The 57,671-nt window shown below is 58.4% G+C and carries 44 protein-coding genes, 2 tRNA genes and 1 pseudogene; 14 read left to right on the top strand and 33 right to left on the bottom strand.

Annotation, left to right across the window (positions count from 1 at the left end; translation table 11 throughout):
- The first annotated feature begins 345 nt into the window (after positions 1-345).
- Positions 346-1,371, top strand: coding sequence for an NADP-dependent oxidoreductase (locus tag DET50_RS14165; RefSeq protein ID WP_113863484.1), 1,026 nt, complete (start codon positions 346-348; stop codon positions 1,369-1,371).
- Positions 1,372-1,571: 200 nt separating this feature from the next.
- Here the strand turns inward: DET50_RS14165 and DET50_RS14160 are convergent, their stop codons facing one another.
- Genes DET50_RS14160 through DET50_RS14145 form a run of 4 tightly spaced genes read right to left on the bottom strand, consistent with a single transcriptional unit; the run spans position 1,572 to position 6,349 of the window.
- Positions 1,572-3,338: a sugar phosphorylase gene (locus DET50_RS14160; protein ID WP_113863483.1), complete on the bottom strand. Its 1,767-nt coding sequence runs from the start codon at positions 3,336-3,338 to the stop codon at positions 1,572-1,574.
- On the bottom strand, positions 3,335-4,558 hold the full coding sequence (locus DET50_RS14155) for a glycosyltransferase family protein (RefSeq protein ID WP_113863482.1): 1,224 nt from the start codon (positions 4,556-4,558) through the stop codon (positions 3,335-3,337). The genes DET50_RS14160 and DET50_RS14155 overlap by 4 nt, the downstream gene beginning before the upstream one ends.
- A gap of 14 nt (positions 4,559-4,572) precedes the next feature.
- Positions 4,573-5,376: an HAD-IIB family hydrolase gene (locus DET50_RS14150; protein ID WP_113863481.1), complete on the bottom strand. Its 804-nt coding sequence runs from the start codon at positions 5,374-5,376 to the stop codon at positions 4,573-4,575.
- Between the two features lie 22 nt (positions 5,377-5,398).
- Positions 5,399-6,349, bottom strand: a complete 951-nt coding sequence (locus tag DET50_RS14145) for a hypothetical protein (protein WP_113863480.1) — start codon at positions 6,347-6,349, stop codon at positions 5,399-5,401.
- 68 nt (positions 6,350-6,417) lie between these two features.
- Between DET50_RS14145 and DET50_RS14140 the strand changes: the two genes are divergently transcribed.
- Entirely contained in the window at positions 6,418-7,872 is a 1,455-nt protein-coding gene (locus tag DET50_RS14140; RefSeq protein ID WP_113863479.1) for a protein adenylyltransferase SelO, read from the top strand.
- A gap of 59 nt (positions 7,873-7,931) precedes the next feature.
- Here DET50_RS14140 and DET50_RS14135 read toward each other — a convergent pair whose 3' ends face one another.
- Positions 7,932-9,446: a fumarate hydratase gene (locus DET50_RS14135; protein WP_113863478.1), complete on the bottom strand. Its 1,515-nt coding sequence runs from the start codon at positions 9,444-9,446 to the stop codon at positions 7,932-7,934.
- 184 nt (positions 9,447-9,630) lie between these two features.
- On the opposite strand from DET50_RS14135, the gene DET50_RS14130 reads away from it, so the two are divergent.
- Entirely contained in the window at positions 9,631-10,404 is a 774-nt protein-coding gene (locus DET50_RS14130; RefSeq protein ID WP_113863477.1) for an enoyl-CoA hydratase, read from the top strand.
- A 226-nt stretch (positions 10,405-10,630) separates the two neighbouring features.
- On the top strand, positions 10,631-13,339 hold the full coding sequence (locus tag DET50_RS14125; RefSeq protein ID WP_113863476.1) for an MECDP-synthase: 2,709 nt from the start codon (positions 10,631-10,633) through the stop codon (positions 13,337-13,339).
- Between the two features lie 49 nt (positions 13,340-13,388).
- Here DET50_RS14125 and DET50_RS14120 read toward each other — a convergent pair whose 3' ends face one another.
- Positions 13,389-14,465 carry a CaiB/BaiF CoA transferase family protein gene (locus tag DET50_RS14120; RefSeq protein ID WP_113863475.1) on the bottom strand — a complete coding sequence of 359 codons (1,077 nt, stop codon included), beginning with the start codon at positions 14,463-14,465 and terminating at the stop codon, positions 13,389-13,391.
- Positions 14,466-14,664: 199 nt separating this feature from the next.
- Between DET50_RS14120 and DET50_RS14115 the strand changes: the two genes are divergently transcribed.
- Positions 14,665-15,684, top strand: a complete 1,020-nt coding sequence (locus DET50_RS14115) for an AraC family transcriptional regulator (RefSeq protein WP_113863474.1) — start codon at positions 14,665-14,667, stop codon at positions 15,682-15,684.
- A gap of 5 nt (positions 15,685-15,689) precedes the next feature.
- On the opposite strand, the gene DET50_RS14110 is transcribed toward DET50_RS14115, so the two are convergent.
- Together DET50_RS14110 and DET50_RS14105 are read right to left on the bottom strand one after the other, a co-directional pair.
- Positions 15,690-16,547, bottom strand: coding sequence for a hypothetical protein (locus tag DET50_RS14110; protein WP_113863473.1), 858 nt, complete (start codon positions 16,545-16,547; stop codon positions 15,690-15,692).
- A 5-nt stretch (positions 16,548-16,552) separates the two neighbouring features.
- Positions 16,553-17,986 (bottom strand): DNA recombination protein RmuC, encoded by a 1,434-nt coding sequence (locus tag DET50_RS14105; RefSeq protein WP_181799993.1) that lies wholly within the window; start codon positions 17,984-17,986, stop codon positions 16,553-16,555.
- A 270-nt stretch (positions 17,987-18,256) separates the two neighbouring features.
- Here DET50_RS14105 and DET50_RS14100 point away from each other — a divergent pair, with 270 nt between their 5' ends.
- From DET50_RS14100 to DET50_RS14085, 4 genes are all read left to right on the top strand, one after another.
- Positions 18,257-18,646 carry a hypothetical protein gene (locus tag DET50_RS14100; protein WP_113863472.1) on the top strand — a complete coding sequence of 130 codons (390 nt, stop codon included), beginning with the start codon at positions 18,257-18,259 and terminating at the stop codon, positions 18,644-18,646.
- A 147-nt stretch (positions 18,647-18,793) separates the two neighbouring features.
- Entirely contained in the window at positions 18,794-19,588 is a 795-nt protein-coding gene (locus DET50_RS14095; RefSeq protein ID WP_113863471.1) for an ATP-dependent zinc protease family protein, read from the top strand.
- A complete protein-coding gene (locus DET50_RS14090) occupies positions 19,585-21,102 on the top strand; it encodes an inactive transglutaminase family protein (protein WP_113863470.1) in 1,518 nt (505 codons plus the stop codon). Before DET50_RS14095 ends, DET50_RS14090 begins: the two co-directional genes overlap by 4 nt.
- 1 nt (position 21,103) lies before the next feature.
- Positions 21,104-22,051, top strand: a complete 948-nt coding sequence (locus DET50_RS14085) for an alpha-L-glutamate ligase-like protein (protein WP_113863469.1) — start codon at positions 21,104-21,106, stop codon at positions 22,049-22,051.
- 65 nt (positions 22,052-22,116) lie between these two features.
- On the opposite strand, the pseudogene DET50_RS14080 reads toward DET50_RS14085, so the two are convergent.
- A pseudogene (locus DET50_RS14080) lies at positions 22,117-23,564 on the bottom strand (BCCT family transporter).
- 388 nt (positions 23,565-23,952) lie between these two features.
- Here DET50_RS14080 and DET50_RS14075 point away from each other — a divergent pair.
- On the top strand, positions 23,953-25,599 hold the full coding sequence (locus DET50_RS14075) for an FMN-binding glutamate synthase family protein (protein ID WP_113863468.1): 1,647 nt from the start codon (positions 23,953-23,955) through the stop codon (positions 25,597-25,599).
- A gap of 111 nt (positions 25,600-25,710) precedes the next feature.
- Positions 25,711-25,787: transfer RNA gene (locus DET50_RS14070), tRNA-Pro, on the top strand.
- 52 nt (positions 25,788-25,839) lie between these two features.
- Here the strand turns inward: DET50_RS14070 and DET50_RS14065 are convergent.
- Entirely contained in the window at positions 25,840-26,481 is a 642-nt protein-coding gene (locus tag DET50_RS14065; RefSeq protein ID WP_113863467.1) for a Crp/Fnr family transcriptional regulator, read from the bottom strand.
- 116 nt (positions 26,482-26,597) lie between these two features.
- Here DET50_RS14065 and DET50_RS14060 point away from each other — a divergent pair, with 116 nt between their 5' ends.
- Entirely contained in the window at positions 26,598-26,786 is a 189-nt protein-coding gene (locus DET50_RS14060; RefSeq protein ID WP_113863516.1) for a YgaP family membrane protein, read from the top strand.
- Positions 26,787-26,848: 62 nt separating this feature from the next.
- Here the strand turns inward: DET50_RS14060 and DET50_RS14055 are convergent, their stop codons facing one another.
- The 21 genes from DET50_RS14055 to DET50_RS13955 form a co-directional block, all read right to left on the bottom strand.
- Positions 26,849-27,214 (bottom strand): MerR family transcriptional regulator, encoded by a 366-nt coding sequence (locus DET50_RS14055; protein ID WP_092004428.1) that lies wholly within the window; start codon positions 27,212-27,214, stop codon positions 26,849-26,851.
- Positions 27,195-27,497: an integration host factor subunit alpha gene (gene ihfA, locus DET50_RS14050; protein WP_007151838.1), complete on the bottom strand. Its 303-nt coding sequence runs from the start codon at positions 27,495-27,497 to the stop codon at positions 27,195-27,197. Before ihfA ends, DET50_RS14055 begins: the two co-directional genes overlap by 20 nt.
- Positions 27,498-27,500: 3 nt before the next feature.
- The gene (gene pheT / locus DET50_RS14045; RefSeq protein WP_113863466.1) at positions 27,501-29,873 is read right to left on the bottom strand and encodes a phenylalanine--tRNA ligase subunit beta; all 2,373 of its coding nucleotides are present in this window, start codon (positions 29,871-29,873) and stop codon (positions 27,501-27,503) included.
- A gap of 74 nt (positions 29,874-29,947) precedes the next feature.
- On the bottom strand, positions 29,948-30,946 hold the full coding sequence (pheS, locus tag DET50_RS14040) for a phenylalanine--tRNA ligase subunit alpha (RefSeq protein WP_113863465.1): 999 nt from the start codon (positions 30,944-30,946) through the stop codon (positions 29,948-29,950).
- A 138-nt stretch (positions 30,947-31,084) separates the two neighbouring features.
- A complete protein-coding gene (gene rplT / locus DET50_RS14035) occupies positions 31,085-31,438 on the bottom strand; it encodes a 50S ribosomal protein L20 (protein WP_092004435.1) in 354 nt (117 codons plus the stop codon).
- Between the two features lie 50 nt (positions 31,439-31,488).
- A complete protein-coding gene (gene rpmI, locus DET50_RS14030; RefSeq protein ID WP_092004438.1) occupies positions 31,489-31,680 on the bottom strand; it encodes a 50S ribosomal protein L35 in 192 nt (63 codons plus the stop codon).
- A 93-nt stretch (positions 31,681-31,773) separates the two neighbouring features.
- Positions 31,774-32,319, bottom strand: a complete 546-nt coding sequence (gene infC / locus DET50_RS14025; protein WP_181799994.1) for a translation initiation factor IF-3 — start codon at positions 32,317-32,319, stop codon at positions 31,774-31,776.
- Positions 32,316-34,241 carry a threonine--tRNA ligase gene (thrS, locus tag DET50_RS14020; RefSeq protein ID WP_113863463.1) on the bottom strand — a complete coding sequence of 642 codons (1,926 nt, stop codon included), beginning with the start codon at positions 34,239-34,241 and terminating at the stop codon, positions 32,316-32,318. Before thrS ends, infC begins: the two co-directional genes overlap by 4 nt.
- A gap of 165 nt (positions 34,242-34,406) precedes the next feature.
- Entirely contained in the window at positions 34,407-37,007 is a 2,601-nt protein-coding gene (locus tag DET50_RS14015) for a TRAP transporter permease (protein WP_113863462.1), read from the bottom strand.
- 86 nt (positions 37,008-37,093) lie between these two features.
- Complete coding sequence (locus tag DET50_RS14010) at positions 37,094-38,077, bottom strand: TAXI family TRAP transporter solute-binding subunit (RefSeq protein ID WP_113863461.1); 984 nt, start codon at positions 38,075-38,077, stop codon at positions 37,094-37,096.
- 186 nt (positions 38,078-38,263) lie between these two features.
- Complete coding sequence (locus DET50_RS14005) at positions 38,264-40,648, bottom strand: efflux RND transporter permease subunit (protein WP_113863460.1); 2,385 nt, start codon at positions 40,646-40,648, stop codon at positions 38,264-38,266.
- A gap of 45 nt (positions 40,649-40,693) precedes the next feature.
- Positions 40,694-41,839, bottom strand: a complete 1,146-nt coding sequence (locus tag DET50_RS14000) for a WD40/YVTN/BNR-like repeat-containing protein (protein WP_258546135.1) — start codon at positions 41,837-41,839, stop codon at positions 40,694-40,696.
- A gap of 137 nt (positions 41,840-41,976) precedes the next feature.
- Positions 41,977-43,362, bottom strand: a complete 1,386-nt coding sequence (locus tag DET50_RS13995) for a DUF1329 domain-containing protein (protein ID WP_404932748.1) — start codon at positions 43,360-43,362, stop codon at positions 41,977-41,979.
- A gap of 178 nt (positions 43,363-43,540) precedes the next feature.
- Positions 43,541-46,183, bottom strand: a complete 2,643-nt coding sequence (gene pepN / locus DET50_RS13990) for an aminopeptidase N (protein ID WP_113863457.1) — start codon at positions 46,181-46,183, stop codon at positions 43,541-43,543.
- Between the two features lie 22 nt (positions 46,184-46,205).
- A complete protein-coding gene (locus tag DET50_RS13985; RefSeq protein WP_113863456.1) occupies positions 46,206-47,045 on the bottom strand; it encodes a DUF2797 domain-containing protein in 840 nt (279 codons plus the stop codon).
- On the bottom strand, positions 47,042-47,335 hold the full coding sequence (locus DET50_RS13980; RefSeq protein ID WP_113863455.1) for a YeaC family protein: 294 nt from the start codon (positions 47,333-47,335) through the stop codon (positions 47,042-47,044). Before DET50_RS13980 ends, DET50_RS13985 begins: the two co-directional genes overlap by 4 nt.
- A gap of 175 nt (positions 47,336-47,510) precedes the next feature.
- Positions 47,511-48,365 carry a rhomboid family intramembrane serine protease gene (locus DET50_RS13975; RefSeq protein ID WP_113863454.1) on the bottom strand — a complete coding sequence of 285 codons (855 nt, stop codon included), beginning with the start codon at positions 48,363-48,365 and terminating at the stop codon, positions 47,511-47,513.
- A 46-nt stretch (positions 48,366-48,411) separates the two neighbouring features.
- Complete coding sequence (locus tag DET50_RS13970; protein WP_113863453.1) at positions 48,412-49,425, bottom strand: metallophosphoesterase; 1,014 nt, start codon at positions 49,423-49,425, stop codon at positions 48,412-48,414.
- Positions 49,426-49,427: 2 nt separating this feature from the next.
- Complete coding sequence (locus DET50_RS13965; RefSeq protein ID WP_092004477.1) at positions 49,428-50,312, bottom strand: NAD(+) kinase; 885 nt, start codon at positions 50,310-50,312, stop codon at positions 49,428-49,430.
- Between the two features lie 110 nt (positions 50,313-50,422).
- Positions 50,423-51,670, bottom strand: coding sequence for a DNA repair protein (locus DET50_RS13960; RefSeq protein ID WP_113863515.1), 1,248 nt, complete (start codon positions 51,668-51,670; stop codon positions 50,423-50,425).
- A gap of 181 nt (positions 51,671-51,851) precedes the next feature.
- On the bottom strand, positions 51,852-53,915 hold the full coding sequence (locus DET50_RS13955) for an NADPH-dependent 2,4-dienoyl-CoA reductase (RefSeq protein WP_113863452.1): 2,064 nt from the start codon (positions 53,913-53,915) through the stop codon (positions 51,852-51,854).
- Between the two features lie 138 nt (positions 53,916-54,053).
- Between DET50_RS13955 and DET50_RS13950 the strand changes: the two genes are divergently transcribed.
- Positions 54,054-55,112, top strand: coding sequence for an AraC family transcriptional regulator (locus tag DET50_RS13950; RefSeq protein WP_113863451.1), 1,059 nt, complete (start codon positions 54,054-54,056; stop codon positions 55,110-55,112).
- A 197-nt stretch (positions 55,113-55,309) separates the two neighbouring features.
- On the opposite strand, the gene DET50_RS13945 is transcribed toward DET50_RS13950, so the two are convergent.
- Together DET50_RS13945 and DET50_RS13940 are read right to left on the bottom strand one after the other, a co-directional pair.
- A tRNA-Asp gene (locus DET50_RS13945) sits at positions 55,310-55,386 on the bottom strand.
- Positions 55,387-55,519: 133 nt separating this feature from the next.
- Entirely contained in the window at positions 55,520-56,551 is a 1,032-nt protein-coding gene (locus DET50_RS13940) for an AraC family transcriptional regulator (RefSeq protein ID WP_113863450.1), read from the bottom strand.
- A gap of 152 nt (positions 56,552-56,703) precedes the next feature.
- Here DET50_RS13940 and DET50_RS13935 point away from each other — a divergent pair, with 152 nt between their 5' ends.
- Positions 56,704-57,579: a MaoC family dehydratase gene (locus tag DET50_RS13935; RefSeq protein ID WP_113863449.1), complete on the top strand. Its 876-nt coding sequence runs from the start codon at positions 56,704-56,706 to the stop codon at positions 57,577-57,579.
- The last annotated feature ends 92 nt before the right edge of the window (positions 57,580-57,671 follow it).

Here is a 57,671-nt window from a genome sequence, read left to right as displayed (position 1 = left end):
CGGTGCGGGGAAACTAGCCATCGGATCCTTGATGGGTGGTCCCGCAGAGTTGGGAAAGGTACCAGTGCGTTTGGAGAAAATCCAGAGTTGGGAGACGAGATTGAAGATGGGGTCAGATGAACAAGTTCATCTGACCCCTGAGTATGTGGCCTGGGGTCTGAAGAAAGCCTTCTTCTGACCCCGACTTTGCCCGCGAGCTTTGGGGGGAGTTGAATTTGGGGTCAGATGAACGAGTTCATCTGACCCCTGAGGCAAGGCCCTGGCCCTCGGGACATTGACCCACCGCCTATTCTCCGGCACTCTAATCTGGTTTCGTAATGCAACCTAAATAGGCAGGTGTCCCAAGTGAGCGAATACAAGAATCGAGCAATCGTGTTGAAGAAGCGGCCCGAGGGGGAAATTCAGGACGCTGATCTGGTCATGGAGGAGCGGCCAGTTCGGGCACCGGGGGATGGTGAAGTGGTTGCCAAAGTGCTTTGGCTGTCGCTGGATCCCTACATGCGTCCCCGGATGAATGATGCCAAGGGGTATATGGATCCGATCGGGATTGATGAGGTGATTGTTGGCGAGAGTGTCGCTCAGGTGGTTGAGTCACGGTCCGACAAGCTGAAGGTGGGTGATCTGGTTACCTGCTATTCCGGTTGGCAGGAGTATGTGACCTTCCCTGCTGATGCGCCGATGGTTTACAAGATTCAGCAGAAGGAAGGCGTTCCACTGCAGGCTTACCTGGGTGTGGCCGGTATGCCGGGGCGCACGGGGTATTGCGGCCTGATGTATGTGGGCAAGCCCCAGTCGGGCGAGACTGTGGTGGTTTCTGCGGCTTCCGGGCCGGTGGGTACAGTGGTTGGCCAGACGGCCAAGACCGAAGGTTGTCGCGTGGTTGGTGTGGCCGGTGGTCCCGAGAAATGCCGGTTTGTGGTCGAGGAGCTGGGGTTTGATGCCTGTGTCGATTACAAGGCCGGCAACCTGGAGGCAGATCTGAAGGCGGCTTGCCCGGACGGGATCGATATCTATTTCGAGAACGTGGGTGGTGCGGTGACCCGCGCTGTGGCGCCGTTGCTCAACCCCGGAGCGCGGGTGCCGATTTGTGGGTATGTGTCCGCTTATAACGCCAAGGATATGACGGAAGTGGAAACGCCATTTCACGTACTCAAGGCCCTGGATCCGGTGCCGGAGCATCGGTTTTTCCTGGTGACTGAGTGGCAGGATAGGCATCAGGAGATTACCGATATTCTGGCTTCCCGGGTTGCCGGTGGGGAGTTGAAGTACAGGGAGACCGTTGCCGATGGGCTGGAGAATGCGGTGGATGCTTTCAAAGGGATGTTGAAGGGGAGGAATTTTGGGAAGCAGTTGGTTCGGGTTTCGGGGTGAAGGCGGGGTCTGAAGAAAGCTTTCTTCTGACCCCGATTTTAACCGCGAGTTTGATGGTGAGCCCAACTTGGGGTCAGATGAAAGTGTTCATCAGACCCCTGAGCATGACCTTGGGGTCTGAAGAAAGCCTTCTTCTGACCCCGACTTTGACAGAGAGCTTTGGGGGATGAGCTGAACTTGGGGTCAGATGAAGGTTTTCATCAGACCCCTGAGTTAACCCCTGGGTTATCTCGGTCCGCGGCTTGGTTTGATAGCCAGACGCTTTGGTAGGGTTTCAGGGTGATGCTGCCGGAGAGGTCGTCGATGGCCATGCCTGAGATCAGGTCTACCCAGTGATCGGTGCCGATGAGGTTGATGTCGCTGAGTGCGACTTGCTGCAGTTCGCTGCTGATGTTGTGGATGCAGAAGACGGACTGGTCGCGGCGCATGCTCTGGCGCCAGAAGCCGAAGATCTGCAGGCCCAGGTGGAGGGTGAACTGGGTGGCGTTGGGGTGAAAGGCTGACTGGCTGCGGCGGATGCCGATCAGGCGTTTGAGTTCGTGGTAGACCTTGCTGTGGTGGCATAGCGGGTTTTCCAGTTCTTCCTCCAGTTTATCCAGCTGCCACTGCCCCCGGTTGATGGATCTGAGCCGGCCGGTGTTCTCGACCCTGGCGTAATCGTTTTCCGTGCCCAGTAGGCTGTGGATATAGAAGGCCGGGATCCCTTCCAGTGCCAGCATGATGGTGTGCGCACACAGGAATCTCTGCAGCTGGCAGTGATCCGCCCCACCCTCCGCGGTGCCTTTCAGTGCGTCCCATAGGGCAATGTTGATCTCGTACGGCTGGTCGCGGCCATCAGCGGTGCGGCGGTAGGACACCTTGCCGCCAAAAGACTCCATGGTATTGATCAGGCGCTGCTTCTCGTCTTCCTCCAGCAACCCATCCGTCGGGCGCATGCCGATGCCATCGTGGGAGGCGATAAAGTTCAGGTAAGTCGTGCCCATCTGGGCCGGCGGCATGCTCATGAGCCAGGTCTTGAGATGCCGGCAGTTCCCCGTCACCAGAGTGTTGATGAGCAAAGGCGGCAGGGAGAAGTTGTAGATCATGTGTGCTTCGTTGGCGTTCCCGAAATAGGTCAGGTTCTCCCGGTTGGGCACGTTGGTTTCCGTGATCACCACCGCGTCCGGCGTATGGTGCTCGATGAGAAGTCGCAGAATCTTGATCAGCTCGTGGGTCTGCTGAAGGTGGATGCAGGGTGTACCCGGCTCCTTCCAGAGGAATGCCACAGCATCAAGCCTGAACATGACCACGCCATGCTCCAGATATTGTTTGATGATACCGGCAAACTCGATCAGAACCCTGGGATTGGCGAAATTCAAATCCACCTGATCTTCACTGAAAGTACACCATACATACCGCTCGCCATCCTCGGTCTGCACCGGGGTCAGCAACGGCGAGGTTCTTGGCCGGACCACCGCACTCAAATCATCCTTGGGATTTCCCTCAAAGAAATAATCCTTGCCCGGATCGACCCGCTTTCGGAAATTCTCGAACCAGCGGCTGCGCGCGGACATGTGGTTGATCACCAGGTCTGCCATCAGTTTGAAATCGCCGGCAATCTTCTCGACATCACTCCAGGAGCCATGGGACTCGTTCACCGCCAGGTAGTCCATGACGGAAAAGCCATCATCGGAGCTGTACGGGAAGAACGGCAGGATGTGGACCGCCGAGACCGTCTCGGCCAGGCAATCCGTCAGGAACCGGTGCAGGGTCTGCAGCGGCTTCTCACCCTCACGCTGAACGGTATCGGCATAGGTGATCAGGACAATATCCGACTCGTCCCAGTTGTTCTGGTGTGCCGGTGGCGGCTCCCGGTTCGGGGCCAACTCAATGGTGCTCAGCAGCTGTTCCGCCAGGAAGTCGCAGTCCAGCTCCGGGTACACCACCTCCAGCATGCCAACCAGTTTGGCCTTGAGGGGCTGGCTCATGGCCGGTACTCCTCGTTGTCCAGCTCCACCGCTTCCAGCAGTTGTTCCTTGATATCCGGAATGGCACTGGTGACCCGGTTCCAGCTAGGGATGAACGGCGTGTCCATTGGGTTATCCAGGAAATAAGCGCCCGCCCGCATCACGTTCTGGGCGAACAGCTCCACCGCCTTTTCTTCCTTGTGCCTATCAAAGGTCAGGCCGTTGATGATGGCGTCATTCTGGTAGGTTTCCACGAAATCCAGGGCAATCCGGAAGTAAGTGGCCTTGATGGTGCGGAACTTTTCGTTGGAGAAAATCTCGCCGTTGGTGGCGAGTTTGCGGAACAGGGCCTTGGCAATGTCCACGCTCATCTTGGACAGACCGCGGCTGGCATCTTCCGGGGACAGTTCCTGGTGCTTGTGGTCGTAGGTATCGGCGATGTCCACCTGGCACAGCCGGTTGGTGGCGTAGTTGCGTTTCATCTCGGACAGCACACCAACTTCCAGGCCCCAGTCACTGGGAATGCGCAGGTCATTAATGACATCGGTGCGGAACGAGAACTCGCCGGCCAGCGGGTAGCGATAGCTGTCCAGGTAATCCAGGAAATCGCTGGGGCCACAGACTTTCTTGAGGGCCCGGATTAGCGGTGTCACCAGCAACCGGCTGACCCGGCCATTCATTTTGGAGTCCGCCACCCGAGCATAATAGCCCTTGCAGAACATGTAGTTGAACGCGGGGTTGGCCACCGGGTAGATCAGGCGGGCCACCAGGTCCCGGGAATAGGTCAGGATGTCACAGTCGTGGAGCGCCACGGATTTACTGACGCCGGAAGCCAGCACATAGCCAAAGCAGTACCAGACGTTCCGGCCCTTGCCCATCTCGGTCGGCGCCAGGTTCTGCTCCCGCAGTTTGAGGTCGAGGGCGCGCAGGCGCGGACCATCGTTCCAGAGCACCTTGAACTCCTGCGGCAGTTCGGAGAAATACTCAAGCGCATGCCGGTATTGCCGCTCATCGGCGCGGTCCAGCCCGATCACGATCTGGTCAAGGTAAGGCACCCTGGTCAGCTCGCTGACAATGTTCTTCAACGCCGGCCCTTCCAGCTCCGAATATAACGAAGGCAGCACAAGGGACATGGGCCGGGCCTTGCGGAAGTTCATCAGCTCCGCTTCCATCTCCTCGACAGGCCGTCGGACAAGGTTATGCAGAGTGGTGACAATGCCGTTCTGGTAAAAGTCGCCCATGGCGGCTCTCCTCTTTAATACCCGTACTCAAGCAGCAGGTTGAGTACACAGTCATTCCAGCCCTCGGGGCCGGATCTGAGGGAGCGTATGTGCCGGCGGTCGGACGGCAGCTGGACGTTCTCGCTGTTGACGCCCCGGATCACCACCGGTACATCGGACGCCTCCAGCATGCCTTGATCATTCGGGCTGTCACCCAGTGCGATAGCCAGTACCGGCTCACGGCCATAACGCTCCTGGTATTTACCCAGCAAGAAACGGGCCCCATCCGCCTTATCGAAGATGCCCATGGCATGCCAGAAGCGGCCACCCTGCACCAGGCGGAGGTTGTCGGCGGCCAGGGAGGCTTCGAATTCACGCAGCTCCTCCTCGCTCCCTTCCCAGATCAGCGGCTCGGTGCCATGGCGTTGCATCGCCCGCGAAGCCGCGGTGATATCCAGGCCCGTGGTCTCGGCCAGCTCTTCGGCGGACATGTCCTCGAAGCCCCGAAAGCGTGCACCGGCGGTGCGCAATCGGCCCAGGACTGACAGCACCACTGCCCGGGATGCGCCAAAAGTCACCACCTGCTCGGAAGAATTGTCAAAAATACCGGGCGGAATAATCACAGCCGCACCGTTTTCGACAATATACGGATCACCATTGCCCAGTTCGTTCCTGATTACCGCGATCTCCGCTGCCGTCTTGCTGGAGTTGAGGATCAAGGGGATTCCCGCCGCCTTCACCCTGGCCAGGGCAGGCCTCGCGGCCTCCCAGGAATAGTCCTCGTGGTCCAGCAATGTGCCATCAAGATCGGTAAACAGAATCAGGTGGGGCCTGGGCATGGTTTTCCCTCGCTTGGGTTTGCTAATTGGAGCCCGGAGGCTCCCTGAATTGTGGGGCCGCCAGCGAATGGTCCGCACCGACCGGGATCAGGACATCAGCCCGGCCGGGCATTTCCCGGAGGCAATGCTCGGTCACGCGTTGGTAGTGCATGATGAATCGGGCTACCTCGTCGTCAGACATGATGCGCAACGAGGGGGCACCCTCATCGCTGGCGCCCTCTTCTGGTGCATTGGCATGGCGTGCGGCCAACTTGTGTTCCTGCAAGGTGCGCCATTCCAGCACGCACTCCATGGACGGCGCCTTGAGCATCAACAGGTAATCGAGCCGGCCGAAAAACGCCCGGTAGCTGTCTTTCAGACACTCGTTCACATAGCTGCGCCAGGTGGCATGGGCGTCCTCCTCAGCTTCCAGCGTATTGACCGGCCGGGCCAGCACTTCTTCAGGTTCCGGCGCGGCCCCCAGGCACCAGCCCTCGATGAGGATGACCTCCGCCGGGCCTTCGAATACCGGCCAGCGATCCCGGGGCGCACGGTCATCCCGCGCCTTGTCGAAAGCGGGAATTGGGGTCTTGTCCCCGGGTTTTGCAGCCAGCAATTGGTCGATTACCTTCTGGCCAAGGGACACATCGTGGGTGCCCGGCACGCCGCGGGTGATGAAAAGGGGATGCACCAGCCCGGCAAGTCTCTGCCGCTCAGCTCTGGTAAGGTAGATATCATCAATGGAGAAACTGGCTGTGGCTGTGCCATGGTGCCGGCTCAGGATTTCCTTGAGGAACAGGGTGAGGGTTGATTTCCCGGTGCCCTGGGCCCCATGGATACCAATAAGTACCGGCCGCCCGAGCCGTTGCCGGAGTTCGAGAATCCGGTGTGCCAGCGGCAGGATGGTCTGTTCGACGGTGTGTCCGTATGAGGAAGGTAGACCTTCCTGACTGATCAGGGTCTCAATGGTGATGTTGAGTTCGTTTTCAGACACGGTGGTTTCCTGGATCGGTTTGAATGATAAGCAGCAGAATCTGTACCAACTGAGAGTATACGCATTGTATGAAAGACACAGGTTTCCGGATTGAGCATCGCTACCTGGAGCTTCCGGACAGTTTTTACACCCGGATACAGCCCAAGCCGCTGACCGACGCCAGAATGGTCACCTTTAACCATGAGCTGGCGCGCCAGATGGGCTTCCATGTGGGCTCGGCGGAGGAGTGGACCGGCGTCGGGGCCGGCACGGAGCTGCTGGAAGGCATGGACCCGGTGGCCATGAAATACACCGGCCACCAGTTCGGCATGTACAACCCGGAACTGGGGGACGGTCGCGGCCTGCTGATGTGGGAAACCGTCGGCCCCGATGGCCGGCGCTGGGACTGGCACCTCAAGGGCGCCGGCACCACGCCCTACTCCCGCTTTGGCGATGGCCGAGCGGTGTTGCGCTCCACCATCCGGGAATACCTTTGCAGTGAGGCCATGCATTTTCTGGGCATCCCCACCACCCGGGCCCTGTTCATGGTCAGCGCCAGGGATCCAATCCGCCGGGAAACCATCGAGACCGCCGCCGCGCTGATGCGGGTGGCCGAGAGCCATATCCGCTTCGGCCACTTCGAGTTTGCTGCCCATCACGAAGGACCGGAAGCGGTGAAGACCCTGATCGAACACGTCATTGCCCTGCACTTCCCGCACCTGATCGACCTGCCGGACGACGAGCGCCATACCCGCTGGTTCGAGGAAGTGGTCGAACGAACCGCGCGCCTGATTGCCGACTGGCAGGCGGTAGGCTTCTGCCACGGCGTGATGAACAGCGACAACATGTCCATCATCGGCGATACCTTCGACTACGGGCCCTACGCCTTCCTCGACGACTTCGACGCCGGCTATATCTGCAACCACACTGATCAGGAAGGCCGCTACGCCTACAACCGCCAACCCCAGGTCGGCTTTGTGAACTGCCAGTACCTGGCCAACGCATTATTGCCAGTGATGGATGAGGACAATGTCCGCCGTGGTCTGCGGCGGTACGAGGTGATCTACAACGAGCGTTTCCTGCAAAACATGCGCGACAAGCTCGGCCTGGCCGAACCGGATGAGTCCGACCTCAGCCTGATCATGGACACCTTCAGCATGCTCCACGAACACCACGTGGACTACACCCGCTTCTTCCGGGGCCTGTCCAACCTCCATGGCAAGGGCCACGATCCGGTCCGGGACCTGTTCGTGGACCGAAGCGTGGCGGACGAGTGGCTCGAGCGCTACGAGCAACGCCTGCAAAAAGAAACCCGCGCCCACGATGAGCGGGAATACGCCATGCGCAAGGTGAACCCGAAATACATCCTGAGGAACTACCTGGCCCAGCAGGTGATTCTGGAAGCGCAGAATGGGGACTATCAGCCGTTGGAGGAGTTACTGCAGGTGCTCAGACGGCCGTTTGACGAGCAGCCGGAGTTTGAGAAGTATGCCGCGCTGCCGCCGGATTGGGGGAAGCATCTGAGTATCAGCTGTTCCAGCTGAGAGGGAGGTTTGCACAGGGGTCTGAAGAACTCCGTTCTTCTGACCCCATCTTCAAGCCCTTAAACCGCCTTCGCAGCAATAATCTTGTCATGCCACTCAACCGGCCCGGTCTGATGCACGGAACTACCCCGTGAATCCACCGCCACGGTCACCGGCATGTCTTCCACCTCGAACTCATAGATAGCTTCCATACCCAGCTCTTCAAAGGCAACCACCTTGGCTTCCTTGATCGCCTTGGACACCAGGTAAGCAGCACCACCCACGGCCATCAGGTACACCGCGCCATACTCCTTGATGGCGTCGATAGCCACCTGGCCACGCTCGGCTTTACCGATCATGCCGGTCAGGCCGGTTTTCTCGAGCATGGTGTGGGTGAACTTGTCCATGCGGGTGGCTGTAGTAGGGCCAGCCGGGCCAACCACTTCTTCGCGCACCGGATCGACCGGACCCACGTAATAGATGAAGCGGCCTTTGAGATCCACTGGCAACTCTTCACCCTTCTCGATCATGTCCACCATCTTCTTGTGGGCGGCGTCACGACCGGTCAGCATCTTGCCGGACAGCAGGACGGTTTCACCCGGCTGCCACTGTTTCACATCTTCCGGAGTCACGGTATCCAGGTTCACCCGGCGAACGTTCTCGCCCACTTCCCAGGTAATCTCCGGCCAGTCGTCCAGGCTCGGCGGGGTCTGCAGGGACGGACCGGTGCCGTCCAGGGTAAAGTGCGCGTGACGGGTCGCGGCACAGTTCGGAATGATCGCCACCGGCTTGTTAGCCGCGTGGGTGGGGTAATCCTTGACCTTCACGTCCAGAACAGTGGTCAGGCCACCCAGACCCTGGGCACCAATACCTAGCTCGTTGACCTTCTCGAACAGCTCCAGGCGCAGTTCTTCGGCACGGTTGGACGCGCCACGGGCCTGCAGATCATGAATATCGATCGGATCCAGTAGGGCTTCTTTGGCCAGTTCCATCGCCTTCTCGGCGGTACCACCGATACCAATACCCAGTATGCCCGGCGGACACCAGCCGGCCCCCATCTGCGGCACCATCTTCAGCACCCAGTCCACCACGGAGTCGGACGGGTTCAGCATGGCGAACTTCGACTTGGCTTCGGAACCGCCGCCCTTGGCAGCCACGTGAACCTCAACCTTGTCACCCGGGACCATTTTGTAGTGGATGATGGCCGGGGTGTTGTCCTTGGTGTTCTGGCGCTTGCCATCCGGATCCGCCAGCACGGACGCCCGCAGCACGTTGTCCGGGTGGGTGTAGGCGCGACGCACGCCCTCGTTGATCACGTCATCCAGGGGCTGATCGCACTCGAACTTCACGTCCATACCGATGTTCACGAAAACCGTAACGATGCCGGTATCCTGACAGATCGGACGATGGCCCTGGGCACACATCCGGGAGTTGATCAGGATCTGGGCCATGGCATCCTTCGCCGCCTGGGACTCTTCCCTCTGGTAGGCCTCGTACACGGCCTGGATGAAGTCCTTCGGGTGGTAGTAGGAAATGAATTGCAGCGCGTCCGCTACACTCTCAATCAGGTCGTCCTGGCGGATTACGGTGGTCATAGGCGCCTCATCAGATGGTTTCGTTATTTCGTGTCATCGAAAAATCGGGAGGCGAGAGTTTACCAGAAAATCGTTCGAACGAGTGATGCGACGGAAGGCGAAGGCGCTATAAAAGGAAGTAACAAAAGCTATCGATCAGGGGGTACGATCCCCCGAAAATAACAACACGTTCGCAGGAGATACCGTGACCGACCTCATCCTCACCGAAAAAACAGACCGAATTCTGACCGTTCGCCTCAACCGACCGGACCGAAAGAACGCCCTCACCCACGACATGTACACCGCCATGGGCGATGCCCTGGAGCAGGCAGAATCCGACAGCGATATCCGCTGCACCCTGTTCACTGGCAGCGAGGAGTGCTTCACCGCCGGCAATGATCTGAGCGAATTCGCCCAGGGCCTGCCCGGTAAATTCCGGGAAACACCAGTCGGCCGCTTCCTTCTATTACTGGCAACCGCCACCAAACCGGTGGTGGCCGCGGTCAATGGCCCCGCCGTGGGCATCGGCACCACCATGCTCCTGCACTGCGACCTGGTGGTGGCCGGCACCAACACCCGCTTCCAGATGCCCTTCGCCAACCTGGGCCTGTGCCCGGAAGGCGGCTCCAGCCTGCTGTTACCCGCCTGGCTCGGCCGGGTGCGCGCGGCCGAACTTTTGATGCTCGGTAACGCCTTCTCGGCGGACGACGCCCTGGAGATGGGCCTCATCAACCGCGTTTGTGATCCTGCGGAAACCGAAGACAACGCCCGGGAACTGTCCCGCCAGCTGGCTGCCCAGGCACCCGCGGCTCTCCGCGCCACCAAACAACTGCTCAACCGGCCCGTGGTGGAGGATCTGAAAGACACCATGCTGACCGAAGGGCAGCTGTTCAGCGAACGCCTGAAATCGCCGGAAGCCGCCGAGGCGTTCCGCGCGTTCGTGGAAAAACGAAAGCCCGATTTTTCATCGTTCGACTGACTCGCAAAAGCCATTGCGGAGGCTCGACAAAGCGTTCATTGCCAACTATTTTTCAGAAAGGCCGGACTCCATCCGTGCGAGGATGACCTGAAAGGCCAGAATCACACTTTTGGCTGATCAACACTTGCCAGACTGTCGCTATAGTCAGAGTTACGAAATTGGCTCAAAGCGCTGACCAAAATTTCAGAAGAACATAACGACACAACAACAGGAAAAGGTTCCACCCATGTTCAAGAAAACACTAATAAGTCTTGCCGTGGCGTCTTCCGTTGGACTTACAGGCTGCCTTAGCAGCGGTGACGAGGGGGCGAATGCTAATCCGGAGTATCAGATTACTGATACCACCATTGATACCTCAATCGTGCGGCCCGTATTCAACCCGAACCCGATATCCCCAACCGTTGCTTTTCCGGCGAACTTCGATCTGCTATTGCTTCTCGGTGCGACCCAAAGTGCGGATTACGACTTCACAGGGCTGACATCTGGAACCGATCCGGCATCAAATGCGATTAACGACTTGGCGGGTTTCTCTACGACCGGACAGTTCAATATAGCATTTGACGGCTCACTCAATCCTGACACTGTGATAGAAAATCAGACAGTATTCCTGGTTCCTCTAAACGTCGCACCTGCCACGGATGCTGCCCCGCTCGCTTTGCCTTCTGTTAATCCCGCAAGCATAACAGGTGTTGACCAGGATCCAGACAATCAACCGAATTTCAGGGTCGAAGTCATCACACAAGATGGTGTTACCAACAATACGATTCGGGTCACACCGTTAGAGCCCCTTCTGGAGAATAAGAAGTACATTGTTATTGTCTCTGACGGTGTAACTGGAGCGAATGGCAAGCCGATTGAACAATCTATCGCTGCACAACAACTCACAGAAGGACCTTTGGGTAGCGAGAACCTCGCCTCGATCCGCGAGCTGGTAATTGCACTAAATGGCCTCGGGCAGCAAATCATTTCTGCAACTCAGAAAGATGTAGCTCTTGCTTATACATTTACGACGGCTGGCCAAAGTACGGTACTGAAGACTCTTGCCTCTCCGGCTTCCTATTTCGAAGCTCTCGGTCAAAAAGTAGGATTTACTGCTTTGCTCAAGGCTGTAAGGGATAACAATCCAGAGGCCAACTTTAGTGAACTTACCGCCATTCTCTCTGAGATTCTCGCTGGTAACGTAACCGCGGAGAACGAGGCCACTGCTGCTGCCGTTGCAGAAGCCGGAGCTATAGCTACCGAAGCAGCGATTGGTACTGCAATACAAACAGCGGTCGCATCGGGAAATATACCCTTCCCAACTACTCGCCCTTCTTTTTTCTATTCCAAAGATCAGCCAGCGACCGAATTGGCTACAATCAAGAGTTTGCCCTCGGGAAATGGAATAAAAGCTGCTGCTGCTGCAGTTTCAGTCTCTCAAGGCTCGATCGTTCTTCCTTACTATCAACCGATTCCCGCAGTCAGCGGCGGCGACGCGCTTGTTGAGAGAGGTTGGCAAGGTGACACAAATCTTGAGGCTGCGCTCAACGAGAGCCTATCGAGCGGAACAACCACATTCGAGTTCCTGAGAGATCGTGACGGAACGCTGAACGTAAACTCCAACTTTCCGTATCCAAAGATCGAAGGGCAAGTCGCGGCCCCTGTAGTCGCCTATTTCCCAAATGCAGCCGGCACATGCGAAGGTATTTCTGGGGTTACGATCTTCCAGCATGGTATTGGTGTCGACAGAAGTGTCTCAATGCTTCCTGGTATTCTGTTGGCTGCCAAAACGTGCCAGGCAGTGATCGCTATTGATCAGCCTCTTCATGGTTTGGCAGGGTCCACCTTGGGAACATTGCCTGGATTGGATGAGCTTACTCCCGAAGACGTTGGACCTGCTTTTGAGGCTGTCCCAGGACTTGCCTATATTGGTGAGCGCCACTTCAACTACACCGACGCAGGAGGACTCACTCCGATATCCGCCGAGTCTGCCGCTGACGTTACCTCAGGCAGCCTTTTCATTAACCTGAAAAGTCTCCAAGGGGCCCGAGACAACCTGCGCCAAGGTGTTCTCGATCTGCTAAACCTGTCCGCTTCGATTGATGGGACAGGCTCGGCCTCAGGTCTCACTGGTCTGGATATCACCGGAACATCAGATCCTGATCTCGCAGGCTTGCCAGTCAACTTTGTAGGACATTCTCTCGGCGGAATCACTGGTACAACCTTCGCCAGTTTGAGCAATGATCCGGAGGTTATTGCTCCATACGCAGCACTGCCATTCGGTAAACAATTCCCTGAGCTGAACTCTGTGGTACTTCACAACACCGGGGGTCAGGTTACGAAGCTCGTTGAGAATTCGGCGTCCCTCTCAGATAGAATTTTGTCGGCGCTGCCGCCGCAGGGCACATCTGACCTCGAAACGTTCCTTTACGTCTTTCAGTCGGTCCTAGATGAAGTAGACCCAGCAGTCTATGCTCGAAGTCTTGGTGCAAACACCCCACAGTTGATGGTTACGGAAGTGACAGGGGACGCCACTGTTCCCAATGAAGCAAACGTTAACCCACTTGAGAGCGCACTGTCAGCTCCGCTCGCGGGTACAGAGCCTCTAATGGCACTCTTCGATCTAGGAGCCAACGGTGGAACACTTGCAGATAGCACAGGTGTGAATATCGTAGACATCAATGCTGCGGTCCCAACCACTGATGCGGGGGTTCCTGCGGCAATATTCTTCGATGGCAGCAACCCATGCACAGGTGCAAACCATAGCACCTTCGTAGTTCCTCAGGTGCCGAGTGATGAGTGCGGAGGTGTTGCAGATACATCAGAGGCATTTGCAGCGATGGTGGAACTGACTGGAGCAGTGATTGCCCAAGGTATCACCCCAGTGACCCAGAATACGGCTGCGACATTAGGTGCAAGCACTACCATTGAAAACGCACTAGACCAAAATCAATAAAGGTGGCAATACGGGGAGCCCATTGGGCTCCCCGTATTGTAATGTTAGTTTAATCACAACTTCCCGATCCCCCTATCTTAATAGGCAAACCAACCTGCCTCTGCATCTCCCCATCCCCCCGATCAACCTCAATCACCATCCCCCTGGCCTTCAACTGCGGATGCTCGGCCGCCTCTGAAATCGTCAGCACCGGCTCCACACAGGCGTCCTGCCCGGCGAAGATTTCCTGCCACTCCGCCAACGTTTTCTCTTTCACTTTCTCCTGGATGGCCGCCTTCAGCTGTTTCTGATCATCCGGCTTCTGGCTCAATGCCAGGCTTTTCAATTCGGACAGCCCCAAAGTGTCACACAGCCGTGCGGAGAACTGCGGCTCCAGGCTCCCCACCGACAGCCAGCGGCCATCACTGGTCTGGTAGTAATCGTAAAATGACCCGCCGTTGAGCAAGCCGCCCTCGGGCTTCTGCTCCACTCCACCCGCCAGGCACGCAGCGCCAGACATGGCGTTGAGGGCAAAGGCGGCATCCGTCATGCTGATATCCACGAACTGGCCCTTGCCGGTCTGCTGGCGTTCGATGACGGCGGCGAGGATGCCCATGACGGCGTGGTGGGAGCCGCCGGCTACGTCGGCGATCTGGATGCCCATGGGGGGCGGGCCGCTGTCGGCGCGGCCACAGTGGCTGGAGACACCGGCAATCGATAGGTAGTTGATGTCGTGGCCGGCGCGGTCCTTATAGGGCCCAGTCTGGCCATAGCCGGTGATGGCGCAGTAGATCAGCCTGGGGTTGATCTCACGCAGGGTTTCGTAGCCGATGCCCAGGCGGTCCATCACGCCGGGCCGGAACTGCTCGACCACGATGTCGTAGTCCTTGACCATCTCCTTGATCTTGTCGGCAGCACCCTCCTTCTTCAGGTTGAGTTGCAGGGTGTCCTTGCCACGGGTGAGATAGGAAAATGCGGTACTGAACTTGCCGTCGAAGGGGGGCATTACTTTGGTGAGGTCCACCCGGTCCGGTGCCTCGATTCGCAGTACTTCTGCCCCCATGTCGGCCAGCAGCATGGTGGCGTAGGGTCCGGGCAGTAAGGTGCTGAAATCCAGAACCTTCAGTGAACTCAGGGGACCTGCCATGGTTTTCTCCTTCTTGTCAGGCGATGGTGGTTTTATAAGCGTTGCTTGCTCACCATGCTGCCGTGTTTTGCTCTCGGGGCCAACTGCCGGTTCCCCCATTCCCGTTGGCCAATTCTTCCACTGGTCAGTCAGTTAGGCCGGTTGCAATGTTTCCCCGGGGTTTTATGATGGGTTTCGTTTTCATGGAATGGCGAACGCGATGCCCAACCTGACGGTTTCGAGACATTTTGTACAGGCAGCCTTGGTCGGTGCCGAGGCGCAGGGACTGGATACCCGGGAGATGCTGAAGGAAGCCGGGATTTCTCCGGATCTGCTGCGCATCGAGATGGCACGGGTCAGCAGTGACCAGTTCAGCCGGCTTATGCAGGTGCTCTGGAACCGCACCCGGGATGAATTCATGGGCCTGGGTCCTCGCCGGGCCCGGACGGGCACCTTTGCAACCATGTGCGCACTGGTAATCGACTGCCCCAACCTGGAGGCCGTCTATCGCCAGGCTTTCCAGTTCTCGCGCCTGTTCGAACCCATGGTAGCCATGGAACTGGAAGTGGGGGATGAGCAGGCTCGGCTGGTACTCAGGATCGAAGGCGAGATCTACGATCCCAGCTATTTCCTGAGGGAGAGCATCCTGGTCATCTGGCATCGCCTGGGGAGCTGGCTGATCGGCCAGCCGGTGGAGCTGGACAAGGCCGAGTTCAACTATCCGCGCCCGTCCCACGGTGATGAGTACCGGCATATCTTCCACTGCCCGCTGGAGTTCGAGGCAGGTCAGACCGCCCTCACCTTCGACAAGCGCTTTCTCTCGGCGCCGGTTATCCGGGACAGACCGGAAATGCGGCAGTTCCTCAAAACCTCTCCGGCGGACCTGCTCTCCCGGCCCGACGAAAGCAACACCTGGACCGGCAGGATCCGGGCGCTGATCGGTCGCGACTTCTCAAAGCCTTTACCGGATTTCGAGTGGATTGCTTCGGAGCTGCATACCAGCCCCCAAACTCTCCGGCGTCGGCTGAAACAGGAAAACACTTCCTTTCAGGAAATCAAGGACCTGCTGCGGCGGGACATGGCCATTTACTACCTAGGCCGCCAGGAATTGCCGATCAATGACATCGCGGAGAAGGTAGGCTTTACCGAGCCGTCCACCTTCCACCGCGCCTTCAAGAAATGGACGGGCGTCACCCCCGGCGCCTATCGCGAGGGTGAACGGGGAAATCTCGAGTCGTAGAGCGATCAGGAGCCGGCAGGCGCCTGCAGATGACGGACCAGCTGCCCCAGTGTCTGGGCGATTTCACCGGCTCGCTCCCTATTGTAGCCAAGCTGCATCAACCGTGAGCCATCCCGGGGATCGTAGATCCAGCAGCTGGCTACCGCCGCCTCGCAGCCCCACTCGATCATGGGATTCACGCCGTAGACTTCCATGGTCTGGGTTTTGCGCACGAGGCGGCTTCCCTCTTCGCGGCGAATCTCCTGGAAGCTGATAACGCTTTCTGTGGCACTCACCTCGTAGGCAACATCCGCCGGCTTGTCCAGCCGCACGACCGTCTGATCCGCGCGCCAACCGGCCATATCCAACAGGCTATTAAGGTGCATCAGCAGGGCGTCACGGTCATTGTTGGTGAGGTAGAGCTTCTTGAGTGACGATAGGCGCTGGTCACCCGCAGGCTCAATCACAGCCACCTTGGGCGGCTGCTTGCCGTTGGCCTGATCGGCCGAGCCGGACTTGCGGGTGCGTTCCACATCAGTAATCAGTTTCAGGGCCTGTTGATACTCGCTGCCCTCGGTTCCGGCCTTGGTGACGTATGCCTCCAGGGCCGCCTGGGCCTCATTGAGATGGCCGGCCTGCAGCATCACCCGGCCGCGGTAAAAGAAGTATTCGGCCGGCTTCTCCGCTTCCAGCTGCTGGAGGCGATTCAGGTATTCCCCGGCTTCGCCCCAGCTACCGGCGTTAACGGCCTCCTCGGTGGCCAGCATCAAGCGGCGCATCTCGTGCTCGGGAGCCAGCGCCTGCACCTGCCCGGCGACCGAGAGGGCGGCGACCAGTGCCACGGACCGGGCCAGTCGTTGAAACGTTCCTGATGCTACTGCCATCACTCTTACTCCTGCTGGTTATCGGCGTTCATTGCCGCTTCCATCTCGGTATCTTCAGCATCCACTTCGGCCTGCTCCAGGATGCCTCGGGGAAGTTCTTTCTTGACCCTCACGCCCAACTCCACGAACCGGTTCGCCTGTGAAATCAGGTTACCACGGCCCCGGGTCAACGTATTCATGGCCGAATCATAGCTGCCCTGGGCGGTTTGCAACTGGCTGCCCAAGCGCTCCATGGCTTCGACAAACACCCTCAACTTGTCGTAGACCGCACTGGCCCTGTCCGCAATCCGCCGGGCATTCTGGCTCTGGCGTTCATAGCGCCAGATGTTCTCGATGGTCCGCAGCGTGGCCAGGAGCGTGGTTGGAGTGACCACAATAATCTTTCGCTCAAAGGCTTCTGCGAAAAGGTTCTCGTCCTGCTGAAAAGCTGCCACGAACGCCGGCTCGATGGGCATGAACAACAGCACGAAATCCGGCGAGTGCAAGCCATGGAGCTGGCTGTAGTCTTTCTCGCTCAGGGTGCGGATATGGTTCCGCACCGCCTCCACGTGCTGTTTCAGGGCATCTGCCCGCGCATTCTCGTCTTCCTCGTTGACCCACTGCTGGTAGGCCAGCAGGGATACCTTGGAATCCACAATGAGGTTCCGGTTATCCGGCAGGTGCACCACCACATCCGGGCGCAAAAGCTGGTGGTCACCATCCCGGTAACTGCCCTGGGTTTCATACTCCACGCCCTTGCGCAGACCGGACTTCTCCAAAACCCGCTCCAGGATCAGCTCGCCCCAGTTACCCTGGATCTTTTTGTCACCCTTCAGGGCCTTGGTCAGGTTGGCCGCTTCCTCGGTAATCTGCCGGTTCAGCTCCTGCAGTGATTTGATCTCGCTGCGCAATGCCTGGCGGTCCCGGGTCTCGGTGGTGTACACGTCTTCCACCCGCTTGCGGAAATCCTGCAACTGGTCCCGGAAGGGATTTAGCAGGCTGTCCAGGCTGGTTCGGGTCTGCTGGGTGAAGCGTTCGTTCTTCTGGTCGAAAATCCGGTTGGCGAGATTCTCGAACTCCTGCTTCAGCGCGTCCCGGTTACGTTCCAGCAGTTCCAGCTTCTCCGCTGCCGAGCGGCGCTCCCGGTCCAGGGCCACCTCCTGTTCCCGAAGCCTCACCCTCACACGGTGCAACTCGCCGGAAAGATCCTCGATCCTCGTCTGGAGGCTTTTACGTTCGCCTTCGAGCTGGTCAATCCACTGCCGCTTGCCACCAACGTCCGACTCCAGTCCGGCGACCCGGGTCTCAGCCTCAATGGCTCGGCCTTGCCAGGCATCGGCTTTGCGGGCCGAGCGCATCAGGAAGATCGCAAGAAGCACTATCAACAGTGCCAGCACTCCCACTAATCCAGCCATCAATTCCGGCGAGGCCACTATCCATCGGGTTATCGCTTCCGGCACTGCAAGACGCTCCTGGTTGGTTTGCCCGGATGATCACTCATGACGAACAGTTTAACGTAACAATGGAACCTTTTGCGTTGCCGCCCGTTCATAGGCATGAACAGGGGGCCGGCACCACGACTGTTTGGCAAATTCATTACCAGTGTGCATCCGGCTCTGGACGTGCCTCGTAATATCCACTAAAAGAATAAAGTGTTCGTCCTGTTTATTTTGATTACATTTTTTTCACGGCCGGGGCGAATGCGCAGTCAGAGGATGGACAGGCGAGTTATGCTGAAAGAACTGTGGCGAAAACTGGGATCAGAACTCTGGCAGGATAACCGGGCCGGGGATGATATGCCGTCGTGTGTTCTGGCGGGCAGAAAGAAGACCTATCCGAAAGGCTTCCGGATCCTGCCGCACATTACCCATACCGGTGAATTCCATCTCGAGCGCCTGACAAAAATCCTGAAAGAACGATATGGCCAGAGTTTCTCGATCCCGGATAGCCGAAGCGAGAATGACGGTGCCATCAGGGAGCTGATCAGCTTTGCTTCCCGTATCCAGGATCAGGATATCCAGCGCGAGTTGTTGCTGTTTTACCTGAATTGCTCTCCGGTGATTCAGGAGTATCTGCGTTCCCAGACCGATCTTGGCGAAGGCCCCTTCCTGTCCGGATAATCCGCACTGCCCGTTAACCAACTGTAAAGTCACTACACACGTTGGTTGCGGTATACTCCCCGGCCTTAATTGAACACATTCAAGGCACAGACCATCAGCACGCCCTTCTTATCCGGGCGTAATTGTCTGCCGGCTCAGGGGTACTTCATGGATTACAAACGTTCGCGGGCTGGTTTTCCGTTCCTCTCTGTTATCGCGGCCGCCGGGCTGAGCCTGGCGCTGGCTGGCTGCTCGTCGGACCGCTATTTCATGGTTCCGAAAAAAGACCTGACAGAACTGAACTCCTCGGTACAGTCCCAACGGGCAACGCTGGTCACCATGGAAGGCAATGCGGCCGTTCGCCATGAGCAACTCCTGCAGCGGGAAGAACTGTCTACCCAGAGCATCCTGGAAGCCATCGAAAACAAGGTTGAAAAGCCGGTCTGCCCGCCGGTCCAGCCGCAGCGGGCATGCCCGACACTGGAGGACACCGGTCGTGCCGACCGCCTGAAAGGCAAGGTTATCGTGGGTGAGGTGGAAAAATTCTACCTGGCCGACCCCGGTCTGGTTTATACCGCCCGGATCGATAGCGGGGCCGAAACCTCTTCCCTGGATGCCCGCAACATCACCCGTTTCGAACGGGATGGCAGCAACTGGGTGCGTTTTGATGTCCCGGTCCCGGGCACCGACGAGCTGGTGACCATGGAGAAAGAGATTTCCCGCCGCGTTCGCATCATCCAGGCCAGTGCCGAGGATTCCGAACGCCGGGTGGTGGTGGAACTCCAGTTTGCCATCGGTGACCACAAACAGGTCGCCGAGTTTACCCTTGCCGATCGCAGCAACCTGACCTACGAAGTTCTGATCGGCCGGAATGTCCTCCGGGATGTGATGCTGATTGATGTCGGCAAGGAGTTTGCCACCGAACTGCCCAAGAACCTGAAACGGAACGGAGACGACGTTTGACCACCCGTTCACGGATTCCTTTTTATGTTGCCGTATTACTGCTGATCGGCGCTGGCATATCCCTGGCCATCTGGCGCCATGTCGAACTTGGCATCCCCTGGTTAACCGGCGAACAACGCCCGGTCTGGATGGTCGAGGCCCGGGTGGATTTCGTGGGGACAGGAGAGCCTGTACTCGCCAGCCTGAACATCCCGGATCAGCCGCCCGGCTTCAGCATTATTTCCGAACAGGCAGCCTCTCCCGGCTACGGGTTCTCCATTGTAGAGGACTCCGGCGGCCGGCGGGCCGAATGGAGTAAACGCGAAGTCTCCGGGCCCCAAACCCTCTACTTCAAGGCCCAGTTCATTCCCATGGATGAATCCCGGCCGCAGCGACTGACCCGGGAGCCACAGGCCCGCCAGATGTTCTGGGAGGAGCCCCAGGCAACCGCCGTCCGTGAGATCCTGACACAGGCCCGGGAGCGCTCCAGCACGCCCGAAAGCATGACCCGGGAGCTCATCCGTCTGATGCAGCCGGACACCCGGACCCAGAACACCACCCTGTTGGTGGCCGAGGAGAACTACCTCCAGCTGCTGGTGGAGATGCTCAATCATGCCGGCATCCCCGCCCGCACCGCAGATGGCCTGCGACTAGAGGATGCCCGCCGCCGCCAGCAGTTGATGCCCTTCCTGCAGATTTACAATGGTGATCAATGGCTGACTTTCGATCCCCAGACGGCGGAACAGGGGGTCCCCGAGAACCTGCTGCTCTGGCGCCAGGGGTCGGAATCCCTACTGGACGTAGTCGGCGGTGACAACTCGGAAGTCAGCTTTTCAATGCTCCGGCAGACAGTTCCTGCCCTGCAGCTGGCCACCATGCAGGCCGAATCCAGTGGCCTCGGTTTCCTGAGCTTCTACGAACTGCCCATCGAGGAACAGAGCATGTTCCGGATGCTCCTGCTCCTGCCCCTGGGCGCGCTGATTGTGGCGTTCATGCGGATGGTGATCGGCATCCGCACCTCCGGCACCTTCATGCCCGTGCTGATTGCCGTGGCCTTTGTACAGACAACCCTGCTTCCCGGGCTGATCGCGTTTCTGTCCGTGGTAGCCATCGGGCTTCTGATGCGGGGCTATCTCTCCAGTCTGAACCTGTTGCTGGTGTCCCGGATCTCCGCCCTGATCATCCTGGTCATCTTCATCACCGCCGGGCTGTCCATCATTGGTTACCAGATGGGCTTCAACACCGGCATGACCGTGACCTTCTTCCCCATGGTGATCATTGCCTGGACCATCGAGCGGATGTCCATTCTCTGGGAGGAGGAAGGTGTTCGCGAGGTGATGATCCAGGGCTCGGGCAGTCTGTTCGTTGCGATTTGCGCCTACCTGGTCATGAGCGCCCCGCTTGCCGGCCACCTGACCTTCAACTTCCCGGAACTTCACCTGGTGATTCTCGGATTCATCCTGTTGATGGGCCAGTATACCGGCTACAAGCTTACGGAACTTCGCCGGTTCTCACCCATGAAGGTGTACGACTGACATGGAGTGGATTTCTCCCCGGAGGCTGAACCGGCTGGGCATGCTCAACATGAACCGGCGCAATGTGGATTACATTGCCCGGTACAACGAGCGCTCGTCCTACCCGCTGGTGGACAACAAGCTGAAGACCAAGCTGGTGGTGGCGGAGTATGGTGTCAGGACGCCCAGGCTGCTGCAGGTCGTCCGCGAGCAACACGAAATCTCTCACTTCCGGGAAATGGCCGAGGACCTGGAAGGCTTCGCCATCAAGCCTGCAAAAGGCTCGGGCGGCAAGGGCATTACCGTGATCACCGGCCGGGATGGCGATGAGTACATCAAGGCCTCCGGAGCGCGGGTAGATGCCCCTTACCTGGAGCGCCATCTGACCAACATCCTGGCCGGCCTCTACTCGCTGGCAGGTACGCCAGACGTCGCCATCGTCGAGGACCTGGTCCAGTCTGATCCGGATCTGGCCCGTTACTCCCATCAGGGTGTCCCCGATATCCGCATCGTTGTGTTCCAGGGCTACCCGGTCATGGCGATGTTACGGCTCGCCACTACCGCCTCGGATGGCAAGGCCAACCTGCACCAGGGTGCCGTGGGTGTGGGTCTTGATATCGGGTCCGGTCGCAGCCTCAATGCGGTCCAGTTTAACCGACCGATCACCCTGCATCCGGACACCGGCCTGGCCCTGGAAAACATAGAGATCGCCTCCTGGGATGCGATGCTGGAGATGGCGGCCCGCTGCTATGAAGCAACCGGGCTGGGCTACATGGGCGTGGATCTGGTGGTGGATGCCAATGAAGGCCCCCTGCTGCTCGAGCTGAATGCCCGCCCGGGCCTTGCCATCCAGATGGCCAACGGCCGTGGCCTCCTGCCCAGACTCCGCGCTATCGAGAACCTCAAGCGCCCTCATTTCTCGCCGGGCGATCGCGCAAATTTTGCCATGAAAACCTTCGCCAGCCTCTGAATCCATAAAAAAGACACAAAAAAACCGGGGCCTCGACCCCGGTTTTCTTCACTGCCCGCTGATGATCAGAGTTCGCCCCTCGCCACCAGCAGTTTGCGCTCATGGCTGAGCCCCTTGAGCAGGCCCCAGGTCATGATCAACAGGATGGCCGTGAACGGCAGGCCGGCACTGATGGCTGTTGCCTGGATCGCACCCAGGGCATCGGCACCACCGCCGAAGATCAGCGCTGCTGCAATCGCACCCTCCATCACAGCCCAGAATACACGCTGAGCAGTAGGTGCGTCGGTCTTGCCACCGGCGGTAATGCTGTCAATCACCAGCGAGCCGGAGTCCGAGGAAGTCACGAAGAAGACCAGCACGAGGATGATGGCAACGAAGGAAATGATGCCGGTCAGCGGCAGGTTGGCAAACATCTGGAACAGGGCCAGTGAGACGTCAGTCAGACCTTTTTCGGCCAGTGTACCAACCCCATTCTGGATCTGCTCGAGTGCAGAGCCACCAAAGCTGCTCATCCAGACCACGGTGATAACGGTCGGAATCAGCAGGACCGCGATGATGAATTCGCGAACCGTACGGCCCTTGGACACCCGCGCAATAAACATGCCTACGAACGGTGACCAGGAAATCCACCAGGCCCAATAGAACACGGTCCAGCCCTGGAACCAGGCTTCATCTTCACGGCCGAACGGGTTGCTCAGCGGCACCATATTGACCACATAGCTCGAGGAGGTGACCCAAATGGTCTCCAGGATGGTCATGGTCGGACCGGCGAAAATCACAAAGAACAGCAGCAGTGCCGCCAGTCCCATGTTGATGTTACTGAGGACTTTGACACCGCCTTCCAGGCCGCGAAGCACGGAAATCAGGGCCAGTGCCGTGACCCCCACGATAATGGCCATCTGGACGTTGATGCCATTGCCGGTATCGAACAGGTAATCGAGACCCGACGCTGCCTGCTGCGCGCCAAAACCCAGAGATGTTGCGAGGCCAAAGATAGTCGCAACCACAGCCAGAACATCAATGATGTGGCCAGGCCAGCCCCAGACCTTGTCCTTGAGCAACGGGAAAAAGGCCGAGCGGATGGTCAGCGGCATGTTCTGGCGAATGCAAAGAACGCCAGTGACAGCGCCACCACGGCATAGATCGCCCAGGGATGCAGACCCCAGTGATACATGGTCGCGCCCATTGCGAGGTTCGCTGCCTGCGGCGTCTTCGCCTCAACATTGAAGGGTGTCTCGTACCACCCGGTGTAATAGGCCGTCGGTTCCGCAACAGCCCAGAACATCAGTCCGATACCCATACCGGCAGCGAACAGCATGGCGAACCATGACGGCCTGGAGAACTCGGGCTTGGCGTCCTGGCCACCAATCCGGATTTTACCCACCGGCATGAAGATCAGTGCAATACAAACCACCACAAAGATGTTGGCACTGATCAGGAAAAACCAGTCAAAACTGGCAATGATGTCCCACTTTGCTCCATCGAGCAGCTCTTTCGCCGGCGTCGGAAACATCAGGGTTCCGATGACGAAAGCCACAACGATAAGAGCGGAAACCGGGAACACCCAGTTATGGAGATCCAGGCCCAGGACGTTAATATTGTCCTGGCCCGCGACGTAATCCGTCTGATATTCGTCTTTCACTACCTCGCCCACGTTTGGCGCCTCCTGGGTCAGAAATTCAATGTCAGAATCGGAGTTCAGTTATTACAAGCGCGCAAGTCTAATATTTTGAGGTCAAAACATCAAAGCCCGCTCATCGTGGTTTTTTCATACTCACCTTTATCAGAATAGTTCATTTCCCGAATTTTCAAGTGTCTGAACAGGCAATCCACTGCCGAAAGCACCGGGTATCTATATACTCACTACATCAGGCATTTCCCGAGAACCACCCGAGGTATTCATGGAGAAAACCACGACCTTCCCACTGCGCTACAGCGCCTACGTCCTGAGTATCGCAGGACTCGTTGTCTCACTGCCGGTTACGCTGTGGCTTGGATACGGCTATATCGTTCCCACAATCTTCGCTGTACTGACCGCGGTAGGAACCTACGACCTGGTCCAGACCAGACATACGGTCAGCCGCAACTATCCGATCATGGCCAACTTTCGCTATCTCTTTGAATCCATTGGCCCGGAGATCCGCCAGTATTTTATCCAGTCGGACACCGAAGAGCGCCCCTTCTCCCGAGAGCAGCGCACGATCGTCTACCAGCGCGCCAAGAATGTGCTCGACAAGCGTCCCTTCGGGTCGCAGCTGCGCATGTACGAGGAAGGGTTCGAATGGATGAACCACTCGTTGACCCCGACGCGCATCACCGATTCGGACTTCCGCATAGTGATCGGAAAGAATCGCGCCAAGCCATACAGCGCCAGTGTTTTCAACATTTCGGCCATGAGTTTCGGCTCACTTTCAGCAAACGCGATCCTGAGCCTGAACACAGGCGCGAAAATGGGCGGTTTTTATCACGACACCGGGGAAGGATCGATTTCCCGATACCATCGCCAGCCCGGCGGTGACCTGGTCTGGGAGATTGGCTCCGGTTATTTCGGCTGCCGTAACAATGACGGCAGGTTCAACGCCGACATGTTCAAGCAGAATGCCGCTCTCGATCAGGTAAAAATGATAGAGCTCAAACTATCCCAGGGCGCAAAACCCGGCCACGGCGGTATTTTGCCCGGCGCCAAAGTGACGCCGGAAATTGCCGAAGCGAGGGGTGTGTCCGTCGGCGAGGACTGCGTCTCGCCGGCCAGCCATTCGGAATTCTCCAACCCCATCGAAATGCTTCATTTCATTGACCGCCTGCGCGAGCTGTCCGGGGGCAAGCCAGTGGGCTTCAAGCTGGCCATCGGCCATCCCTGGGAGTGGTTCGGCATCGTCAAAGCCATCCTGGAAACCGGGATCAAGCCGGATTTTATCGTTGTTGACGGTGGCGAAGGCGGCACCGGGGCAGCACCGCTGGAATTCATCAACCGGCTGGGCATGCCGATGACCGAAGCCCTTCTGATCGTCCATAACACCCTGGTGGCCACCAACCTCCGGGAAGACATCGCCATCGGTGCTGCGGGCAAGATCACCTCCGCCTTCAACATCGCCCGCACCCTGGCCCTGGGGGCGGACTGGTGCAATGCCGCCCGCGGCTATATGTTCGCTCTGGGCTGCATTCAGGCGCTCAATTGCCACACCGGTCGTTGCCCAAGCGGTATCGCCACCCAGGATCCGCGAAGGAGCAACAAGCTGGACGTTCCTCACAAGAGCCAGCGGGTGTACAACTTCCACAAGAACACCCTGGACGCACTCCAGAACCTGCTGGAAGCCGCCGGCCTGCGGCATCCGTCCGAGCTGGGTCCGGAGCATGTCATCCGCCGGACCTCCAAGACCGAAGTGCACTCCTACCTGGATCTCTACCATTTCCTGGAACCTGGCGCCCTGCTGACCGGCGAGAAAACCGGCCTGACGGTCTTCGACAAGTACTGGCCGGAGGCCCGTGCCAACACCTTCGACCCGCCCCATTTCATCATGAAACTCCGGGAAACCAAGCTGAGGTGAATTTTCAGAGGCAATTTGCCGAAAGCCTGTTTATTTTTCTGATGGGCTGGTGTAGACTTCGCTCCCGCTAAGCCACTGAGATAAACCTCTTTTCTCATGGCTGGCAGTTAACGGGGCGTAGCGCAGCTTGGTAGCGCATCTGCATGGGGTGCAGAGGGTCGCAGGTTCAAATCCTGCCGTCCCGACCAGAATTCCCCGACAAAGCCCGGGCCGAAAGGTCCGGGCTTTGTTATTTTCGGATCAGGCCCCGGCCAGTGCCGAAGAGTCCAGCAATCCTGTCAGCTCAATCTTGCCACGCGACAGCGACACCATCTTCTGTCGCTCCAATTCCTTGAGCAGTCGGCTCACTACTTCCCGCGCAGTTCCAAGCTCAACCGCCAGTTCCTGGTGGGTGATGGTAATCACGCCGCGACTGGCCCGGGCCTGGAGCCACTCTTCGAGACGTTCATCCATGCGATGGAAAGCGACCTCCTCGACGAGCAGCATGAGATCATCCAGACGACGCCCGTAGGATTCCATGATCCCAAGACGGAACTCCGGAGACTGGTCCATCAGTCGGTCAAAGACGCCCCGCGGGATCATGGCAGCCTCCCCTTCTTCCTCGACGACGGCTTCCGCACGGTAACCTCGCCCGGTCATCAGGCAGCCAATGGAAAGCGTGCAGATGTCGTCCTTACCCATGCGGTAAAGCACGATGCTATGGCCGGAAACGCCGGTCATCTGCACCTTTACACTGCCCTTAAGTACCAGCGGCAGCCCCTGGCAGTGCTCCCCGGCACTGAACAGTATCCGGCCCGCCGGAAAACGCATGACCTGGATCTTCTCCATCGCCTCTTTGCGAAGCTGCTCCGGGAGAATGTCGAGGATGCTGTGGTGGGGCATGGGATAACGTCCTTATCGGTTAAGTTGGGTGTTCCTGTGTGACTTTATCACTGAACTATCGGGGAATGTGGCCTAAAGTTAAATCATAAGCTCATATCAGCAAAGGAGACTGAATGATGACTGTAAACATGGGTTCTGCTGACCGCATCATCCGCGCCATCATTGGCGTGGTTCTGCTTGCCCTGGTGTTCGTTGGCCCCCAGACACCCTGGGGATGGATTGGCATTATACCGCTAGCGACTGCACTGATGGGTAACTGCCCGGCCTATAGCATCCTGGGCATCAAGACCTGCAAGAAAAAGTAACGGCTACAAAAAAGCCGGGGCGGTCCTGAGGGCCGCCCCGGCTTGCCATTCTGACACCCGGATTATTTGACCGGCGTGTTGAGCACCTCAAGCACCTCTTCAAGCTCAACAATCATCTGACGGATGAGCTGCTTGTACTGTGAGGTGTCTTCCTTTATCTCGTGACTGCTCAGCTTCTGCTTGGCACCACCGATGGTGTAGCCCTGATCATAGAGCAGGCTGCGAATCTGGCGGATGGTAATGACATCCGCCCGCTGGTAGTAGCGGCGATTGCCCCGGCGCTTGACCGGCGACAGCTGCGGAAACTCCTGTTCCCAGTACCGCAACACATGGGCTTTGACGTCACAAAGATCCGCCACCTCACCAATGGTGAAGTAACGCTTCCCGGGGATCGCCGGGAGTTCGTTGTTATGACTGGGTTCCAGCATACGCTTCCACTTTCTGTTTTAGTTTTTGTCCGGGTCGAAACGTAACAACACGCCGTGCACTGATCGGGATCTCTTCACCGGTTTTCGGATTCCGTCCCGGCCGCTGTTTCTTGTCCCGAAGGTCGAAGTTGCCGAAACCGGACAACTTCACCTGTTCGTTATGGCTGAGTGCGCCTCTGATTTCATCGAAGAAAGCTTCCACCATTTCCTTGGCTTCCCGCTTGTTCAGGCCCAATTCCTCGTACAAGCGCTCCGCCATTTCCGCTTTCGTCAAAGCCGCCATCTGTTAACTCCTCAGTGTTGCCCCCAACTCTTCTTTCAAGGCATCAATGACACCATTGAAGAGCGAATGCACTTCGTCTTCATTCAAGGTGCGTTCGGGATGCTGCCAGAACAGGCTCAGGGCCAGGCTCCGGTTCCCCTCGCCCAGGCTCTCGCCTTCATAGACATCGAACGCACGCAGCGCTGTCAGACGCTCACCGGCATGCTTCCTGGCTACACGCTCCACATCGGCGAACGCTACATCGCTCCCGATAATGATAGCCAAATCCCTGCGAACTTCCGGGAATTTTGAAATTTCTTTGAAATTAGGCACATATCCGGTGACGATCGAATTCAAGAATAGCTCAAACATCAGGATCGTGCCATTAAGTTCCAGATTTTTCTGAACTTGTGGATGCAACGTGCCCAACCAGCCTACATGTTCACCATCGCGCATCAGTTCGGCAGTCTGGCCCGGATGCAGCGCCGGATGCTGGCTGGCCACGAACTGGACCTCGATGCCCAGCAGCCGGAACAGGCCTTCCAATTCCCCTTTTACATCAAAGAAATCGGCAGTTCTGCGACCGTTTGCCCAGTTTTCCGGATACTGGCCACCGACAACCACACCGGCCAGCATGGGCTGCTGATCGATGCGCTCGCCGTCCTGCTCAAAGCGCAGGCCGGTCTCGAACAGCCGGATACGCGGCTGCTGACGGTTCTGGTTATAGGCAACCGTCTTGAGCAAACCACTCCAGAGCGTGGTACGCATGACCGACAGATCCGCCGAGATCGGGTTCGCCAGGGCAATACCGTCGCGCTCAGGATCAACCAACTTCTGAACTTTCGGATCCACGAAGCTGTAGGTAACCGCTTCCTGGTAGCCCTGGGCCACGAAGTAATTGCGGATGGCGGACACCGGCCGCTTTGCCTCTTCCCGGGCAACCAGGCCGAGGGAACCGGTGGGTTCGGTCACCGGCAGGTTGTTGTAGCCAAAGATCCTGCCGACTTCCTCGATCAGGTCTTCCTCGATGGTGATGTCCGGGCGGAAGCTGGGCACACTGACGCGCCAGCCATCCTTGAGCAGCTTGTCGATATGAAGCCCGAGCCGGGTGAGTATCTCTTCAACGGTGGTGCGATCGATCGCCATGCCGAGAACATCGGCCAGCCGCTGTTCCCGAAGGTCAATGGTGCGGTCAGCCGGCAGATGCTCGTCGCTGGCCACTTCCACGATTTCACCGGGTTCGCCACCAACGATATTCATGAGCAGCTCGGTGGCACGCTCCATGGCATCGCGGGCCAGCTTGTAGTCGACTCCGCGCTCGAAACGGTGGGAGGCATCGGTATGCAGGCCGTAATGGCGAGCCTTGCCTGCCAGGGTGATGGGGTCAAAGTAGGCGGACTCCAGCACCAGATCCCGGGTCTTTTCGCTGACACCCGAATGCTCACCACCCATCACACCGGCGATGGCGATGGGCTTTTCGTGGTCGGTAATTACCAGGGTGTCTTCGGTGAGCTCCACTTCCTGGCCGTCGAGCAGAACCAGTTTCTCAGCCGGTTTGGCCATACGCACGATAATGCCACCGCTGATCTCGTCACGGTCGAATGCGTGCATGGGCTGGCCAAGTTCCAGCATCACGTAATTGGTGACATCCACCGCCGCATCGATGGAACGGATACCGGAGCGACGCAGCTTCTCCTGCATCCACAGCGGTGTTTCCGCTTTCAGATTCACGTTGCGCAGAACACGGCCGAGGTAACGGGGACAACCTGCCGAGGCTTCGACACGGATATCAGGGACCTCAGAGTGCACTGCCTCCACTGGTTCGATGGCGGGCTCGGTGACCACCAAACTGTTGAGCACACCCACTTCCCGGGCGATGCCCTTGATGGAGAGGCAATCGCTGCGATTCGGCGTCAGGTCCACGTCGATGGTGATGTCATTGAGTTTGAGGTAATCGGCCATGTCCTGACCGACCGGCGCATCCTCCGGCAATTCCATCAGGCCGTCGTGATTTTCAGACAGGACCAGCTCGGACTCGGAACACAGCATCCCCTCGGAGGGCTGGCCACGCAGCTTGGCCTTCTTGATCTTGAAGTTGCCCGGTAGCACCGCGCCAACCACGGCAAAGGGAACCTTCAGGCCGGGGCGTACATTGGGCGCACCACAGACCACCTGGACGATCTGTTCACCATCGCTGACCTGGCAGACCCGGAGCTTGTCCGCGTCCGGGTGCGGTTCGACGGATTGGACTTCGCCAACCACGACGCCGCTGAATTCACCGGCGACCGGCTCAAAGCCGTCCACTTCCAGCCCGGCCATGGTGATCTGGTCCATCAATTCCTGGGAGCCAATGTTCGGATTAACCCACTCGCGCAGCCACTGTTCACTGAATTTCATGGTTCTTGCCTTGTCCTGATGCGGTTTTGCCTGTTGGTTTGATTGCCGTTTATGCCTGCAGACTGGCCGGACTATTACCGGAACTGGCGCAGGAAGCGCAGATCGTTCTCGAAGAACATGCGCAGGTCGTTCACGCCGTAGCGCAGCATGGCCAGGCGCTCAACGCCCAGACCAAAGGCAAAGCCACGGTACTCCTCGGCATCAATACCGCAATACTCGAATACTTTCGGGTGCACCATGCCGCAGCCCATTACTTCCAGCCACTTGATGCTGCCATCAGCCTCACGCCCCCATTCGATGTCCACTTCCGCGGATGGCTCGGTGAACGGGAAGTAGGACGGCCGGAACCGAACTTCCAGGTCGCGCTCGAAGAACACCCTCAGGAACTCTTCCACCGTGCTTTTTAGGTCGGCAAAGCTGACGTTCTTCTCTACCAGCAGACCTTCCACCTGATGGAACATCGGAGTGTGAGTCATGTCCGAGTCGCAGCGGTATACGCGGCCCGGGCAGATCATGCGGAACGGCGGCTTGCCGGCTTCCATGGTGCGGATCTGGACCGGCGAGGTGTGGGTGCGCAGCAGCGTGCCGGGATTGAAATAGAAAGTGTCGTGCATGGCACGGGCCGGGTGATGGCCGGGAATATTGAGGGCCTCGAAGTTGTGATAATCGTCTTCGATTTCCGGGCCCTGCTCTACGCTGTAGCCGGCGCGGGAGAAAATCTCCTCAATACGCTGCAGGGTGCGGGTCACCGGATGCAGGCCACCGAGATCCTGGCCTCGGCCCGGCAGGGTCACGTCAATGGATTCACTGGCGAGCTTCGCTTCAATGGCAGCCTTCTCAAGCTCTGTGCGGCGGGCATTGATCGCCTGCTCTACCTGCCCCTTGGCTTCGTTGATCTTCTGGCCGGCGGCAGGACGCTCCTCGGGAGACAGCTTGCCCAGCGTCTTGGCTTGCTGGGTAATCACACCCTTCTTGCCGAGGTATTCCACACGAATTTGATCAAGTGCCTGCAGGCTGTCCGCACTCTCAACGGCACTCAGCCCGTCCTGAACCAGTTGCTCCAGGTTTTCCATTGACCCTGCTCCAAACCAGAAATGGGGTAGGTTAAAACAAAAATAGGGGAAGAGCGTGCCCTTCCCCTATTCAGAAGGCGCCTTCATGATGCCATGAGACGCCGGATCGATCAGCAATCGATGAGAGATCTTAAGCGATCACAGGGACGCTTTGGCTTTCTCAACAACAGCGGCAAACGCCTGCTGCTCGTTCATGGCCAGGTCAGCCAGAACCTTACGATCGATTTCAACATTCGCCTTCTTCAGGCCAGCGATCAGACGGCTGTAGGACAGACCGTTTGCGCGGGCACCGGCATTGATACGGGAGATCCACAGAGCGCGGAATGCGCGCTTGCGGTTGCGACGGTCGCGGTAGGCATACTGCTGGGCCTTGATAACCGCCTGCTTGGCAACCCGGAAAACACGGCTACGGGCACCGTAGTAACCCTTGGCCTGCTTCATGATCTTCTTGTGACGACGACGTGCTACCACGCCACGCTTTACACGAGCCATACTTTAATCCTTCTACCTTTACTTTCTCAGGAATGATTCGCGCGGCTGGATCAGCACGCGGTCATGCGCTTGATAGCTGCTACATCTGACTTGGCGATGAGCTTGGTACCGCGCAGCTGACGCTTACGCTTCGGGCTCTTCTTGGTCAGGATGTGGCTGGTGAAGGACTGCTTGTGCTTGAAGCCGGTCGCGGTTTTCTTGAACCGCTTGGTAGCTCCGCTTTTGGTTTTCATCTTCGGCATTTTTTAAAACTCCGCATTCTATTTTGGATAAACAAATGTGTCCCTGAACGACAAATCCCCCGCCGATGCGGGGGACCCGTCATTGGATCAGGTTCACTTCTTCTTGCGGGGCGCCACGACCATGGTCATCTGGCGGCCTTCCATTTTCGGCCGCTGTTCTACCTGGGCCAGCTCGTCAATATCAGCTTCGATGCGGTTCATGAGCTTCATACCAATTTCCTGGTGTGCCATCTCACGGCCACGGAAGCGGATAGTGATTTTGCCGCGGTCCCCGTTTTCAAGGAAACGTACCAGGTTGCGTAGTTTGACCTGATAATCCCCTTCTTCAGTTCCTGGACGGAACTTGACTTCCTTGACCTGCGTCTGCTTCTGCTTTTTCTTGGCAGCCGCCTTGGCCTTTTTCTCTTCGAAGATCTTCTTGCCGTAGTCCATTATCTTACAGACGATCGGATCGGAATCCGTAACCTGAACCAGGTCAAGAGACGCTTCTTCTGCCTGCTTGAGTGCATCCTCAATGGGAACAATACCAACCTGATTGCCTTCGGCATCAATCAGGCGGACTTCAGTTGCGTCAATATTTTCATTGATAGGCGCTTTTGGAGTACGCCCACCCCGATTCGCTCGCTGTTTAATAATCAGATCTCCGTTTTGGTTCTACCTTTGCGTTCGACGTCTTTGGCCAGTAGCGCTTCGAATTCGTCGACCGACATGGTTCCCAGATCTTCGCCCTTGCGGGTTCTCACCGCAACCGCGTTGTTCTCGATTTCTTTATCGCCGACAACAACCAGATAGGGAACCTTGTTAAGAGTATGCTCGCGGATTTTAAAGCCGATCTTCTCGTTTCTCAAGTCAGCATTAACCCTAAAGCCCAAAGAATCCCACTTTTTGGCCAGATTCTGACAATAATCACGCTGGTTATCGGTAATATTCAGCACCGCCACCTGGGTCGGAGCCAGCCAGACCGGGAACGCACCTTCGTACTCCTCGATCAGGATACCGATGAAACGCTCGAAGGAACCGAGTACCGCACGGTGCAACATGACCGGGGTCCGGCGCTCGGAGTTGTCGGCCACATACTGGGCACCAAGACGACCCGGCATGGAGAAATCCACCTGGATGGTACCGCACTGCCAGACCCGGCCGATGCAATCCTTCAGGGAGAATTCGATCTTCGGTCCGTAGAATGCGCCTTCACCCGGCAACAATTCCCAATCCACGCCTTCACGGTTCAGGGCTTCTTCCAGTGCCGCCTCGGACTTGTCCCAGACTTCGTCGGAACCCACCCGTTTTTCCGGACGGGTAGAGAGCTTGTACAGGATCTCGGTGAAGCCGAAGTCCTCATAGACTTCGTGCAACAGCTTGATGAACGCGGACACTTCTTCCTGGATCGCATCCTCTTCGCAGAAGATGTGCGCATCATCCTGGGTAAAGCCGCGCACCCGCATCAGCCCGTGCAGCGCGCCGGAAGCCTCGTTGCGGTGGCACGAGCCGAACTCGGCCAGACGCAGCGGCAGGTCCTTGTAACTCTTCAAACCCTGGTTGAACACCTGCACGTGGCAGGGGCAGTTCATGGGCTTGATGGCGTAGTCATGCTTCTCGGACTCGGTGGTGAACATGTCGTCCTTGAACTTGTCCCAGTGCCCGGACTTCTCCCACAGGGTACGGGACACCACCTGGGGTGTCTTGATCTCCTGGTAGCCGTGCCTGTGCAGCTTGGCACGCATATACTGCTCGATCTCCTGGTACAGAGACCAGCCATCCGGGTGCCAGAACACCATGCCCGGCGCTTCTTCCTGCATGTGGAACAGGTTCAGCTTCTTGCCGATCTTGCGGTGATCCCGCTTTTCGGCCTCTTCCAGGCGATTCAGGTAGGCCTTGAGGTCTTTCTTGTTACCCCAGGCAGTACCGTAGACGCGCTGCAATTGCTCGTTGTTGGTATCACCACGCCAGTAGGCGCCGGCCACCTTGGTGAGCTTGAACGCCTTGAGCTTGCCGGTGCTGGGCACGTGGGGGCCGCGGCACAAGTCGATGAAGTCGCCCTGGCGGTAGAACGACAGGTCCTCATCACCGGGAATGTCCTGGATGATGCGGACCTTGTATTCCTCGCCCATGTCTTCGAACAGCTTGATTGCATCCTCGCGGGACATGACAGACCGGGAAACCGGGATATCCTGCTTGGCCAGCTCCTCCATCCGCTTCTCGATCCGCGCCAGGTCCTCGTTGGTGAACGGGCGGTCGTACTTGAAGTCGTAATAGAAGCCGTTGTCGATCACCGGGCCAATGGTTACCTGGGCACCGGGGAACAGTTCCTGGACGGCCATCGCCATCAGGTGGGCAGTGGAATGACGAATGACATCGACGCCGTCCTCATCACGATCGGTAACGATGGCCAGTTCAGCATCACGGTCGATCACGTGACTGGTGTCCACCAGCTTGCCATCGACCTTACCGGCCAGCGCGGCCTTGGCCAGGCCGGCACCAATGTCGGCAGCGACGTCGTGTACGGTTACGGGTTCAGCAAAACTGCGATGACTGCCATCCGGCAGGGTAATGACGGGCATGGAATACTCCTGTTGTTGCCTCAGCGGTGATCTATACCAAAGATCACATGGTGCCGGGACACCGCGACACAAACCGCGGCCCGGATCTGCGGCGAGTCTACCAGAAAAAAACCCGGCGGGTTAACGCCGGGTTTCTACGGACTTAACGAAATTCCTGTCAAGCGGTCAGGCAGACTCGCCTGCCGCCTCTTCCCTGGCTTTTCTCCGGAGCTGGCCGAAGGCCAGTGCCGCAAGTAGCAGAAGTGCCGGAATAAACATCAGTTCCTTGGGTGGCCGATCCTTCTCAATCTGAACCTTGTCGATCGTCCAGCCAAAGCTGATGCCCGCCTGCTCCGCAATGCTTCCGAAATTCACGAAGTCCACGACCATCTGCTCACCCTGGGGAGAAACCTCCAGCCCGGCCTGGGCCAGTCGCTGCTGTGGTGTCTCCGCCTCGGGCAGTGGCAACCGCAGGTATTTCGACACATCACTGCCATCGAGGGACATGCCGGAAGCCTGGATGATAATCGGCTGATCAGCCGGAATATCCTCGACATACTGGAAGATCTCCGATCCGGGCCTGTCTTCCGTGGGCGGATAGACCATATCCCACCAGAACCCCGGCCGGAACAGCGTAAAGGTTATCAACAGCAGGAAAACCGTCTCCCACCATCGGGTTTTGGTGAACCAGAACCCCTGAGTGGCTGCTGAGAACACCAGCATGGCCGTTACCGCACTGAAGATGGTGATGAGCAGGTCCACCCACCCGGTCAGTCCGATCAACAACAGCTGTGTGTTGAAGATAAACATGAACGGCAGGATTGCGGTCCGGATGTCATAGGTGAAGCCCTGGACACCCGTGCGTATCGGATCGCCCCCCGATATCGCTGCAGCCGCATAGGCCGCGAGGCCAACCGGCGGCGTATCATCTGCCAGGATACCGAAGTAAAACACAAACAGATGCACCGCGATCAATGGCACCAGCAAACCATTCTCGGCACCAAGCGTCACAATAACAGGCGCCATCAGGGTTGAGACCACGATGTAGTTGGCGGTGGTCGGCAGTCCCATGCCGAGAATCAGACTGATGATTGCCGTGAAGATCAGCATCAACAGCAGGTTGCCGCCGGAGATGAACTCAACGAACTGGGTCATCACCAGACCGATACCGGTCAGGGTTACAGTCCCGACCACGATACCGGCTGTGGCGGTTGCCACGCCAATGCCAACCATGTTTCGGGCACCGGTCACCAGGGAGTGGGCCAGGTCAACACCGCCCTGCTTCAACCCTGCAAGGTAGTTGCCGCGCTTGTGGAAAAACGCTTTCAGCGGCCGCTGGGTGATCACGATAAAGACCATGAACACGGTCGCCCAGAAGGCGGACAGTTGCGGAGAGAAGCGCTCCACGGTCAGGCACCAGACCAGCACCACCACCGGCAGCAGAAAATACAGACCGGTTTTGACCGTGGACCCTACCGGAGGCAACTCATCCATGGCCTGCTCGGGATCATCTTCCTCAAGATCCGGGAACTTGCTGGCGTAGCCAACCAAGCCGATATAAACCGCTAACAACATGGGTGTGAGAACCCACATGGTGGCTTCGCCCAGAACCGATTTCATCCAGCCGATGCCGTAATACACCACAAAGGTCAGTACACACAGCCCCAGCAGGATCACAACCCAGTTCAGCATACGCTGGGCCAGGGTCGGACGATCCAGTCGTTCGATGCCCTGCATATTCAGCTTGCAGGCCTCGAGGTGCACGATATAGATCAGTGCCACATAGGAGATCATCGCCGGCAGAATCGCGTGCTTGATGACCTCCAGGTAGGAAATACCCACATACTCCACCATCAGGAAGGCGGCTGCCCCCATGATCGGAGGCGTCAGCTGACCATTGGTTGAGGCTGCAACCTCAACCGCACCCGCCTTGGTGGCAGGGAAACCCACCCGCTTCATCAGCGGAATGGTAAAAGTACCGGTAGTTACGACGTTGGCTATCGAGGAGCCTGAAATTACACCGCTCAGGCCACTGGAGACCACGGCCGCTTTCGCAGGGCCTCCACGCATATGACCCAGCAGTGCATAGGCGACCTTGATGAAGTAGTTACCGGCGCCGGCCCGTTCAAGCAAGGCCCCGAACAGGACAAACAGGAACACGAAGCTGGTTGAAACCCCCAGTGCCACACCGAACACACCCTCGGTGCCAAGCCACTGATGCGAGGCCAGCTTGCTCAGACTGGCGCCCTTATGGGAAATCACATCCGGCATGTACGGGCCAGCCAGGGAGTAGATGATAAACACGCCAGCCACAATGGTCAGCGGAAGACCCAGCGCGCGGCGAGTCGCCTCGAGCAACAGCACGAGACCACCCAGGGCCACAACCATATCCTGGGTGTTCGGCGCCCCCGGACGGGTAGCCAGCTGGTCATAGAAAACGTAAAGGTACGAGGCCGCAAAGGCAGCCGCCAGTGCCAGTATCCAGTCATAGACCGGCACATGGTTCTGATGCTTGCCCCGAATCATCGGGAAAGCGGCAAACGCCAGGAAAGAGGCAAACGCCAGGTGAATCGAACGTGCTTCCGTGGAATTGAACACGCCGATCTCGAAAATGTAGGGAAGCGGTGACGCTATCCAAAGCTGGAAAAGAGACCAGAGCAGAGGAACGATAAAGAGAATGACAGCGGCGGGCCCGGTGGCAGCCCTTCCGCCCGATTCGGTCTGGAGGAATTCCTCAACTTTCTGCTTATCGGTGGCATCCCCGGCTCTCGGGTCGCTATTTGTCATAGCCGGATCCTGTCAGAGGGAAATCGGGAAGATCAGTAAAGGCCGCGGGCGGGGCTGCCCGCGGCCGGTTTTCAGAAAGCGCCGGATCAGTCGATCAGGCCGGCTTCCTTGTAGTACTTGGCAGCACCCGGGTGCAGCGGAGCACTCAGGGCATCATGCACCATTTCTTCCTTCTTCAGGTTGGCGAAGGCCGGGTGCAGGCGCTTGAAGCTGTCGAAGTTCTCGAACACTGCCTTCACGACTTCATAAACCACCTCATCCGGCACGTCGGTGGAGGAGACGAAGGTTGCCGCAACACCGAAGGTGGTGACATCTTCATCCGTACCACGATACATGCCACCCGGAATAACCGCTTTACGGTAGTAGGGGTTGTCCTCGATCAGGGTTTGGGTCGCATCGTTGTTCACGTTGACGATTACGCTGTCACAGGAAGTAGTCGCTTCCTTGATGGAGCCGGACGGGTGACCAACAGTGTAGAAGAAGGCATCAATGTTGCCGTCACACAGGGCCTGGGACTGCTCGGCAGCCTTCAGCTCGGCGGCCAGGGAGAACTTGTCCATGGTCCAGCCCATTTCGTTCATCAGCACTTCAGCGGTGGCGCGCTGGCCGGAACCGGGGTTACCAACGGAAACCCGCTTGCCTTCGAGGTCTTCGAAGTTCTTGATGCCGGAAGCCTTGCTGGCAACCACGGTGAACGGCTCAGGGTGCAGGGAGAAAACCGCACGCAGTTCCTTGTTGGCGCCGTCGTCTTCAAACTGGCTGGTGCCGTTATAGGCATGGTACTGCCAGTCGGACTGGGCCACGGCCAGATCCAGCTCACCCTGACGGATCGCATTCAGGTTGTAGACGGAACCACCGGTACTCTCAACCGAACAACGGATACCGTGCTCTTTCCGGTCCATATTGACCAGACGGCAGATTGCGCCGCCAGCGGGATAATAAACACCAGTCACACCGCCAGTACCGATGGTCACGAAACGCTGCTCCTGCGCAGATACCGAAGTGGATGCAGCACCAAGGCTGACCGCAGCGGCTACAGCAAGAGCGGAAGCTTTGAGTTTCAGTGTCATGTGAGTCGTTCCTTTTTTGCTCGTTGTAATTAAAGAATGCCCGTCTCTCATACGGACATATTTCGCGTCCGTCTTAGAACATAGACCACTTTATGGCATAAATAAAGTCAGAGTTAGCTCTCTAAACAGTTGAGCCAACAACAAAAAAGCCCGCGGCGCGGGCTTTTTTGATCGTCAGTGAACAGCTTATTTCGCTTCCCTCGCCTTTTCAAGCATGCGCTCCGGACGAAGCAGGAAGCGGGCCAATGCCGGCAGCAGCCAGATGGCGCCGATCATGTTCCAGAGGAACATGAAGAACAGCAGGAAGCCCATATCGGCCTGGAACTTGATGGGAGAAAAGATCCAGGTTACGACGCCGATGCCCAGGGTCACGCCGGTAAAGACCACAGCCTTACCGGTGGAACGCAGGGTTTCGAAATACGCGTCCTGCAGCGTCTTGCCTTCGAGCAGGTACTTTTCCAGTTTGCTGTAGATGTAGATGCCGTAGTCCACACCGATACCCACACCAAGCGCGATGACTGGCAGGGTCGCCACCTTGATACCGATCCCCGAGACCGCCATGATCGCCTCACACAGCACTGACGTCAGGCCCAGCGGAACCACGATACACAGTACCGCGCGGATGGAACGGAAGGTCAGGAAGCACAGCAGGCTCACCACGCCGTAGACGAAGATCAGCATCATGTCCTTGGCTTTGGAGATAACCTCGTTGGTGGCTGCTTCCACACCCGCGTTACCGGCCGCGAGCAGGAAGGTGTGCTCCTCGTTGCTGTTTTCCTGGGCAAACTCTTCAACAACCTCTACAGCGGTTTGCAGGGTTTCAGCCTTGTGATCCTCCAGGAACACCAGCAGCGGTGTCAGGCTGCAATCGGTGTTGATCAGCCCGGACGGTGCGTTACGGATAGAAGCATTGATAATGGTCTGGTTTCGGGAGATCGCATACCAGTTCCAGTTACCCTCGTTCAGGGCCTTGGTGACGATCTTGGAGACGTCCGCCAGCGATGCCGTAGACTGCACACCCGGGGTGTTTGCCAGCTCCCACTGCAGCGCATCCATGGCCCGCAGCACACTGTACTGGGTGCACTGCTCCACCGGCGTCTTCACCATCACCACCATGACATCGGCACTGGTGGAGTAATTGTCGATAATGTACGCGTTATCCTTGTTGTAACGGGAGTCCTTGCGCAATTCCGGTGCACCCTGATCCAGGTCACCTACTTTCAGATCCTGCTTGTAGTAGAGGCCAAGCCCCAGACCGATCACCGCAATCAGCAGGGAGATGGGCGCCACACCGGGATGGGAGAAATTGGAGAGGAGTCGCCATTTGCGATCCTGCTTCTCACCGTGATTCTGCACATGACGTATACCGCCCTTGGAGATGCCGATGTAGGACATGATCAGCACATGCAGCACGAGGTTGGTGATGATTACAAAGGCAACACCGATACCGGCGGCAACCGCCAGATCCCGGATAACATCGATCTCGATGAAGAACAGGGTCAGGAAACCGAAGGCATCGGAGATCAACGCCAGCATCCCCGGAATATAAAGCGCCCGGAACGCGAGGCGGGCGGCGGTGACGGCGTCAAAACCCTTGGCCGCTTCCACCGCCATGGCATTGACGATCTGCACGCCATGACTGATACCGATGGCGAATACCAGAAACGGGACCAGTACGGAGTAAGGATCCAGGCCGTAACCCAGCAGCCGCAGGGTGCCCAGCTGCCAGAATACCGCAATAATGGAGGTAAACACCGGCACCAAGGTTCCGGAAACGCTGCGGGAATACCAGAACAACAGCAGAGTGGTCAGCACAATGGTGATACCGGCAAACCAGGCGATGGAGCCTATACCCTCGATCAGGTCCCCCACCTTCTTGGCAAAGCCGACAATGTGGATCTCGATATTCGGATTCTGGGCTTCGTATTTTTCCCGGATCTTTTCTTCCAGCTGCCGGGAGAAGGTGCCGTAATCCAGCGGCTCACCGGTCTCCGGATCGGTCTCGTACAGCGGTGCGTAGACAATGGTCGATTTGAAGTTATCCGAGATCAGCCGGCCGACTTCATTGGAACGGAGCACGTTCTGACGCAACTGCTCAAGACTTTCCCGGGAACCATCGTAGTCATCCGGAATAACGGTACCGCCCTGGAAGCCCTGCTCGGTTACTTCCACCCAGCGCACGTTGGACGTCCACAGTGACTTCAGGCCTGAACGATCAACGCCGCTGAGATAGAACACCTCATCGGTAATCTGCTTCAGGGTCTCCATGTACTCTTGCGAGAAGATATCGCCGTCTTTGGATTCCACAGCGATTCGCACAAAGTTACCCAGGTTTTCCAGGTCGTCCCTGTGCTCGAGCATGTTGACGATGTACGGATGCTCCAGCGGAATCATCCGCTCGAAACTGGCATCCGGCTGAATCTTGACCGCGTTGTAGCCGAGGAACAGGGTCAAAATGGTCAGCAGAACCAGGATGATCGCCCGATTGTTGAAAATCAGACGCTCCAGGAACGGTTCCGCCTTGGGCGTGGTCAGGTAATGTTCGCCCTTGTCATGCGTCGGGTTGGACATTCAAAGCCCCTCTATTATTGGTTCTGTTGTTGCCACATCAGGGCGTTATTGAAGGTTTTTGCCTTGGGGATCGGCGTGCTTGACGCCACCCTCGCCCACCAGGAGCAGATTGGTATCCGAAACCGGCACCACACCCATGACTCCCTCACGGTCGTCGCGGAGGTACTCCCGGAAGGTATCCCCTCCGTTACCGCTGGTGAGCACAGCCCCGCCATTGCCAACCAGGATGATCCGGTCACCCTCGGCGGCACCGTCATTGAGCGTTGCCGTGGAACCGGTACTGACCACAGACCAGGACTTTCCGAGATCCGCGGAATACATCAGGGTGCCCCGCAAACCGAAGGCCAGGGCTTCGTTGACGCGGCCGGTGCCAATCACGCCGAACAGTGAACCCGGGTAGGGACTCTCACGACGCTCCCAGGTTTCACCACCATCAATGGAAACATGGATCTGGCCAGCTTCACCGACAATAAACAGGGCACCACCGGCGATTTGGGAAATGGCATTAAGGTGAAAACCCTGGGGGTTGTCCAGCTTCTGTGACCAGTCCTGCCAGCTTGCCCCGCCATCGGTCGTGCGGTAGATCATGCCGTAGGCGCCAACCACAAAGCCGTGACTGTCGTTCTCGAACCAGACATCCAGGAACGGGTTTACCGGACCGATATCCAGATCCGCCTGCATGTTTTCGAGGCGGAAAAACAGGTCATCCAGCGCCCACTCCAGGTCCTCTACCTGCTCCTCGGGGGCCTGCTCGATGCGCTCTTCCATGTCGGCAATGGCTTCCTCCTGGCTGGCGATGGCCAGTTCGGCGGCCCGGATACCGTCCAGCTGGAGCTCCCAGGTTGCGCCGGAATCACTCGAATGCAGCACCGCACCGCTGTGGCCCACAGCCCAGCCATGATTTTCCGTACCAAAATCCACGCCGGTGAGGGTAACGGACACGGGCACTTCGGCCTGGGTCCAGCTTTGGCCCTCATCGTCGGAGTAGATGATGTGTCCACGCTCCCCGGCCGCTACGATACGGTCGCCTGCAACGGCAACATCATTCAGCAGGCTTTGTGGAGCGAGTTCCGTTGGACGGGCCGGTGTTTCAAGCAAATCCCCCACTGCCCATACAGCCGGAGATGCACAGGCCATGGAAAGCCCGAGGCAGGTAGCACCCAGGGTTTTACGCATCAAGCTTGTAGCCATTCGGTTTGCCTATCGGTTGTTTTTACTGTGTGTCTCAGTCCGGCAAAGCCGGTTTTAACTGTAAACATACCGGCAGCCTTCCGGCTGCCGGTATGTTGGTTGCCATTCCATCTGGGCGGGGTTGCGATCCTCGCGCCTCAGCGAACACTCCTGCGGCGCAGGGAGGCCGGAGAGAAGTACCGCTTGTTGGGAACCTCGTTGGTGAATACCCGGGTATTCGGCTCTTCGGTATCGAGTCCGAGAACGTGATAACGGCGGGCCTGAAGATCATGATAGACGTCCAGCACCGTCCACACACCCGGCAATTCATAATAATTTTTGGGCAGGCCCATGGTCACGCGCCACAATTCGCCGCGGCCGTCGTACTGGTCCAGCAGCACGGTGTTCCAGCTGTCCTCGTCGACATAGAAACGGCGCTTGGCGTAGATATGGCGCTCACCTTCCTTCAGGGTCGCTTCGACCACATGCACCCGATGCAGCTCCCAGCGGGTCAGGTCCGGATTGATATGTGAAATGCCGAGAATCTCATCGTAGGAGAGTCCTTTCTGGCCAATCCGGTAGTTGTTGTAGGGAATATAAATCTCGCGCTTGCCCAGGTACGTCCAGTTATAGCGGTCCAGGGCACCGTTGAAGATGTCGGTATCGTCCGCAGTACGGAGGTTGTCCGAAGCGGCGATCGGAGAATCGTATCCCAGGTTCGGCGCCCGACGAACACGACGCTGGCCGGCGTTATACCCCCAACCATTACGGGGGTTGATGATCTGGTTCATGGTTTCATGAATCAGGATCGCGCCACCGGCCAGACGGGGCGGAGACTGGGTGAATGACAGGTAGTAGAAGATGACGTTATCGAGGGTACTCTCGTCACCTTCCGGGTTGTAGTAGTTGAAGAAGGCTTCCTGCTGGGATGTCACCAGCGAGTAGTCGCCGTTCTGCTGGACCGCCACCTCACTGGAACGCCGGGTAACGGAGACTCCACGCCAACGGGTCAGGTGGTTCCAGATGACCTGCCAGGCTTTTTCTTCATCATTGCCATGGAGAATCGGGAAGGGATAGCCACCGTAGGCCCCCTCGATACCGGCGCCCTCGCCCACGATGTCGGCGCTTGTGGCGTTATCCCGGGTGTTCTGGGCCACCCAGTCCGGCACCGCATGGCTGCGACGGCTCTGGTATACCGGAACCTGGAACGTGGTGGGATAGGTCTCGAACATGGCCTTGACGCCATCAGTCAGATACTCGCTGTACTGGTCCATGTTCTGGGCGGTGATGGTAAACAGCACCTCGTCATCCGGGAAGGGATTGATGTGGTGCTGACCGCTCCCCTTGTAACCGGCCGGCGGTTCAGTCAGTCCGCCGTCCCACGCGGGGATGGTTCCGGCGGCGTTGCCGGCCTTGGGCGAGCCAAAGGGGGTCAGTTCGTTGCCAAGACGGGCAGCCTCGCTCTGGGAGACCGCAGCGTAGGCGGGTACAGCCGAGACAGACAGGGCCAACAGGCCACTCAACAGCGTGTTTTTATTATACATCATGGTCTAACCTTCAATCCGTCTGGAAGCCTCTTGAGGGGCTTTTTTGTTGTGGTCTCGTGCAGCTTGAGACTTTCGACCAGATTAACGGATCGGGCAATATTGTCTATCGACCGAAAGTGCGATTTTGTATCTGGCTGTGACAGGGTTTCCGCCGTCACAGCCGGACACCAGTGGCTCAGCCAGCCAGGCTCTTGTGAACCACCTCGTAGACATCCCGGGACAGACCGGCCTTGTCACGGACGCGCTCCAGCGCGGCTTTCATCTGTTCGCGATACTCCGGCGCAAACTTCCGCCAACGGGTCAGGGGCGTGACCAGACGTGCAGCAATCTGGGGGTTGCTGTCATCCAGGCGGCAAACTTGCTCGGCCAGGAAGTCATAGCCCGAGCCATCCGGGTTGTGGAAGGCAGCCAGGTTCTGGCCGGCAAAGGCCCCAACCACGGAACGGACTTTGTTGGGGTTCTTCCAGTCGAATGCCGGGTGCTCGAGCAAGGCATGAATCTGCGGCAGCTGACCGGCGCGGTCGCTGGCAGCCTGAACCGAGAACCACTGTTCGATCACCTGCGGATCTTCCCGGAACAGCTGGTAAAACGCTTCCAGTGCCAGGTTGCGATCTTCCTCGTAGTCGGAGTTCACCAGGGCCCGGAGTGCGCCCATCCGGTCCGTCATGTTATCGGCGGAACGGAACTGGCGAACGGCCAGCTCACGCCCTTCCTCGTCATTGATCACCAGGAGCCACGCCAGGGCGGTATTGCGCAGGCTGCGACGGGCAATCGCCTCCGGGGTAATCTCGTAGTCACCGGTCTCGAGATTGCGCCGGTAACAGGCAACCAGCTCATCCCGCAGGGAGATGGCCAGGTGCTTGAGTACCCGCTCCCGGGCAAGGTGGATGGCAGGGACATCGGCGTTGTCCGCCAGCTCGATCAGGTACGCCTCTGAAGGCAGCTGCAGCATCTTGGCCACCAGCGCCTGATCCAGGGAGGAGTCAGAGATCAGGTGGCGATAGGAGGTGACCAGTCGCGGCTCAACGACCGCATCCCTGGGTGCACCCACCAGGGACTGAATCACATCCACCGCCAGCCTCTGGCCGGCATCCCAGCGGTTGAAGCCATCCGGGTCGTGGCTCATCAGGAACAGCAACTGTTCCCGCGACCACGGATAATTCACCCGCACCGGCGCAGAAAAGTGGCGCAGGAGCGAGGGCACGGGGTGCTCACTGATGCCATGGAACTCGAAGGTATGGCTCGCCTCGGTCAGTTCCAGCACCCGCTCAGCCGGTCCGCTTTCCTCGCCCGCCTCAAGCTTGAGCGGCAAGGCCTCGCCCCGGCTGCCCAGCAGGCCCAGGGCAAACGGAATGTGTTGCGGCTTCTTGTTGCTCTGGCCCGGGGTATCCGGGATGTGCTGCTCGATGGTCAGCCGATAAATGCCCTGCTCTGCATCAAACTCATCAGAGACATTCAGCACCGGCGTACCCGCCTGCTCATACCAGAGACGGAACTGGGTCAGATCACGCCCTGAGGCATCCTCCATGGCGCGGACAAAATCATCGGTGGTTACCGCCTGACCGTCATGACGCTCGAAATAAAGGTCGGAGCCCTTGCGGAACATCTCCGGCCCGAGCAGGTTATGGATCATGCGCACCACTTCGGCACCCTTTTCATAGATGGTCAGGGTGTAGAAGTTGGAGATTTCCATGTAGGAAGCCGGGCGCACAGGGTGGGCCATGGGGCCGGCATCCTCGGCGAACTGGGCCGTGCGCAACAGGGTCACGTCCTCGATGCGCTTGACCGTGGGCGAGCCCATGTCGGCGGAGAACTGGGAATCCCGGAACACCGTGAAGCCTTCTTTCAGACTCAGCTGGAACCAGTCGCGACAGGTGACCCGGTTGCCGGACCAGTTGTGGAAGTACTCGTGGGCGACGATCGCCTCGATGCGCTGGAACGCGGCGTCGGTGGCGGTATCCTGGCTGGCCAGGACACAGGACGAGTTGAAGATGTTCAGGCCCTTGTTCTCCATGGCGCCCATGTTGAAATCGTCGACGGCCACGATCATGAAGATATCCAGATCGTATTCCCGGCCATAGACTTCTTCATCCCACTGCATGGACCGTTTCAGGGAGTCCATGGCGTGGTCGCACTTCTGTGCATTACGCGGCTCCACGTACATGCGCAGGTCGATGTCGCGGCCGGAACAGGTCCGGAAGGTATCCCGTTTTTCCACCAGATCGCCGGCCACCAGGGCAAACAGGTAACACGGCTTCGGGAACGGGTCTTCCCAGGTAACAAAATGGCGGCCGCCCTCGAGCTCACCCCGGTCAACGTCGTTGCCGTTGGACAGCAGTACCGGATAAGAAGCCTTGTCCGCCTCGATACGGGTGCGGAAACGGGCCATGACATCCGGGCGGTCCGGGAAGAAGGTAATGCAGCGGAAGCCCTCGGCCTCACACTGGGTGCAGAACATACCGGAGGATTTGTACAGACCTTCGAGGCGGGTGTTGTTCTGTGGCTCGATCCAGGTTACCACCGAGAGCTCGAATTGCTCGGGCACCGAGGCAATGACCAGCTGATCGCCCCGGTCCTCGTAATCGGCCGATGACAACTCGGTGCCATCAAGGGCGACGGTTTCCAGCCTGAGGCTGTCACCATCCAGCTCCAGCGGGGCTCCGGCCTCCCTGGAATCGGGGTTGCGACGCACCGACAGCGTGCTGTGCACACGGGCGCCTTCCTCGAAAAGCTCAAACCTCAGGTCCACATGGTCAACCAGATACGCCGGTACTTGGTATTCGCTCAGGTAAATGGTTTGTGGCTGGTTGCTACGCATTACATTCTCCACGGAGTTCTGTTCAGCTGGCGTCCGCCCGGAAGCGGACCTCATACCCGGTAAACTTGCGGATATTGATCACACCGGTGTCGAGGATCAGGTACTGGCCCTTGATGCCTTCCAGTACTCCCTCCACTTCCGGCGTTTTGTCCAGATTATGGGTTTTGATCTTTGACGGCCAGACTTCCACCGGATAGCTGAGGCCAAGCCCGGACTCATTCACCTCCCGGATGGCGTCGTCGCCGTGCACCTCTCGCAGTTCCGCGATATCGGTGGCAATGGCCGCCAGCATTTTCTGGCGTTCCGCCACCAGATCCAGCTCCGGCACATCGCCCTTGAGCATGGCGCGCCAGTTGGTGCGATCGGTGACATGGCTCTTGCACGCCACTTCCACCAGCCCGGCAATATAACGGGTTCTGACCCTGACCATGGGGATGGCCTCGACCGCTCCCTGATCAATCCAGCGGGTCGGCACCTGGGAAGCGCGGGTAATGCCGACCTTGAGTCCGGAAGAATTGGCCAGGTACACCACGTGCTCGACCATGCAGTGGGTCTCCCCCCACTCCGGCTCGCGGCAGGTACCGAGGTGGTAGTGGCACTTTTCCGGGCTCATGATGCAACTGTCGCAGGCCGCCAGCTTGCGGAAACACGGATAGCAGTAGCCCTGGTTGAAACTCTTCTTGGTCTTGCGGTCGCAATGGATGCAGCGGATAACGCCATCAAAATCGATGCGGATGGAGTGACCAATCAGATGGTTCAACGGCACCCGGGCGTCACCCACGGCAATGGTGTAGGCAACCGGCTGCCCGGCCTCCACCGGCATCTTGCGCAACCGGCCGGTTACATCGATGACTTCGCTCAAGACTTGACCTCTACGAACTGGTCCGGATCGACATCACGGTTCTGGCTGGTGGTGTGCTGGACGGAAGGATCACAGGCCGTTCCCGCCTTGCTGCCACGGTCCAGGTAACCCACCCGCTCTTCTTCAGGCACGTTGTGCTTGTTCTCGTAGTGAATCACCGCTTCCAGGCTGATAGCGCGCTGTTCGGCTGTCATCTTGCGACCATCCGGCCACTTGCCCAGCTCAATGGACTGGCGAAGGTTCCGGTATACCGCCGGATCCAGACGTTCGATCAGCTCTTCGTAAGTCATTCCGCTCTCCTGAAAAAACCTTCACAAAAAAATCGGCACAATCGTTTGACAGATGCAAACGATAACAATTATCATTACATCACCAAATGACAACGGTCGTATCATTTGGTCTCTCTCATCAGGAGCTAAAAGCTCTTCTTGCGCCCCGCCCTTTGGCGGGGCTTTTTTTATCCGATCACCCTTTCCTTACGGGCAAAACCAGCGCGCAGAGCAGTCCCGCGACAAAACCACCCAGGTGCGCCTCATTGGCCATCCTGCCCAGACCCAGCATTTCCGGCAATGGGGTAAAACCGAGAACCATCCAGATCACCGCGAAGGTTACCAGCGCTGGCGGGAACTGGAACCGTGGCGCCCGCTGCTGGCTCAGCCAGCAATAACCGAGAATCCCGTATACCACGCCGGAAAGGCCACCAAACAAAGGCCCGGAAACCAGGTACTGCAAACTATTGGACAACAGGCTGGTCACCAGGAACAGGGCTATCAGCCGGCCCTTGCCGTCAAACCACTCGACCTGGCTGCCGAGGAACCAGAGCATCACTGAGTTGAAAATGATGTGAGTCCAGCTGAAATGCAGAAAATCCGGCGTAATCAGACGCCAGACCTGACCGCTGGCCAGCGTGGCCGACAGCGCATCGATGCGACCGTCAAAGGTGGTCCAGTCAAAATTCCGGGGGTCCACCACCATCAGGGCGGCGGAGAGCTCATTGGAGCCCATCCCCGTGAGCCAGACCATCACCACGGCGAATACGATCAGACCCAGGACCAGGGGCGCATGGCGCGGTGCCGGCTGCCAGCGGCCGCCAACGAAAGCCGGCGAGCGGTTCTGGCTGGCCACTGCTTCCCTGAGCCGGGGTTCCGCGAGGTACCGTTCAAGCGCCGCCAGCACAGGTTCCGCATGCTCTTCATGTTCCAGCCAAAGCACCTGCTGGCCGCCTTCTTCCGTTATACGATGCCCCACGCCCTGATCCCTCAGCCACTGGCTGAAGTCGGCAAGGTTCACCGAGGTATCCAACTGCTTTACCCGATACAATTCTCACCTCACGATCAGGGGTATGGGCTCACCGCAAGACGAACCGCTAGCGCGCAACGCTGTCTTCGCTGGTGGGGTACTCCGGAGCCTCCGGCCGCTCCACATCTACCCAGACAAACTTGTCGCGGGAAAGTGCCCGCTCGCCGTCAAACCGGTAGGCCACCAGCTTGCCGTATTTCACCGCACTGAAATCAATGCAGGCCACATTGGGCTTAAGCGGCGCGGGCCGACCTTCCATCCAGTAATGACCCACAAACACCGGTGGCGCGTCCAGTGGGTAACTGATGAGCTGCTTGCGCTCGTCTTCGGTCAGCACGTGCCTCGCCACCTCCGGCGGCAACGGATCGGGCTGGAACACCACATCGGCATAGGTATGGGGCTCGTCCGCCCAGAACTTGGTCCGGAAGAATTCGCGGACATAGCCGTCCTTGCCCGTTATCGACATACCCTCCGGCAGACGCAGGTCCGTACCCCGAAGGAGCGTATCCATTACCTGTCCGGCGAAGGACTCGATGGCCGCCGAGGCGTGGAGGAAATCCTCGTCAATGCAGGCGCCACCCTGAATCTGTTTGAATTTCTCGATCAGGTCACCGTCCCAACAGGCGTGCACCACCCGAAAGTCCTCTTCCTCGATGAACAGGGGGATGGTGTAAAACCACTCCAGAAACTCGTTCCATTCGTGGGGATGGGCATCGAACTGCTCAAGGGTTTCCTTGATCAGCCGATCGTGGCGCGGGTTGTGCTCCCGCAACCAGGTCTTGCCACTGCCCGGGCGGGCACGGGTGCAGTAACCCAGGGCGTTGTACTCGTGGTTGCCCATGACAATCCGCGCCGAGCCGTGCTCGACCATGTCCCGCACCAGGTGCAGCGCTTCCCGGATACGCGGGCCCCGGTCAATGATGTCACCGATGAAAACGGCCTGGCGCAGGGGATGCTCGTAAACACCGTTGACCTTGCGGTACCCCATCCGGTCCAGGAGCTTTTCCAGGGTGTGGGCGCAACCGTGGATGTCGCCGATGATATCGAAACCGCGATTTGCGGAGGGATTCTTACAAGCCATGATCAACTCGCTGCGATTTCACTTGCCCAGCCAAGTTTGTCACGGCAGGTGGCATAGAAGTTATGGTCCGTCGGGTGGATCAGACGGATTTTGAACGGTTTTTTGGTGATTCGGATGATATCCCCGGGCGCACAGGAGATGTTCATCTGACCATCAAAGCTTACCTGCGGGTAGGTCTCGTTGGTATCTCCGATGACCAGCTTGATCTCGCTCTTGCCGTCCACCACGATCGGGCGGCTGCTCAGGGTATGGGGAAACATGGGCACCAGCACGATGGCGTCAAGTTTCGGGTGCATGATCGGGCCACCGGCAGACAGGGAATAAGCAGTGGAGCCAGTGGGCGTGGAGACAATCAGGCCGTCGGAGCGCTGGCTGTAGACGAAGTGACCGTCGATGAACAGGTCAAAGCCGATCATCCGGGTGGATTTACCCGGATGCAGCACCACGTCGTTCAGAGCACTGCCGAAACCCAGCGGCTGACCGTTACGCTCGACATTACCATCGAGCAGGAAGCGGGTTTCCTCGATGTACTCGCCTTCCAGTACCTTGCCGAGACGCTCTTCAAGATCTGAAGGAGAAATGTCGGTGAGGAAGCCGAGGCGCCCCCGGTTCACCCCGAGCAGGGGAATCTTCGACTTCGCCAGCTCCCGGGCGGCACCCAGCAGACTGCCATCACCGCCGACGACAATCACGAGGTCGCAGATTTCACCCAGCAGTTTCTTGCTGGCCACCTGCAGGCCATGGCCGGGAATCATTCCCGCGGTGTCTTCTTCCAGAATGACCTGGTAGTTCTGGGCAAGCAGGTACTGCTTGAGCTGCCTCAGCGTCTCCACCACCTTGACGCTGCCCATCCGTCCGATTACGCCGATATTCCTGAACTGATCCATGAAAATTCCTGTGATCCCGGGATGCAGCAGGGAACAGCGCCTCCGCTACCCTGCAACGATGGCGTACAGTGTAACGAAAGTCGGCTGGATTCTGAAAAAAGATGCGAGGATCAGGCCTGGTGCTGCTCGCAGCGGTCATCCACACCCGGCCGGAATTCCGCCGGCTGGCTGACCCGCATGATGGGTTCGGCGCACTCGTTGCCATCCCCGTCCTGGTGGCCGCACACCGGGTTCTCGTAGTGTTCCAGCCACTCCCGGTAGGCCGGCTCGTTCATACCACAACGTTCGGCGGCATAGGCCACGGGGTTGGTGAAGTAGGTCTCAATGTCGTCGAACGGCAGGGTCAAGTGACCCACTCCGGCATGGTAGGCCACGAGAAAGACCGATTGCTTGCGCAGATGGTCAAGAATGGAGTTCTCTGGCGGCTCCCGGTGCCGCAACTCGTGGTTCTCTTCTTCCAGGGAGACTATTTTCTCGTCACGCATTTCCAGCTCACGCTGCTTGCGCTCAAGCTGCTCCCGGAGCAGAACCAGTTCGGCACCGACGTTGGCGTCGTCCCGCTTCTTATCCTCGTCGGCGCTGCCGATCTGCTCCTGCATGGAGAGGTATTGTTCGTTGCGCTCGGATAGCCGCTGCTTGAGCTGCTCACTGGTCAGCCGCTGGCGCTCGTATTTCTGCTCCAGATCCGCCATTTCGCTGCGCAGGGACTGCATTTCATTGCGGTGTTCACGCTGGAGGTCCGCCAGGGAATCCCGGTGTACACTCTGCAGGGTCTTGATGCGTAAACGCTGTTCACGGATCAGCTGCGCCAGGCGTGCTCGGTCTGCCGACGCCGCCCCATCGTCTTCCTTCTCCTTCGCCGGCTCTTCCTTGGCGTTGAGGACGGGAATGTCCTCCTCGACAGGTTCGATCTTCTGGAATCTCAGGGTATTGCTTTCCACCGCCTTGCGGATGGCGAGGAAATGGTTGTTGCCCGGCGTCATATCCGGGTCCCAGAGCTCCTTGGCGAACTTCGGATCCGGGCACTGGCTGCGACACACCAGGCGGATGGGACCCGCGCCCATGTCCGGCCCCTTGGCACCGTCTTTAGCCAACGCCTCAATGGGAACGTTCCAACTGGTGTCAGCTCGGCCCTCGTCATCAAACCAGATCCGGAAGAACACCAGCGAGCGCACCAGGAGGTCACCCCCCAGCTCGATCAGTACGGCCTTTACGTCCGTTTCCGCCAGGTCAGATAAACCGACATAACCGTCGAGGAAAGCGCCGAACTCGGAAGCGCGCATCTGACGGGCAATACGCCCCTCCTCCATAAAAAACACGGCTGAGTAGCCATCGGTTGCCTGATCGGCAGAAGCCATCATTCCATCTCCAGGATTCAGAAATTGGACACTTACACGCTTCGCTTCCCCGGAGCGTTCCATCGGAAAATTCGTCCAGCGGCATGCACCAATACCAGAAAGCCTACGGATAACCGTAGGCTTTCCAATAGTCTAGCCAGACAAATGTCGATGGACAGATAAAAACTGCAACGTTTTGTGATCAGATTTCCGCGGCCAGCCGGCTGCCCTGATCGATGGCCCGCTTGGCATCGAGCTCGGCCGCCACATCGGCACCGCCAATCAGATGAACCGGGAGCCCGGCGGCTTCGACACCAGCCTGGAGTTCCCGCAGCGGTTCCTGCCCGGCACAGATGATGATCGTATCCACCGGCAGCACCTTGTCCTCCCCTTCTTCGGCACCTTTCGGTGTCACGGTGATGTGCAGACCCTCGTCATCGATCTTGCGATAGGAAACCCCCGGAACCATCTGCACATGGCGGTTCTTAAGGGACGTCCGATGAATCCAGCCCGTGGTCTTGCCCAGGTTCTTGCCGACCTTGGACGCCTTGCGCTGAAGCAGGTAAACCTCGCGGGCGGGCTCCGGCACTTCCGGCGTCACACCCTGGATACCACCACGGTGCTCGACACTCAGATCAACGCCCCATTCCTTCATGAACTCGCCGGTGTCCAGGGACGCAGAAGCCCCCTGGTGCACGATGAACTCGGACACGTCGAAACCGATGCCGCCGGCACCGATGACCGCCACCTTCCGGCCGACCGGCTTGCGTTCCAGCAGCGCATCCAGGTAACCGATCACCTTCGGATGGTCGATACCCTCGATCTCCGGAGTCCGCGGCTCGACACCGGTGGCCAGGACCACCTCATCGAAGCCACCGGCTTTCAGTTCATCGGCGCTGACACGGGTGTTCAGGCGGACATCCACCCCGTGTTTGTCCAGCATCACCCGGAAGTAACGGAGAGTCTCATGGAACTCCTCCTTGCCCGGGATTTTCTTGGCAACATTGAACTGGCCACCGACTTCGCTGCCGGCGTCAAACAGGGTGACCTTGTGACCACGCTCGGCGGCCACGGTCGCAAAGGCCAGACCGGCAGGGCCGGCGCCAACCACCGCGATGGACTTCGGATTGGCCGTCTTCACCCAGGTCAGCTCGGTTTCGTGGCAGGCGCGGGGGTTGACCAGGCAGGAGGTCAGTTTGCCGCTGAAGGTATGGTCGAGGCACGCCTGGTTGCAGCCGATGCAGGTGTTGATCTCGTCGGCACGGTCTTCCGCTGCCTTCAGCACCAGGTCCGCATCCGCAAGGAACGGCCGGGCCATGGAGACCATGTCGGCATCCCCCTCGGCCAGGACCTTCTCGGCCACATCCGGCATGTTGATCCGGTTAGTGGTCACCAGCGGAATGCTCACCTCCCCCTTCAAACGGGCCGTCACCTTGGTGAAGGCGCCACGGGGAACCGAGGTGGCAATCGTGGGCACCCGTGCCTCGTGCCAGCCGATGCCGGTGTTGATGATGGTGGCACCCGCCTTCTCGATCTCTTTGGCCAGGTGGACCACTTCTTCCCAGGTGCTGCCATCCTCGATCAGATCCAGCATGGACAGGCGGTAGATGATGATGAAGTTCTCGCCGACCCGTTCCCGGACTCGACGCACGATCTCGATGGGCAGGCGAATCCGGTTCTCGTAGCTGCCACCCCAGCGATCCGTGCGCTGGTTGGTGTGGGTAACGATAAACTGGTTGATGAAGTAACCCTCAGAGCCCATGATCTCAACGCCGTCGTAGCCGGCCCGCTGGGCCAAAGCCGCGCAGTTCACATAATCGCTGATCTGCTTCTCGATGCCGTCTTCGTCCAGCTCCTTGGGCTTGAACGGGTTGATCGGTGCCTGGATCGGGGACGGCGCCACCAGTGCCGGCGAATAGGCATAGCGGCCGGCATGGAGGATCTGCATGCAGATCTTGCCATCGGCCTCGTGCACCGCCTGGGTGATCACCTTGTGACGATCGGACTCTTCCTCGGTACTCATCTTGGCCGCGTGCTGGAACACCGCGCCCTCTTCGTTGGGACCGATTCCACCGGTGACAATCAGACCAACACCGCCCCGGGCACGATCGGCATAGAAAGCCGCCAGACGGTCAAAGCCATTCCTGGCTTCCTCCAGGCCAGTGTGCATGGAGCCCATCAGGGTGCGATTCCGCAGACGGGTAAAGCCCAGATCCAGCGGTTCCAGAAGGTTCGGGTATTTCTGTGTGCCCGGTGTTGCGGTCATATTGATCTCCTCATATTGGCAGCCGGCGTTGCGGCCGTCTTTCGTTATACGCCACAAAGTAGCGGTCCGGCTGACCGCCCTCAATATCCCCAAACAACTTTATGTTATCCTGAAGCGACACCCAATCAGGAATACCACGTGAGAGCACCCTCAAAGCCCGGAAACCGCAACGCGCTCGGCGACATCAGCCTTCTGTACGTCTCGGTACTGCTGCGCGCAGCTGCGGAGGAAGGTGCAGACCACGAGGTGCTGGCCAGGCAATTCAATCTGGATGAAACCGCCCTGACCTCCCCGGAAGCGCGGATCAGCATCCCCCGTTTCATGCGGATGGGAGAGGCCGCCATCAGGCTGACCGGCAACCCCGCACTGGGACTGCGGATGGGGGCTCTATCCCGGCCGATCGACGCCGGCCTGGCCGGACTGGCGGCGGAGACCGCGCCGACCATCGGGCAGGCACTGATGAAGCTGGTACGTTATTCGAGGCTCACCAGCCAGAACAGTCGCGGTCATCCCGGAACCGATCCCGACAAGCGGATAGCCAGCTTCTACTCGATCCGTCCCTACAACCGGTTCAATTACTTCGTTGTGGACTCGGTGCTGGCAGCCTGGACTCAGCTGGCACGCACCCTGACCGGCCGTTATGACGTGCTTGAGAAGGTTCGCATCGAATACCCGTCGACCGGCCTGGACGACCTGTTTGAAAGCTGGTTCCGCTGCCCGGTTGAATTCAGTGCCACAGAGAACAGCCTGACGCTCAAGAAAAGTGCCTGGCACCAACCGAGCAACCAGGCGCACCCGGCCATGCACGAGCAGCTCTGCGTGATGTGTGAGCGTGAACTGGAAAGGATCAAACGGGGATGGAGCACCTCGGACCGGGTGCGGCACTTGATGACGCCCCTGTTCCGCGGCGAGACGCCGGGGCTGGAAACGGTTGCGGCGCGACTCGGCACCTCGCCCTGGACATTGCAACGGCAACTGGCGGCCGAGGGTACCAACTTCCGGCTGTTAATGGATGAGACCCGACAACAGCTGGCACTGGATTATCTGAAGGAAACCAACAGCTCCCTGTCGGAAATTGCCTGGTTACTGGGGTTTGCCAACCCGCCGGCCTTTCACAAAGCCTACCAACGATGGTTCGGGGTCAGCCCCGGCGAGCATCGCCGACAAATGCAGCTGAACGGAAAAACCGGGGACTAGGGATTAAAGCTCTGTGGCGTCGTCAATGAACTCGCCATCATCCTCGAATTCATCCAGCCGGGTTTCCAGCAACTCTTCTTCATAGTCAGACATGACTTTACCCTCGTGCGAACTTTAACCGCCAAGGTAAATGCCTCGTGTGACAGGAATATTTCAGAACCCGGGATGGGTCAAGAGAAAAACAGAGGTAGGAAAAATGGCGGAGCGGACGGGACTCGAACCCGCGACCCCCGGCGTGACAGGCCGGTATTCTAACCAACTGAACTACCGCTCCGCGCGGGCCATCACCGGATACCTCGCAAGGCCTGCAGCCTTGTCTGTGACTGCTCGGTGACAACGAGGGCGCATTATAAAGACGCCCCCGACCATGTCAACGTTTTTCCTGAAAAAAGTCCGAAAAAGTTTTCTTACATGGCGTCGACCAGGGCGTCCTTACCCTGGGAAGTTTTCCGGTACTCGATCGGGGTCATGCCGGACCAGCGCTTGAACGCCCGATAGAAAGTACTTGGTTCGGAAAAGCCGGTCAGATACACGATCTCGTCAATGGATTCGTCCGTGGTGGCCAGCAACTGCCGGGCCAGGCGATAGCGGAAATCAGCAAGCACCTGGTTGAAACTGGTTTCGGCTTCGGTCAAGCGGGTCCGGAGGGTCCGGGGCTTGATACCAAGGCGTTCGGCGACCGCATCGAGGGTAACCTCGCCACTGTCCAGCAGCTCGGCGACAATCCGTTCCACCTGGCCCACGATGTCCTTCTTCTCAAGACGCGCAACCTGCTCGCTGGCAAACCGCTCATGGAGGTCCAGGAGTTCCGGTTCGGCATGGGGAGAGGTGTGGGACAGCAACTTGGCCGGGAAGTACAGCCGGTTCTCCGGCGCCCCGAACACCACATCACAGCCTAGGACCTCCCGGGCGTGCTCCTGCCCCTCCTCGCGCTCATGCTCGAACTCGATGCGCGACGGATAGAAACTGTCGTCGGTAACGGAGCGGAAGAAGGTGATCAGGCCCTGGACAAAGCACTCGTTGAAGTGCTTCAGGCGGCGAACGGCGTCGGATGCAGCGTCGAGCACCATGCAGGCGTCATCGCCCTCGATGAAGAAATCTGTATTGGCCGCATCGCTCAGCAGGCGTTGGTAGTTCTGGGCCCGGCGCAGGCCCTCACCGAAGGTCGGACTGCTGAGGAAAAGGTACTCGAGCACCTGGCCCTTGTAGGCTGGCAGCAGCGGTCCGAGATTCAATCCGATATCCGGATCGCCGGACACATCTTCCACGGCCTGCCAGAAGTACAGCTGGGCACTGTGGGGTGTGCGCAACTGGTCGGTGTAAACGTAACTTTCATCCACGCCCAGGCGACTGAAGATGGCATCGGTGTCGATACCCTTTTTCTTCATTGCCTCGTAAATCAGGCGTAACATCACTCCCGCGTCACGAAGTTCCTGCATATGATCCCGCTTTTATTCTTTATGGGTACTACCTTGACCGGCTGGACAACCGGCCGGGCTCGCCAAGTCAATGCCTGTTCTGGCCGGGTTTGCCAGACTCTAAGACCATCGTCTTATGTTAGAGCATATCAGGCCACAAGGAGACCTGCACCATGCCAAACCCATTGATTTACCACCACACACCGCCACCACTGGTGCCGATGTTTGCAAAAGCGCTGCTTCCGAAAAAGTCCGGCGCCGGGGATGCTCCCGAAATTCCGGCACTTGAGGCACATCTTCTGGGTGCCTCCACAGTGACTCGCCAGCTGCGGGACTACAAGAAAATCTGCGGGTTTGGTCAGCACACCCACGCCCCGATCACCTGGCCCCACATCCTGGCGTTTCCGTTGCACCTGAAGCTGCTCACCGAGCCGGACTTCCCCCTGCCCCTGCTCGGCCTGGTGCATCTGCGCAATACCATTACACAACACCGCCCCATTGGCGAGGGCGAATCACTGGACCTCACCGTCCGTCTGGGCAACCAGAAACGCACCGATCGAGGCATCGAATTCGACCTGATCACCGAGGCCCGCTCTGCCGGCGCCCTGGCCTGGGAAGAGACCAGCACCAACCTGTTCCGACAGGCCCGGAAGAACGACAAACCCGCGGGCAAAACAGAGCGCCCGGAACTGGAGCGCTATCCGAACACCCTGAGCATCCAGGCGCCGGAGTCCATTGGCCGGCAGTATGGCTCGGTTTCCGGGGACCGTAACCCGATCCACATGCACGCCCTGAGCGCAAAGGCATTCGGCTTTCCCAGGGCCATCGCCCATGGCATGTGGAGCAAAGCCCGCACATTGGCATTGCTGGAGCAGCAGGAAGGTTGGAAGAGCGGCGCACTGAGGGTCAGCTGCCAATTCAAGAAGCCCCTGTTCCTGCCTGGAACGGCGCAACTGAACTGGCAAACAGGAGACAAGGGCTGGGATTACCAGCTACTGAACAGCAAGGGCGATGCGCCCCACCTGAGCGGGCGCATTGACTGGCTCTAGCCCGGATTTCTCATGAGAAGGTAGCGTAAGGAAGGAAGAAGCGGCTGAAAGTGTTATGATTTCAAGCTCCTACACAAAAAACCAACACTAAC

This window comes from Marinobacter pelagius, from assembly GCF_003315345.1.
Lineage (GTDB): Bacteria > Pseudomonadota > Gammaproteobacteria > Pseudomonadales > Oleiphilaceae > Marinobacter > Marinobacter pelagius_A.
The sequence above is the reverse complement of the archived record's forward strand: the minus strand, read 5'-3'. Positions and strand labels throughout refer to the sequence as shown.

Coding starts and splice junctions, on each gene's coding strand:
- DET50_RS13935 (WP_113863449.1), top strand. CDS start 56,704: ATGCCAAACCCATTGATTTACCACCACACACCGCCACCACTGGTGCCG.
- DET50_RS14010 (WP_113863461.1), bottom strand. CDS start 38,077: ATGACACTGAAACTCAAAGCTTCCGCTCTTGCTGTAGCCGCTGCGGTC.
- thrS (WP_113863463.1), bottom strand. CDS start 34,241: ATGCCCGTCATTACCCTGCCGGATGGCAGTCATCGCAGTTTTGCTGAA.
- DET50_RS13970 (WP_113863453.1), bottom strand. CDS start 49,425: ATGGCTTGTAAGAATCCCTCCGCAAATCGCGGTTTCGATATCATCGGC.
- DET50_RS13955 (WP_113863452.1), bottom strand. CDS start 53,915: ATGACCGCAACACCGGGCACACAGAAATACCCGAACCTTCTGGAACCG.
- ihfA (WP_007151838.1), bottom strand. CDS start 27,497: ATGGCGGCTTTGACGAAAGCGGAAATGGCGGAGCGCTTGTACGAGGAA.
- DET50_RS14120 (WP_113863475.1), bottom strand. CDS start 14,465: ATGGCAGGTCCCCTGAGTTCACTGAAGGTTCTGGATTTCAGCACCTTA.
- DET50_RS13940 (WP_113863450.1), bottom strand. CDS start 56,551: ATGCAGGAACTTCGTGACGCGGGAGTGATGTTACGCCTGATTTACGAG.
- DET50_RS14075 (WP_113863468.1), top strand. CDS start 23,953: ATGGAGAAAACCACGACCTTCCCACTGCGCTACAGCGCCTACGTCCTG.
- pepN (WP_113863457.1), bottom strand. CDS start 46,183: ATGCGTAGCAACCAGCCACAAACCATTTACCTGAGCGAATACCAAGTA.
- pheT (WP_113863466.1), bottom strand. CDS start 29,873: ATGAAATTCAGTGAACAGTGGCTGCGCGAGTGGGTTAATCCGAACATT.
- DET50_RS14085 (WP_113863469.1), top strand. CDS start 21,104: ATGGAGTGGATTTCTCCCCGGAGGCTGAACCGGCTGGGCATGCTCAAC.
- DET50_RS14115 (WP_113863474.1), top strand. CDS start 14,665: ATGCCCAACCTGACGGTTTCGAGACATTTTGTACAGGCAGCCTTGGTC.
- DET50_RS13965 (WP_092004477.1), bottom strand. CDS start 50,312: ATGGATCAGTTCAGGAATATCGGCGTAATCGGACGGATGGGCAGCGTC.
- rplT (WP_092004435.1), bottom strand. CDS start 31,438: ATGGCTCGTGTAAAGCGTGGCGTGGTAGCACGTCGTCGTCACAAGAAG.
- DET50_RS14110 (WP_113863473.1), bottom strand. CDS start 16,547: ATGGCAGTAGCATCAGGAACGTTTCAACGACTGGCCCGGTCCGTGGCA.
- DET50_RS14135 (WP_113863478.1), bottom strand. CDS start 9,446: ATGACCACCGTAATCCGCCAGGACGACCTGATTGAGAGTGTAGCGGAC.
- DET50_RS14065 (WP_113863467.1), bottom strand. CDS start 26,481: ATGCCCCACCACAGCATCCTCGACATTCTCCCGGAGCAGCTTCGCAAA.
- DET50_RS13980 (WP_113863455.1), bottom strand. CDS start 47,335: ATGACTTACGAAGAGCTGATCGAACGTCTGGATCCGGCGGTATACCGG.
- DET50_RS14155 (WP_113863482.1), bottom strand. CDS start 4,558: ATGGGCGACTTTTACCAGAACGGCATTGTCACCACTCTGCATAACCTT.
- DET50_RS14150 (WP_113863481.1), bottom strand. CDS start 5,376: ATGCCCAGGCCCCACCTGATTCTGTTTACCGATCTTGATGGCACATTG.
- DET50_RS13995 (WP_404932748.1), bottom strand. CDS start 43,362: ATGTATAATAAAAACACGCTGTTGAGTGGCCTGTTGGCCCTGTCTGTC.
- pheS (WP_113863465.1), bottom strand. CDS start 30,946: ATGGAAAACCTGGAGCAACTGGTTCAGGACGGGCTGAGTGCCGTTGAG.
- DET50_RS14055 (WP_092004428.1), bottom strand. CDS start 27,214: ATGCTGGAACCCAGTCATAACAACGAACTCCCGGCGATCCCCGGGAAG.
- DET50_RS14160 (WP_113863483.1), bottom strand. CDS start 3,338: ATGAGCCAGCCCCTCAAGGCCAAACTGGTTGGCATGCTGGAGGTGGTG.
- DET50_RS14000 (WP_258546135.1), bottom strand. CDS start 41,839: ATGGCTACAAGCTTGATGCGTAAAACCCTGGGTGCTACCTGCCTCGGG.
- DET50_RS13960 (WP_113863515.1), bottom strand. CDS start 51,670: ATGGCTTCTGCCGATCAGGCAACCGATGGCTACTCAGCCGTGTTTTTT.
- DET50_RS14125 (WP_113863476.1), top strand. CDS start 10,631: ATGTTCAAGAAAACACTAATAAGTCTTGCCGTGGCGTCTTCCGTTGGA.
- DET50_RS14140 (WP_113863479.1), top strand. CDS start 6,418: ATGAAAGACACAGGTTTCCGGATTGAGCATCGCTACCTGGAGCTTCCG.
- DET50_RS14015 (WP_113863462.1), bottom strand. CDS start 37,007: ATGACAAATAGCGACCCGAGAGCCGGGGATGCCACCGATAAGCAGAAA.
- DET50_RS14100 (WP_113863472.1), top strand. CDS start 18,257: ATGCTGAAAGAACTGTGGCGAAAACTGGGATCAGAACTCTGGCAGGAT.
- DET50_RS14060 (WP_113863516.1), top strand. CDS start 26,598: ATGACTGTAAACATGGGTTCTGCTGACCGCATCATCCGCGCCATCATT.
- DET50_RS14095 (WP_113863471.1), top strand. CDS start 18,794: ATGGATTACAAACGTTCGCGGGCTGGTTTTCCGTTCCTCTCTGTTATC.
- rpmI (WP_092004438.1), bottom strand. CDS start 31,680: ATGCCGAAGATGAAAACCAAAAGCGGAGCTACCAAGCGGTTCAAGAAA.
- DET50_RS14005 (WP_113863460.1), bottom strand. CDS start 40,648: ATGTCCAACCCGACGCATGACAAGGGCGAACATTACCTGACCACGCCC.